We start from the raw sequence: 56,387 nt of genomic DNA on the forward strand, positions 1-56,387 counted from the left end.
CTGAAGTTCTCCTTCGAACGTCGTTGCGACATGCTTCGCTGGAACGCGGTTTCAGCCTACGTGGTTCTTGGTTCCACCACGAAACCGGTGACCCCACCCGCAGGAACCGTGTTCAGAGCGAGCCTACGACACCGCCTCTACGGAGAACGGTCCCGTAGCCCGAAGCCTCCCGCAGATATCGGTCGCCACATCCGAAGCCTCCGGCAGGATGGGGTCATGACCATCCCCACCGAAGACATCGCCGTCCCCGACCGGGTCCGACTCCTCGCACGAGGCGCGGATCTCGAGTGCGTGTGGCGGAACGACTACGGCGGGCTGACCTTCCGCGCGACCGGCGCGGCCCAGCCGTTCTTCATCAAGTGGGGCCCCCGAAACCTCGAGTTCACGCTGAGCGACGAGGCCGAGCGGATGCAATGGGCGTCACGGTGGATCACGGTGCCGACCGTGCTCGACAGCGGCGGCGACGAGACGCACGAGTGGATGGTCACGGCCGCGCTCGACGGGCTGAGCGCCGTGGACCCGCGGTGGGTCGCCGAGCCCGCTGTCGCGGTGCGTGCCGTCGGCGAAGGGCTCCGCGCCCTGCACGATGCTCTCCCCGTCGCGGACTGCCCGTGGGAGTGGAGCGTTTCGTCGCGCATCGAGAACGCCGAGCGGCGCGGCATCGTCGTGCCGGACGAACTGCGGACCGCACCCGAGATCGACCGTCTCGTCGTCAGCCACGGCGATGCCTGCTGCCCGAACACGCTCGTGGGCGACGACGGACGCTGGCTCGCCCACGTCGACCTGGCACTGCTCGGCGTGGCCGACCGCTGGGCCGACATCGCCGTCGCCTCCATGAGCACCGAGTGGAACTACGGCCCCGGCTGGGAGGACGCGCTCATCGAGGCCTACGGTGTCGAGCCCGACCGCGAGCGCCTCGCCTACTACCGAGAGCTCTGGAACGCGGCCTGATCCTCCGCTGACACCGGCCCGACTCAGGCTCCGGGGCCGAGGATGAAGTTCCATGCCCCGGTGGCCACGGCGGCGGCGATCGCGATGCCCGAGATCGCCGCCCCCACGGCGAGCAGCATCCACTCGGCCGCGCCGAACCGCGACTCCCGCGCCCAGGTGCGACGCCCCGGCGCTCCGAAGCCGCGCGCCTCCATGGCGGTGGCGAGCTTCGCTCCACGCCGGATCGACAGCACGAGCAGCGCGAACGCCATACCGAGGAACCGACGGATGCGGCCGCGATCGGCCACGCCTCTCGCCCGGCGCGCGAGCTCGAGCGCACGCCAGTCGTCGAGGAAGAGCCCCACCATCCGCAGCCCCGCGAGCGCGCCGAGCACGAACCGGGCGGGAAGTCGCAGGATCTGGCCGAGACCGTCGGCGAGATCGGTCGGGTCGACCGTGATGAAAAGGACGACCGACGGGAGAGCGATCGCGAGCACCCGCAGCATCGTGGCGAGCGCGAGCGCGAGCGATCCCTCGCTGATCCGCAGCACGAACCAGTCGACGTAGACGGTGCCGCTCGTCTCGCCGTAGAGCGCGATGGTCAGGCCGGTCAGGGGTGCGGCGAGCCAGACCGGCCAGGTGCGCATCCAGAACTCGCGCCAGCCGATCCCGGCGAACAGGAACAGCACGAACTCCAGCACGAGCGCGACAGATGCCGACACCGGGTCCAGCGTCAGGATCAGGGGCACGGCGATCAGCGCACTGACCCCGAGTTTGGCCACCGGATTGACGGCGGCGAGGGCTCCGGAACGCGCCTGCGTCTCAAGCAGCGTCATGATGCGCCCCCGAGTTCGAACCGCTCGGCGTGCAGCGCCCGCGCGACGTCGAGGTCGTGGGTGATCGTGACGATCGCCGACCCCTCGTCGCGGAGCGCCGCGAGCATGGCGACCAGTTCCGCCCAGGTGCGGGCATCCTGACCGAAGGTGGGTTCGTCGAGCACGAGCACCCGTGGTCTGGTCGCGATGGCCGCGGCGACCGTGAGGCGGCGCTTCTCCCCGCCCGAGAGCGTGTACGGGTTGGCGGCGGCGAGATGGGTCAGGCGCAGTCGCGCGAGCAGCTCGTCGCTGCGCGCGGCAATCTCGCCTTCGCCCATCCCGAGCGCGCGCGGCCCGACGGCCAGCTCGTCGCGCACGGTCTTCGCGAGCAACTGGTGCTCGGGCTCCTGGAACACCATGCCGATGCGAGTCAGCAGATCCCGTGAGGCCCAGCGGATCGGCGAAGGGTGCGCCTCGGCGGCGAGGGAGACGGATGCCGTCAGCTCGCCTGCCGCGGGTGGGAGGAGTCCCGCGAGGGTCAGCCCGAGCGTGGACTTGCCCGCCCCGTTCGGGCCGGTGATCGCCAGCGCGTGGCCGGCGCGCACGTCGAGGTCGATGCCCGTGGCGACCGGGCGCCCCTTGACACGGGCGACGGCCAGCCCGCGGGCGGAGAGCAGCGTCTCCCCCGGCACGCCGCGTGGAGGCGGGGGTGCAGCCGGAGCATGCCCCGGCACCCACACGCCGTCGGCCGCGAGGCGCGCCCCCTGGTCGCCGAGCACCTCGCCGGGTGCTCCGTCGGCCACCACTCCCCCGGCGCCGATCACGATCACGCGCGTGATGAGCGGCAGCCAGACCTCGAGACGGTGCTCGACGACGACGAGCGTCGCCGGCTGCGCCTGCAGCATCCGCTCCACCGCGTCGCGCACCTCGACCACCCCGGCCGGATCGAGGTTCGCGGTCGGCTCGTCGAGCAGCACGAGCCCGGGGCGCATGGCGAGCATGCCGGCGAGCGCGAGCCGCTGCTTCTGCCCACCCGAGAGCGCTTTGGTCGGGTGGTCGAGCGGCACATCGAGGCCGACGGCATCCAGCGCCGATCGCACCCGCGGCCAGATCTGCTCCCGCGGCACTCCGAGGTTCTCGCAGCCGAAGGCGACGTCGTCGCCCGCTCGCGCCAGGATCACCTGCGAGTCCGGGTCCTGCAGCACGAGGCCGGCGCGCCCCCGGGTGGCGACGGCCGGAGCACCGTCGACGAGGAGCTCGCCCGTGCTCTCGCCCTCCTCTTCGCCGCCGAGCACGCCCGCGAGACCGTGCAGCAGGGTGGACTTGCCCGCGCCGGATGCTCCGAGCACGAGCACGCGCTCACCGGGATCGATGCGGAACGAGACGTCGCTCAGCGCCCAGGCGAGGCGACTCGCGTGACGCCACCCCCAGCCGCGGGCCTCGACGGCGGCGGGGATGGTGTGATCCGCCGCCATCAGACGCGGACGCGCGCCTCGCGCCCGGAGCCGAATCGGTCGAGCGCTCCGGTCGCGGCGATGCCTCGCGCCAGCACCCACGACAGCGCACCCGCGATGACGGCCCCGGAGATGACCGTGCTGATCAGGTAGATCGTCGCGAAGGCGGGCCCGGATCCGGCGTACCAGAGCACGAGGTTGTTGATCCCGCCCGCGAGCGCGGCTCCCGCACCCGCGAGGATCGCGACCGGCAGCGACCAGCGACGGTAGAAGAAGAGCAGGAAGACCAGCTCGGCGCCGAGGCCCTGCACGAGTCCGGCTTCGAGCGTGAGGAATCCGCCCCACTGGTTGCCGATGAGGGCCGAGACGACCGCCGCGAGCAGCTCGACGTAGATCGCCGCACCCGCCTTGCGGATGATCAGCCCGCCGAGGACACCCGCGAAGAGCCATGGGCCGTCGAGGAGCCCCTGAACTCCGGGGAGCAGCGGCTCGAGCAGCGCCTTCGGGCCGAGGTAGCCGACGTTCCAGGCGAGGAAGATCAGTCCGGCGGCGACGCCGATGACGCTGGCGACGACGATGTCGACGATGCGCCAGCGCAGGAAGCTTCTGGCCGGGGGCGTGGCCTGTGCCTTCGCGGACGCCGATGTGGACGTGGACGTGGACGTGCTCATTATGAACTCCTCCCTGCGCTGGCATGACCCAGATCAGGTTCGACGGTCGAAGCGCGATTCGCTCCCTCTCAGCCCGGCTCGCCGGACTCCCGTGGTTGTGCTGAAGATCCTACCGGCTCACGACACCCCGCGGGAGACGGGCCGTGCGCCGCGCAACGCGCCCGGGATTGGGTACCGTAAACGAGTGACCGCTTCAGATCCCGCCGACGAGGCGACGGGCGTCGTCCACGGCGACAGCTCGCCGGACGCCGTCCCCTCCGGACGTGTCGACGCCCTGCCGGTCGCAGAGGATGCTGTACCTGCGGACTCCGGCGACACCTCCGCCTTCGCCGCCGACCGCCTGTTCGCTGGCGACGTGCGACCCCCGGATGCCGCCGTGTCCCCGGCGATCCCGGTCGACTCCGCGGCGATCGGAGCGCTGTTCACGACGCAGAGTTCCACGGGCGGCGACGAGCCGGAACCCGAGTTCCCCACCGAACCCGCCGCAGAGCCTGTCGAGCCCGCTGAGCCCACACAGCCCGTGGATGTGACGGCGGCGACACCACCGCTGACCAAACCGCCGTTCGTCCCGGCCGAGCAGACGGCCGGTGAAGAGCCGGCTGACGACGCGAATGCGCTCCTCGACGCGAATGCACCGCAGTGGGCGGACGAGACGACCGGAGCGACGGCCCTGACCTGGGTGGATGCCGCGACAGTCGCCGCACATCCGCCTCTCGCGACTCTCGACGAGCCGGCCGAGGCCGAGCAGACGGGCGGCCTGATGCGCGGTGCCCACCTGCGCCCGGCGATCGCCCGCCCGGGGATCCTCGTGCCGTTGGCGACCCTCGTCGCGATCGTCGCCGCCTACGCCGGCACGACGATGCTGTGGCCCCTGCACGAAGTGCCGCCCACGGTGCAGTCCGTCGAATTCACCACCGTCCCCGCCGCCGCGGCTGCGCTCGCCTGGCCCGGTGAGGGCAGCGCGGCGGTCGGCATCGGCGGGCTGAGCACGGCGGCCTCGAGTCCCGCCGCGGTGAGCATAGCGAGCATCACCAAGGTCGTGAGCAGTCTGATGGTGCTCGACCGGATGCCGCTGGCCCTCGGCGAGCAGGGACCCGAGTTCAGCTTCGACTACGGCGACAGCGTGGAGTACTGGGACTATCGGCGCAGCGATCAGTCGGCGCTGGATGTGCCCGTCGACGGTGTGCTGACCGAGTACCAGCTGCTTCAGGGCACACTCCTCGGATCGGCGAACAACTACATCGATCGGCTCGCGTCCGAGATCTGGGGCTCCGACCGCGAGTTCGCGTCCGCCGCGGAGACCTGGCTGAGAGAGCGCAACCTCACCGGCATCACGGTCGTGACCCCGTCAGGCTTCGATGAGCGCAACGTCTCCACGCCCGAGTCGCTGATCGCGCTGGGCGAGCTGGCGATGCAGAACCCGGTGTTCGCGGAGATCGTGGGCACGAAGTCGGTGGATCTTCCCGGCGCGGGCACGGTCGTCAACACGAACGGGATGCTCGCCGATCCGGGTGTCGTCGGCATCAAGACCGGCACGCTGGTCGGCTGGAACCTGCTCACGGCGAAGGATGTGACCGTCGGCGACACGACCGTGCAGCTGTACGCCGCCGCGCTGAACCAGGCGGGCGACGACGAGCGGCTCGCCCTGACCCGCTCGCTGTTCGCCGAGACGGAGGCCGCGCTGCAGGCACAGGGACCGGCGGTCGCCGCGGGCACGGTCGTGGGACGCGTCACGACCCTGTGGGGCGAGGACGTCGAGGTCATCACCGAGTCCGACGCCGATGTGGTGCTGTGGAACGGCGCCCTCGCGACGGCCACCCCGACCTTCGATCTCGCGGACGAGCGCGACGAAGACGGCACGGTGGGGACGATGACAACGGTCGGACCGCTCGACAGCGCGACGGTTCCCCTGGTCCTGGCCCGGGACGTCGAGGGCCCCAGCCCCTGGTGGCGCCTGACCCACCCGCTCGAGCTCCTCGGCATCACCACCGACGCCCGCTGACTCTCTCGCCCTGAAGAGTCAAAGAACGCCGCCTGCAGGCCTTAGGAGGCGGCGTTCTTTGACTCCTCACCTGCTGCGCACACAGAACCGCGCACACAGAACCGCTCACACAGCACAGCGCCCCACCCCGCGTGTGCGGGATCGGGCGCTGTGCGTGATGCGGATCAGCCGCGAGGAGCGGAGCCGTCGGCCCCGTCTTCGAGCAGAGCCTGCGCGGCGGCGGTCTCGGCCGCCGGCACCTGGGCGCCGACTGATGCTCCGGCCACGGCGGCGGCCTCTTCCTTGGCACTCTCGTCGGCGTCGGCCTCTCCGGTGACGACGACCGGCGTCGATCCGGTGAGCGCGTCTTCGGCGTCGATGTCGGTCGCCGCCTGCTCGAACTGCGACTGGTACAGGCGCCAGTAGGCGCCCTGCGCGGCGATGAGCTCGTCGTGCGTGCCCTTCTCCACGATGTCGCCGTGCTCCATCACGAGGATGAGGTCGGCGTCGCGGATGGTCGACAGACGGTGCGCGATCACGAACGACGTGCGCCCCTCGCGAAGCGCGGCCATCGCGTGCTGCAGCAACAGCTCGGTGCGCGTGTCGACGGCCGACGTGGCCTCATCGAGGATGAGGATCGACGGCTGCGCGACGAACGCCCGGGCGATCGTGATGAGCTGACGCTCACCCGCCGAGACGTTCGCGGCATCCTCGTCGAGCACGGTGTCGTAACCCTCGGGGAGGGCATGCACGAAGCGGTCGACGTACGTCGCCTTGGCGGCGGCGAGAACCTCTTCGTCGGTCGCCGTGGAGCGACCGTATCGGATGTTCTCGCGGATGCTGCCGGCGAACAACCACGGGTCCTGCAACACCATGCCGGTGCGCGAGCGCAGCTCGTCGCGGGTCACCTCGGCGATGTCCTGGCCGTCGAGCGTGATGCGTCCGCCGCTGAGCTCGTAGAAGCGCATGATCAGGTTGACCAGCGTCGTCTTGCCCGCACCCGTCGGACCGACGATCGCGACCGTCTGGCCCGGTTCCACCCGGAACGACAGGTCCCGGATGAGCGGACGCTCCGGCGTGTACGAGAACGCGACGTTCTCGAACTCGATGACACCCTTGCCCTCGACGAGCTCGGGTGCATCGGCGTCGTCTGCCTCCTGCTCGTCGGCGTCGAGCAGCTCGAACACCCGCTCGGCGGATGCCGTGCCCGACTGGACCACCGCGGCCATGCCACCCAGCTCGGACAGCGGCTGCGTGAACTGCTGCGAGTACTGGATGAACGCCTGCACGTCGCCGAGACGCAGCTGGCCGTTCGCGACCATCAGGCCGCCGAGCACCGCGATGCCCACGTAGCTGAGGTTCCCGACGAACATCATCGCCGGCATGATGATGCCGGAGAGGAACTGCGCCTTGAAGCTCGCCTGGAACAGCTCTTCGTTCTCGACCTGGAACTTGTCCAGAGCATCCTTCTCGCGTCCGAAGACCTTCACCAGCGCGTGGCCGGAGAACGCCTCCTCGACGCGGGCGTTCAGTCGACCGACCTTGCGCCACTGCGTGCCGAAGGCCTTCTGCGAGCGCGGTCCGATGATGCCGAAGATCACGCCCATGAGCGGCAGCGTGATGAGCGCGACGAGTGCCAGCTGCCACGAGATCGAGAACATCATGACGAGCACGCCGATCACGGTGAGCACCGAGGTGAGGGCACCGGACAGCGACTGCTGCATCGTCTGCGTGATGTTGTCGATGTCGTTCGTGACGCGCGAGATCAGCTCACCGCGCTGCACCTTGTCGAAGTACGCCAGCGGCAGGCGGTTGATCTTCGCCTCGACCGACTCGCGCAGTCGCCACATGGTGCGCACCATGATCACGTTGATGACGTAACCCTGGATCCAGGTGAGGAATGCCGCAGCCACGTAGATCGCGAGCACCGCGGCGATCACGAGACGCAGCGCCTCGAAGTCGACGCCCTGGCCGACCGTGAAGTCGCCCAGCGCTCCGACCTGGTTGGCGAAGTCGTCCTGACCCGCCCCGCGCAGCGCATCGATCACGACGTCCTGCGGTGTACCCGCCGGGAACCCGGGGAAGTCGCCGTTCGGCTGTCCGAGCTGGATCGAGATGAAGCCCTTGTAGACGAGGTTGGTCGCCTCGGCGAGAACCTTGGGGGCCGCGACCGTGAGCACGACGCCGATGGCGCCGAGGATCGACACGAAGACGAACCAGATCGCGGAGGGCTTCAGCAGCCCGATCATGCGCGCGAAGCTCGGACCGAAGTTGTCGGCCTTGCCCGGTGCCACGCTGTCCCAGTCACCGGAGTTCTGGCGAGCCTGCTCGGCGAGCTCGGCCTCGTACTGCTCCTCGGCCGACAGCTCGACCTCGGCCACAGCCGTCGTCGTCTTGCCGCGGCCGCGGCCTCGGCGGGGTTGGGTCCCTGAGTTTGTCGAAGGGTCGTTCTGCTCGCTCATGCGTCCACCCCCAGCTGCGACTCGACGATCTCTCGGTAGGTGTCATTGGTCTCGAGGAGTTCCTCATGCGTGCCGACGCCGACCATGGTGCCGCCGTCGAGGACGACGATGCGGTCGGCGTCCGTGATCGTGGAGACGCGCTGCGCGACCACGATCTTCGTCACGTGCGGGAGCTCCCGCCACAGCGCTTGGCGCAGCCGGGCGTCGGTCGTGAGGTCGAGCGCCGAGAACGAGTCGTCGAAGACGAGGATCTTCGGCTGGTGCACGATCGCACGCGCGATCGCGAGACGCTGACGCTGACCGCCCGAGACGTTCGTGCCGCCCTGAGCGATGCGCGACTCGAGACCGTCGGGCATCTCCTCGACGAAGTCGCGACCCTGCGCGATGTCGAGCGCGTGCCAGAGCTCCTCGTCGGTCGCCTCTTCGCGTCCGTATCGCAGGTTCGACGCGACGGTGCCGGTGAAGAGGAAGGGGCGCTGCGGCACGAGGCCGATGCTGTCCCACAGCGACTCGACGTCGGCATCGCGCACGTCGGTGCCGCCGACGTGCACGGAACCGCCCGAGACGTCGAAGAGGCGCGGGATGAGCGAGATGAGCGTCGTCTTTCCGGAACCGGTGGATCCGACGATCGCGACCGTCTCACCCGGCTCGGCGGCGAAGCTGATGCCGCGCAGCACCGGGGAATCGGCGCCGGGGTAGGTGAACTCGACGTCGTCGAGCGCGACTGCTCCGGGCACCGGGAACTCGGTGACGCCGTTCTCGGGACGGACGAGCGTCGACTCGGAGTTGAGCACCTCGCCGATACGCTCGGCCGAGACGGCGGCGCGCGGGATCATCATCGCCATGAAGCTCGCCATGATGACGCCGCCCATGATCTGGCCGATGTACTGCATGAAGGCGAACAGCGTGCCGACCTGCACCGTGCCGTTGTTGACCTCGATGCCGCCGAACCAGATGACCGAGACGACGGTCACGTTGAGGATGAGCATGAACAGCGGGAACAGCAGCACGAACAGCGAGCCGACCTTGCGGCCGACGACCATGATGTCGGTGTTGGCACCGCGGAAGCGGTCTTCTTCGATGCGCTCGCGCACGAAAGCGCGCACGACGCGGACGCCGGTCAGCTGCTCGCGCATGATGCGGTTGACGTTGTCGAGTTTGCCCTGGTAGCTGCGGAACAGCGGGACCATGCGGCCGATCACGAGCGCGGCCAGGATGAGCAGCGCGGGCACCGAGACGGCGATCAGCCAGCTGAGGCCGACGTTGGTCTGGACGGCGAAGATGATGCCGCCGATCGCGAGCAGCGGGGCGGTGACGAGCATGGTGGCGCCCATCATCGCGAGCATCTGCACCTGCTGCACGTCGTTGGTGTTGCGGGTGATGAGCGAGCCGGCGCCGAACTGCGACACCTCGCGCTCGGAGAACCCGCTGACCTTGCCGAAGACGTCGGCGCGGATGTCGCGCCCGGCGCCCATCGCGGCTCGTGCGGCGAAGTAGGTCGCCGTGATCGAGGCGATGATCTGCCCGAGCGACACCGCGAGCATGAACAGTCCCGTGCCCCAGATGTAGCCGGTGTCACCCTGGGCGACGCCCTTGTCGATGATGTCGGCGTTCAGGCGCGGGAGGTAGAGGGTCGCCGCAGCACTGGCGAGCTGGAACACCAGCACGCCGAGCAGCAGCCACCGATATCGGGAGAGATAGCGGAAGAGAATTTTTCCCAGCACAGGCGGACTTTCTAGGAAGGACGAAACGGCGGGTTTCTCGGCAGACGGATGCCGACCGACAACCGGCCACAAGACAGAGTGCCACGAACCGTGGACATTCGTATCCCCCTCGAGGCTGACCTTCGCTGACAGCGAACCACTTCGCGCGGGGATCAGTGGTTTCTGCACACGGGCGAACAAGTGGGCAACCTGGCCAGCCGTCCTTTTGTGCTCTCGTGTTGATACAACTTGTGATAGACATATGACACAATCAAGAACGGATCCGGCATGCCTGCTCACATCGCATCTCTGCTCGACCCGGCCCACTGGGCGGGCGCCCTGCTGTCGCTGCCCTTCGTCTCGCTGGTCGTCGCGGCGATCATCGCGGTCGGGATCGCCGTCTCGCCCCGCTGGGCGGCGCGGAGGCGGAGCCGCGTCCGGCTCACCCCCTCGGCGGCCACTGCCGTGTCAGTCCGCTACGCGCCCGAGCACGTCGCCCTCGGCATCGCGGCGATCGCCGTGATCGTGATCTTCGTCGCCGAGAACCTGATCAGCGGATACGTCCTGGGCATGTTCGGCGTGAGCCTCAACGGCGTCGTCTCCTGGTGGCGGTACGCGACACCGGTGTTCACCGCATCCGTCGGGGTCGCCGTGCTGCTGGCGATGATCGCGACACGAGGCAGCACCCCTCCCGAGCGACCGGTCGTCGCCGCGCGCCGGACCTGGCTGACCTTCAGCTCCCGTGTGGCATGGGTGGGCACCGCCCTCGCCCTTCTCACGCTCACGACGACCACGTTGCTCGCCGGACTCGCATCGTCGAACCTCAACGGCGGTCCGTACGTCTACCTCGAGATCGACGTCCCCAACGAGACCATCGACCCGATCCGTCCCTGGTTCTACGGATGGGCGTACGGCATCCCCGTCCTGATCTGCACCGCCGCCCTCGTCGCCGTCGTCGTGGCGGCACTGCACGCGAACGCTGCCCGCTCGTTCCTCCGCCCGGAGACGGTCGTCGCCGAGCAGCGCGAGCGTCGCGACATCGCACGCGGGATCACCCGGCTCGCGGCCTCCGCAGCCCTGCTCGCCCTGGCCGGAGCGCTGCGGTTCATCGCCGAAGCGGGATCGATCGCCGGGCTCACGGTCGATGGCGACGGACGCAGCGACACCTATGACGCCTTCTGGCGATACGGAGAGCTCGCCGCCATCGGCGGATGGGTGGCACCGGCGCTCGAGATCACCGCGTTCGTGCTCCTGTTCCTCGTGACCGCGCACCTCGCGCACGGCGCCGAGTCCGCCGCTCCTGCCCTGGGCACCACCGAAGCGAAGGCCGCACGGTGAGCCTCAGTCCGAAGCTGTCACCGGCCGATGAGGCGAGTCCGGCTCTCGACATCTACCGACAGCTGCGCGGCCTGATCGTCTCGGGACAGCTCGGCGCCGGCGAACGGCTGCCGACCGTGCGCCAGACCGCGAGCGACCTGGGCGTGGCTCCCGGCACGGCCGCACGCGCCTACAAGATGCTCGAGGCCGAGGGACTCGTGGTCTCGCGCACCGCGGCGGGCACGCGGGTCGCCGAGACGGCGGGCGTCCTTCCGGCATCCGTCATCCGGCTCCTCCGCGAACTGGTCGAGGAGGCCGCTTCCGTCGAGGCTGATCCGGATGACGTGATCGACGTGCTCCGGATGGTCTGGCAGACGCGTTCGCACCCCGAGCCCGCCGCGGACGACGGCCCGTAGGCCCTGCGGCCGGATCCGGCGCGCTCCACGGTCCACCTGTCGGGAGTTTCGGCCGGGAACCCCCGGAGACGGGCCGATCCGCCCGATAGGCGTGCATTCTCCCGACAGGTGTGCGGGCGAACCGCAGGCGACTCAGAACAGGGCCGGCTGCGGTACGTATCCCCGCGCGGGGGCACCGGCATCCGGGGCGAGCTCCGCCAGGGTCGGCGGGTCCCATTTCGGGTTGCGGTCCTTATCCACCAGCTGCGCCCTGATGCCCTCGACGAGGTCGGGATGCTCGTTCACGAACCACAGCACCCGTCGGTACTCGCCCTCGAGTGCCGCGCGCAGGCCCGGCATGCCCCTCGCCTCGCGCACGGCGTCGAGAGTCACGGTGAGCCCGGTCGGTGCGAGCCCCTCGAGGAGATCGGCCGTGACGACGGCATCCGCTGCCCCCTGGGCGCGCAGGCGCTCGACGATCTCGACGACCGTCGGCGCGGAGAACGCCTCGTCGATCCACTCTCGCGATGCCGGAAGCTGCGTGGGCTCCGGCGTCTCGTCGAAGAGCAGCACGATCTCGCTGGGTCCGGTCGGGTCGGCGCGGAAGGCGAGCGCCTCGCTCAGCGCCTCCAGGCGGTCCGACGGCACGAAGTGGTCGGCGAATCCGAGGTACACGGCATCCGCGCCGTCCATCGTCGATCCGGTGAGTCCGAAGTACTCGCCGAAACGTCCGGGCGCCCGTCCGAGGAGCCAGGTGCCACCCACATCGGGCGTGAAGCCGATGCGGGTCTCGGGCATCGCGAGCTTCGATCGCTCGGTGACGATGCGGATGGCGGCGTGACCGGCGAGCCCGATGCCGCCGCCCATGGTGATGCCGTCCGCGAAGGCGACGACGGGCTTCGGGTATTCGGCGATCATCGCGTTCAGGGCGTACTCGGCGCGGAAGAACTCGGCGGTCCGCTCGGCCTGACCCGCCACGATCTGCGCGTGCAGCGCGCGCACGTCGCCACCGGCGCACATGCCGCGATCCCCCGCGCCGTCGATCAGCACGATCTGCACATCGGTGTCGTCGCGCCACGCGTTCAAGGTCTCGGTGAGGATGCCGATCATCTCCGCGTCGAGAGCGTTGATCGCCTCCGGACGATTGAGTGTGAGCCGCCCGAGCGCCCCTTCGGTGCGGACGAGGACACGGGAGGCAGCCTGAGAATCGGTCACGCGTGCCAGGCTACCGCCTTCCCGAAGGGCGGTATTCCGCGCGAAATGCGGGATCCGACAGGCTTTTCCGGCAGGATAGGGAGGAACTGTTCAACGCGACGAGAGGTCACGATGCCTGAAGGACAGGTGCTGGAGTTCACGCACGTGACGAAGCGCTTCAATGAGGTGACCGCCGTCTCGGACTTCTCCGCGCGCGTCGAGCCGGGTGCTGTCACCGCCTTCCTCGGCCCCAACGGTGCCGGCAAGACCACCACGCTGCGCATCCTGCTCGGCCAGGTGCGGGCCAGTTCCGGTACCGCGACGATCGGCGGCACGGCGTACAGCGAGCTCCGCCAGCCGCTGCGTACGATCGGTGCCGTCCTCGAGGAGACGGTCTACCGCCCGCGGCGCACCGCCGAGCGACAGCTGACGATCGCCGCCAAGGCGAACGGCGTCCCGCTGGCGCGCGTGGGCGAGGTCCTCTCCCTGGTCGGACTCGACGGCGAGGGCGACTCGCGGATCGGCGGATTCTCGCTCGGCATGCGCCAGCGGCTCAGCGTCGCGCACGCGCTTCTCGGCGATCCGGGCGCCCTGGTCTTCGACGAGCCGGCCAACGGGCTCGATCCGGAGGGGATCCGCTGGATGCGGCTGCTGATGCGCCGCCTTGCAGACGAAGGGCGCACGGTGCTCGTGTCGTCGCACGTCCTCAGCGAGGTGGAGCAGGTCGCCGACAACGTGCTCGTGCTGTCGAAGGGGCAGCTCGTGCTGGCCAGCGGCATCGAGACCCTGGCCGACCCGAAGGGCGGCTCCGTCATCGTCGACGCCGCGGATCGCGATGCGCTCAGCGCCGCGCTCTCCGCAGCGGGATTCGACATCGAGGTGCTGCGGTCGGGCCTGACCGTCCGCGGAGGCGACGCCGGCACCGTGGGCGCAGTGGCCGCCGACGCGGGCATCGCCCTGAGCACTCTCGTGCAGCGCGGACCGACGCTGGAAGACGTCTTCATCGACCTGATGCGTGGCGGCCGGCACGCGCCGCCCGCCTATCCGGCCCAGACACAGTCACAGGCGCCTATCGCTCCGCCCGTGGCCGCCGAGGCCCTGGCCGCAGACGCCACCATCGCGCCGAACGAGTCCGTGGTCGCGATCCCCGTCGCCGCAGCGGCCGCCTGGGCAGCCGAGGCCGCCTCCGCTCCCGCCGATGGGGCCGTGGCAGACGATCTCGCCGCGGTGGGCACCGTCCGCACCGACAGCAGCTCTGAGGATGAGGCAGACGATGCGCTCGTCGCCGACGAGACCGCACCGACCGAGGAAGCTCCCGCCGAGGAAGCCCCCACTGAGGAGACCGAGGAAGCCCCCGGGGCGAGCGAAGCTCCCGCCGCGGAAGCTCCCGCCGAAGAGGCTCCCGCCGAGGAGACCGAATCCTCGGAGACGCACGACGATGCGCAGGATGCCGTCGTTCCGGATGAAGAGCCCCCGGCACGGTCTTTCGACGAGATCCTGTTCGGGTCGGCGGCGCCGGTGGCGGCCGACGCGGTGACAGCCGCCGAAGAGCCGCGCCACAGTGTCGCCGAGATCTTCGACACATCGGACGACGAGCACGCCACGGATGACACCGCCGCGGATGACGCGTCCGCGGACCAGCCTGCCGACGCCGAAGACACCGCGGAATCCGCGTCGGGCGCGCCCGAAGGTTCCGACGACCTGAGCGCCGTCGACAGCCCGTCAGGAGACGAAGCCACGTCGCGCGACGAGGATGCGGCGGACGTCGAGCACACCGAGATCGAGCACACAGGAGTCGAGATCTTCGCCGATCTCGAGAATACGTCCTCGTCCGATGCGGATGACGACGAGTCGGACGTCGATGCCGCCGACCTCGACTCGTCGGACCGGCCGGAGGCTGCCGACGAGGACCCGCGATCCGCTGCCGTCAGCTCGATGCTGGCCGCGGCCGCTCGCGCGTACTACGAGGACGAGCCGAAGGACTACCCCATCAGCCCGGCATCCGGTGAGCCGGAGGACGACGCATCGTCCGAGAGCGCCCACTGGAGCGTCGCTTCCACCGGGGTCATCGACACCGTGCCGCTGGAGGCGTCGGATGAGGCGACCGGCAGCGACGACACCAACGCTGAGCACCACGAGAGTGACGAGCGCCACCACGAGGGTGACGAGAACAACCAGCACCCCCACGATGGCGAGAACCATCACGGTTGAAGCACCGATGAGAACCGAGAACGCCCTCCCGACCCGTGGTCGCGGAGGGCGTTCCTCTGCTCGGTCGGCGACGGCCGCGGCCGTCGCCGTTGTCAGGCGGGTCGGGGGCGGATGACCGGCCGACGGCTGCCCTTGGGGACGGCGGTGGGCGAGGTCGCCACGATCTCTTCGACGTCAGCCGGCTCCGTCGACACGTCGAGGCGAAGCGCCTGAGTCAGAGCGAGTCCGTGGCGCGTGGTCAGGATCAGGCGACCGTACTGCTCGTCGCCCTCCAGGTCGATCACGACGCTCGGACGACGTTTGCGGATCAGGACGAAGTCCAGGCTGCCCGCCGCCTTCCAGCTGCCGGCGGCGAGGATGCCGGGGATGTGCGTGCCGGGGTTCGGGACGCCCCGCAGCCAGGTCCATGCATCATCCGTGAGCTGGACCTTGGTGATGGTGTCGCGCGCGATCCGGACGTTGTCGCGGTGGAAGGTGGCGGCACGTTCGAGCGGAGAGAGCACGACTTCGAGTTGCGTCTGGTCCAGCAGCAACGTCACCATGCACTCAGTCTGCCAGCGCGGCCCTGCCAGTTGTCTGGAAGTTGCTCACAGGAACGCAACGATCCCTTGTCGATTGCCACCACTCGTCGGGGTTCTCTGCCCCGATCGCCGCAATCGGGTCAGGGGCGCGCAGCTGCCGCGGCGGCCGCGGCCGGGAGGGCCGCCTCGATGACCTGGAGCTCCTGCTCGCCGTGAGCAGCCGTGAGGAACCAGGCCTCGAAAACACTCGGAGGAAGAGCGACGCCCTGCTCCCGCAGGGAGTGGAAGAAGGGAGCGTAGCGGAACGACTCCTGCGCCTGAGCCTCGGCATAGTTCCTCGGCTCAGACGCCCGGAACGACGCGCTGAACAGGTTCCCGGCGCGGGCCACGGCGTGCGTGACGCCGGCCGATGCGAGCGCGGCATCGAGGGCCGTCGACACCCGGACGGATGCCGCATCCACCGTGGCGTACACCTCGGGGGTCGCGAGTCGCAGCGTCGCGAGCCCCGCCGCGACGGACAGCGGGTTCCCGGAAAGGGTTCCCGCCTGGTAGACCGGACCGAGCGGTGCGAGCAGGTCCATGACCTCGGCGCGACCGCCGAGCGCGGCCAGGGGCATGCCCCCGCCGACGACCTTGCCGAACGTGAAGATGTCGGGCAGGTAGTCCTCGCCCGCTGCAGCCTGCAGACCCCAGAAGCCCGCCGGGTGCACCCGGAAACCGGTGAGCACCTCGTCCAGGATCATCAGGGCGCCGTGCGCGTGGGCAGTGTCGGCGATCAGACGGTTGAAGCCCGGCAGCGGGGGGACGACTCCCATGTTCGCCGCCGACGCCTCGACGATCACCGCGGCGATGCGCGGGCCGTGCTCGGCGAACACCGCAGCCAGCGCCTCGGGGTCGTTGTAGCCGATCACCAGGGTCTGCGCGGCGATGGGCGCCGGGACGCCGGCCGAGCCGGGAAGCGCCAACGTCGCGACACCGGAACCCGCCTCCGCGAGAAGCCCATCGGAGTGACCGTGGTAGTGCCCGGCGAACTTCACGAGCAGGTCGCGACCGGTCGCGCCGCGCGCGAGACGGATCGCCGTCATGGTCGCCTCGGTGCCGGTGGACACCAGGCGCACGCGTTCGATGGGACGGATCTCACCGAAGCGGACCCGGTCGGCGATGAGCGCCGCGAGCTCGACCTCGCCCTCGGTCGGAGCGCCGAAGGACAGGCCTCGGGCCGCGGCCTCCTGCACCGCCGCGACGATCTCCGGGTGCGCATGCCCGAGGAGAGCGGGCCCCCAGGAGGCCACGAGGTCGACGTACTCGCGCCCCGCAGCATCCGTGACGGTGGCGCCCTTCGCCGAAGCCAGGAACCGCGGCGTCCCACCCACCGAGCCGTACGCGCGCACCGGCGAGTTGACCCCGCCGGGGATCACCGCGCGGGCAGCGGAGAACAGGTCGTCATTGCGGTCGGTCATGAGAACTCCTCGGAGATATCAGTCGCGCAGCCAGCCGGCGGCCTCGGTCGCCCAGTACGTCAGCACGGCATCGGCACCCGCACGGCGGATGGAGAGCAGGGACTCGAGCACGGCCGCGCGGCGATCGATCCAGCCGTTCGCGCCGGCGGCCTCGATCATCGCGTACTCGCCGGACACCTGGTACGCCCACACCGGGATGCTCACGGTGTCGCGCACCTCGCGCAGCACGTCGAGGAAGGCCATCGCCGGCTTCACCATGACGATGTCGGCGCCCTCGGCCTCGTCGACGACGGCCTCGCGGACGCCCTCGCGCCGGTTGCCCGGATCGAGTTGATACGTGCGACGGTCGCCCTGCAGCTGGGAGTCCACGGCCTCGCGGAACGGTCCGTAGAAGGCGCTCGCATACTTGGCGGCGTAGGCGAGGAGGAGCGTATCGGTGAAGCCCTCGGCATCGAGAGCCGCGCGGATCACGGCGACCTGGCCGTCCATCATCCCCGACAGCCCGAGCAGCTGCGATCCGGCGCGAGCCTGGGCCAGAGCCATCGAGGCGTAGCGCTCGAGCGTCGCGTCGTTGTCGACCGAGCCGTCGGCCGCGAGCACGCCGCAGTGGCCGTGGTCGGTGAATTCGTCGAGGCACAGGTCGGTCTGCACGACGAGCGCATCTCCCACCTCGGCGGCAAGCGCTTCGGTCGCGACGTTGAGGATGCCGCGGGGATCGTCGGCCCCGGACCCGCGAGCGTCGCGCACCGCGGGGACGCCGAACAGCATCACGCCGCCGACGCCAGCCTCGGCCGCCTCGACCGCGGCGGCGCGGAGCGAGTCGATCGAGTGCTGGGCGACACCGGGCATCGAACCGATCTGCACCGGCTCCGCGATGCCCTCGCGGACGAACAGGGGCAGGACGAGCTGCCGTGGCTGCAGCGAGGTCTCGCGCACGAGATCGCGCACGGACCTCGACTGACGCAGTCGCCTCAGTCGGACGTCGGGGTAGCTCACGGCGCGAACTCGTCGGCCGCGTGCGGAAGCGTGAAGTGCGATACCGCGTCGATCAGCGCATCGACGGTCTGCCGGTCGGCCACCACCGACACCGGAAGCCCCGCGCGCTGCGCATCCTTCGCGGTCCGCGGTCCGATCGCCGCGAGCAGCGTCTCGTCGGGGATCTCCGGGAACTGCTCGCGCACCTGCTCGGCGACGGAGCCGCTCGTGATGAGGATCGCGTTGATCCGGCCGTTCTCGACGTCTCGGCGGATGCGCTCGGTGACCGGAACGCCGACCGTGCGATAGGCGACGACGCTCGCGACCTCATGCCCCGCCTTGGCGAGCTGCTTGCTCAGCACCGGCTTCGCGATCTCGCTGCGCAGGGCCAGGATGCGACGCGGTTCGGTCTCGAGCGCGATCAGCTGCTGCGCCATGCCCTCGGCCGAGTTGTCCTGCTCCGGCACGAGTGCGACCTCATAGCCGACGGCCTGCAGCGCGGCGGCGGTCGTCTCTCCGACGGCGGCGATCTTCGTGGTGCGGGGGACGACAGCGCGGTGCGCGAAGAGCACGTCGACCGTCGTGGCGCTGGTGATCGTGAGCCAGTCGAAGGATCCGGCCGCCAGTTCCGCCAGGGCGGCATCGAGCGCCGCCTGGTCGGTCGTCGGGGCGAAGTTGATGAGGGGCGCGACCACGGGCACGGCTCCCTGGGCGCGCAGGCTCGCGGCGACGCCGTCGCCCCACGGCCCGCCACGCGGCACCAGAATGCGCCAGCCGTCCAGCGGTCGGTCCTGCTTGATTTCGGAAGTGGTCATGAGGGTTTATTGCTCTCGGGGTACGAGGCCGGCCGCCCCTTGATCGAGCAGCCGACGGGCAACAGTGAACCCGAACTCGCGCGCTGCGTGCATCGGGTCTGCACCATCGGCAGCATCCGCTCCATTGCCACTGCCGTTCCGACGAATATACTCCCCGTTCAGGTCTTCGGTGACGTCGAGGCCGATCCGGCGCCCGCCGTCGGCGGCGTAGACGACGGTCCTGACGCGGATCGATGACCCGTCGACCACGGCGTGAGCGGCCATCGGCGCCTGGCATCCCGCGTCGAGTCCTTCGAGGATCGCGCGCTCCACCGTGATGGCCAGTCGGGTGTCGTGGTCGTCGAGACCGGCGAGTGCCGCGAGCAGTTCCTCCGGCGCATCCTCCCGCGTCTCGACGGCGAGAGAGCCCTGGCCCGGCGCGGTCGGCCACTCGGCGAGACCGAGCTCTTCGCGTCGCAGCGGGGACTCCGCCCCGAGCCTCGAGAGTCCTGCCGCAGCGAGGATCACGGCGTCCAGTTCCCCGGACGCGACCCGCGCCAGCCGGGAGTCGACATTCCCTCGGATGTCGACGACTTCGGCACCCGGCGCCCGGCGATGCACCTGGGCGATGCGCCGCGGCGAGCCCGTGCCGACCGTGCTGCCGGAGCGCAGTTCATGCAGCGGGATGCCGTCGCGAGTGAGCACCACGTCGCGCGGATCCTCCCGCTTCGGGGTCGCCGCGATCACGAGCCCGTCGGGGATCGCCGTGGGCAGGTCCTTCAGTGAGTGCACGAGGAAGTCGCACTCCCCCGCGAGGAGCGCCTCACGAAGGCGCGTGGCGAAGATGCCCTGGCCGCCGATCTCGGAGAGGGAGGCGCGGTTGGTGTCGCCCTCGCTGGTGATCGGGACGAGCTCGACTCGGCGGCCCGAGAGCTGCTCGAGGGCCGTGGCGACGTGACCGGACTGCGCCTGCGCGAGCGCGCTGCGGCGGGTGCCCAGACGGATGGGGGTAGTCATGTCGTCTACTGCAGCACGTCCGCGATCTCGTCGAACCGGAGTCTGCGCCCCGTGTAGAAGGGCACCTCCTCCTTCACGTACAGGCGAGCGTCGGTGTACCGGAGGTCGCGCATCAGGTCGACGAGGTCGGTGAGCTCATCGGCTTCGAGCGGCAGCAGCCACTCGTAGTCGCCGAGCGCGAACGAGGCGACCGTGTTGGCGAGCACGCCGGTGAACGCGGCACCCTTGCGACCGTGGTCGGCGAGCATCTTGCGACGCTCCTCCTCGGGGGCGAGGTACCACTCGGGCGTGCGCACGAACGGGTACAGGCACAGCCAGTCCTTGGGCTCGACCCCGCGGAGGAAGCCGGGCACGTGCGCGCGGTTGAACTCGGCGTCGCGGTGCACACCCATGACGTTCCACACCGGGAGGAGCGGGCGGAGCAGCTCGGTGCGGCGCAGACGACGCAGCGCCTTCTGCAGCTCCTCGGCGGTCTCGCCGTGCAGCCACACCATGAGGTCGGCGTCGGCCTTGAGACCCGAGACGTCGTAGAAACCGCGGACGGTCACGCCGGAGTCCTCGATGTACGCGACGATCGTCTCGAGCTCGGTCGACTCGGTCTCCGTCACGGGAACGTCGGGGTTCCGTCGCCAGACGGCCCAGAGGGTGAAGCCGGACGGGTTCTCATCGCGCTCTTCGGACATCATGCTCCCCAGTCTGCCTCGTTTGCGCAGGAGCCGCTAATCACCCCGACCGGGGAATCAGCGGCATCCTGGAATGCCGTCGTCAGCGCGCGATGGCGCGCGCGATCGCCCAGACCGCGCCCCCCACGACGGCCGCGATGCCGACGGTCGCGGCGATCGCACCGAGCGGATTGCGGTCGGCGAAGACCCTGGCCTTCGCCGCAGCGCGCGTCGACGCCTTCTCGACGCGGCGCGGGATGTTGCCCTTGACCTCGATCGCGGCCAGCGCGGCCTTCAGCTCGGCTCGAGCGGAGGTGACCGGGTCGACGATGCCTGCGGGAACGACGGTGCGCGGCAGGGAGTCAGAATTCGTCATCGCCGGCCTCCTTCACGAGTCGGATGTCTTCGGCCACGGCCTGCGCCGGATTCTGACGGCGGAGGACCTTGCGGAACTTCAGGATGCCGAGCAGCGCGAACAGCGCCACTGCGAGGATCAGGATGCCGAACACGACGATCGCCGACAGCCATACCGGCCACCAGGACGACAAACCTGCGATCGCGAAGACGAGGATCACCGGCACGGCCCAGAACAGGAAGAACAGCGCGACGACGAACCACACGGATCCGATGCCGGCATCCTTCGAGGTGCGGGAGACCCACGCCTTGGCGGCGTCGATCTCGGCCTTGACCAGATTCGTGACGAGTTCCGGCAGATCCCCGAGGAGGGTCAGCAGGCTGTCGTCGGCACGATCTCGGTATCCGCGGGGCATGTCAGGCGCCGGTCTTCTTGGGTGTGGACTTGGAGGCAGCGGATGTGGAGGTGCCCGACTTGGAGGCGGGCTTGCTCGTCTTGGCGGTCGCCTTCGCGGCCTCGACGGCCTCCTCGGTAGCCTCGGCCAGGTCTTCCGCAGCCTCGCGGCCGGTGGCGATGGCGGAGTCGAGGCGCTGCCCAGGGGTGCCGTTGCCGGAGACCGACTTGGCCACCTTCACGACGCCGGTCCAGAGGGCGCCCGGCACGGCCGCGGCCTTGTCGCCGACGAAGCCCTTGACCTTGGAGACCTGCTCCTGCACGGGATCGAGCTCCCATACCTTCAGCCACTGCGTCTTGATCTGCTCATAGCGCTCACGTCCGGCACGGGTGCCGAGGACGTAGCCCACGCCGAGTCCGACGACGAGTCCGATCTTCCCCTTCATGGGGTCTCCTCACCTAGTTCCGGTTGTCCGGCCTGCTTCGCCCGGCTTGGATGGCCCGCAGGCTTTCGCTCCCCGCGACCAGGCTCCCAGCGTAGCCCCGTATGCCGATTTCGGCATCTATGGGTCAGAGGGTTGACACGGAGCGTGCACTCACTCCCACAACAGAGCGCGTCGCAGACGGTCGGCTTCGTCGCGCGCATCCGGGATGACCTGCGCGAGGCCCGTGCCGGCAAGCCAGGCGCCGACCGCCGCGATGCCCGGAACAGCCCGCACCGCCGCGCGCGCGGCGGTGCGACGCTCGCCGGAACCGATGATCGATGCCGGCTGCGACTGCACGAAACGACCGCGGTGCGAGGCGATCACGGCTTCGGGGGCGAGTGCGACCCCGAGCATCGTGGCGGCTTCGGTCCGGGCCAGATCGGCCGCGGCCTCGTCGCTCAGCGCGGCAGTCGCAGCGGGCTCGCCCTGCGCCCCGAACGACACCCGGACGAGGTGTCGCCGACCTGCCGCTTCCCGCACCCAGGCCCACTTCGCGGTCGAGTGTGTGAGCGCCTTGGCCGTGTGACTGCCGGGCACCGTGAGCACACCGGTGCCGCGCGGTGCGGCATCGAGCACCGGGGCGTCGAGCAGAAGCGTGACGATCTCGATCTCCGGAGAGGATGCGGCCTCGGCGTGCTTCAGCGCCGGGACAGCGGCGGTGAGGAGCGAGCGAGCGGCGGCCTCGGGAGTGGCGACGATGACGGCGTCGGCGGCGATCTCCTCGATCACGGGCTCGACCGCCTCGGCCGCGTGCAGCTCGGCGACCACCGCATCCGTCTCGCCCACCGGGTCCGGGGCGATCGCGGGCGCGACCTCGGACTCGACGACCCAGCCCTTCGCCGTCTTCCGGATGCTCCGTACCCGCACACCGGTGCGCACCTCGGCGCCCAGGCGGGTCAGGTCGTCGGCCAGCGCATCGACGAGCCCGCTCATGCCGCCGGTCAGCCCCTCGACCGCAGCGCCGGGAGTCTTCGCGGCGGCCTGCGTGTCTGCGGCCTTCGCCGCTGCATCATCCCGGAGAGATTGCACGGCACCCGACAGCGATCCGACGCGGGTGAGCGCGGCATTGAGACCGGGAGCCGCGATGTCGATGTCGACGTCGTCGGGAGATGCGGAGTAGACGCCGGTGGTCACGGGAGCGACGAGGCGGTCCCGCACCTTCGATCCCATCCGCGAGGAGACCAGCTTCCCCAGGCTCAGCTGGTGCCCGATCGTGAGCGGAGGACGCACCCGGTCGAGGTAGGCGCGCCAGACGCCGGACCACCCGAGGATGCGGCGGACGTCGTCCTGGAACGGGTTGGCGGGGATGCCGAGGATGCCGCCGACGGGCAGGGGCGCCGCGCCGACGCCCGGGATGCCGGCCAGCCATGCGCCGCCCGGCCGAGGCGCGACGATACGGTCGGCGAGTCCCAGTTCTTCGACCAGTGCGCGCGCCAGGCCGCCCCTGGTCGCATAGCTCTCGGCACCGGCATCCACGACGACTCCGTCGAGTTCGATCCGGCGGATCGCACCGCCCAGTTCGTCTGCGACCTCGAGCAGCGTCACCTGCATGCCGACCTTGGCGCACTCCCGTGCGGCGACGAGTCCGCCGATGCCGCCGCCGATGACGACGACGTGCTTCTCGGCCGCGCGTGCAGCGAGGTCGGACGGCTCGGCGGAAGACGGCTCAGAAGAAGACGGCTCAGAGGTCATGCGGTCGATTCTCCCGTCAGACGGTGTGGGCCAGCTCGACGATGCGGGTGAGCTGGTCGGGGTCGGTCTCGGGAGGGACGCCGTGACCGAGGTTGAGGATGTGCGCACGGGCCGCGCGGCCGCGCTCGATCACGTCGCGCACGTGCGCCTCCAGCACAGGCCACGGCGCGGAGAGCAGCGCGGGGTCGATGTTGCCCTGCACCGTGACGTCCGGTCCGAGGATGGCGGCGGCCTCGTCGAGCGGCAGACGCCAGTCGACCCCGACGCCGTCGGCGATGCCGTCGAGGCGCATGTCGGCGAGGAACGGCCCCGTTCCGACGCCGAAGTGGATCGTCGGCAGCCCGATGCCCTCGAGCGCCGCGCGGGAGTGCGGGGCGACGAACGCGCGGTAGTCGGCGGTGCTCAGCGAGCCGGCCCAGCTGTCGAAGAGCTGCACGACCGATGCTCCGGCATCGCGCTGGGTCTCGAGGAAGCGGCGCGAGACCTGCGCGAGCCATCCGGCGAGACGGTTCCACGAGTCGGGGTCGGAGTGCATCATCGCCCGCGCCCGCAGGTGCTCCTTGGAAGGGCCGCCCTCGACGAGGTACGCGGCGAGAGTGAAGGGAGCGCCCGCGAAGCCGATCAGCGGGGTGTCGCCGAGCTCGGCCGTGACGAGGCGCACAGCCTCGGCGATCGCCGTGCCGTCGAGGCCGTCAGGATCGATCGCGGTGATGCGGTCGACGTCGGCCGCGGTTCGCACCGGGTTCGCGAACACCGGTCCGCGTCCCGGTTCGATCTCGACGTCGACCCCGGCCAGGCGCAGGGGGATGACGATGTCACTGAAGAACACGGCCGCGTCGACACCGTGGCGGCGGACGGGCTGCAGCGTGATCTCGGCGGCGAGGTCGGGCGTGAGGCAGGCGTCGAGCATCCGCGTGCCGACGCGCAGGTCGCGGTACTCCGGGAGCGACCTTCCGGCCTGCCGCATGAACCACACCGGAGCGTGGGCGGGGCGGGAGCCTGCGAGGGCGCGCAGGAGCGGAGCGTCGGAGAGGGCCATGCCTCCATCCTCCCATTCCGCCCTTGTGGGACCGCCGAGTTCGCCCGGTCGAATCCCGGCCGCCACGCACTCCGGTACAATCGATCTGTGCTGCTGTGTGTCACGGCGAGTCACAAGACCGCCTCCTTCGAACTGCTCGAACGCCTGAGCCGCACCCCCGACGACGTCGCTCCCACCATCGTGGGCATGACGCCGTGCGTGCAGGGTGCCGTGGTCCTCGCGACGTGCAACCGGTTCGAGGCGTACGTGGAAATGGAAGAACCGCTCACCGCGGCCGGCGCCATCGGCGTCGAAGCGGTCATCGAGGCGGTCGAATCCGCCACCGGCATCCCCGCCGCCGAACTCGACGGCGCCTACACCGTGCACTCGGGCCGCCGCGTGGCCGAGCACCTCTTCTCCGTCGCCTCCGGCCTCGAATCCGTCGTCTCGGGCGAGGGGGAGATCGCGGGGCAGGTACGCCGCGCGCTCAAGTCCGCCCGCAAGGACGGCACCACCTCGCCCGAGCTCGAGCGCCTCTTCCAGCGCGCAAGCCAGGCGCAGCGCAAGGTCAAGAACGTCACCGCCCTCGGGCGCGCCGGCCGCTCCCTCGTGCGCCTCGCCCTGGAACTCGCCGACAGCCGCATCGCCGACTGGTCCGCCGAGCGCGTGCTGCTGGTCGGCACCGGCGCCTACGCCGCTGTCACCCTCGCCACGCTGCGTGAGCGCGGTGCCGTCGACATCTCCGTGTACTCGCCCTCCGGCCGCGCGGCCGTGTTCGCCGCGAAGCACGGCATCCGTCCCATCGCCGCCGACGAGTACGCACGGACCGCCGCGCACTCGAGCCTGCTGATCACCTGCACCACCGCGACCGAACCCGTGCTCGGCCCGGAGCACCTGCAGCTTCCGATCGCCGCTGCCGCCGTGGGCTGCCCGGTCGGCGCTTCGACAGGCTCAGCGACCCACTCGAATCGGCTCGTGGTCGACCTCGGCATGCCCCGCAACGTCGACCCCGCCGTCGCCTCCCTCGAGGGCGTCGCCCTGCTCGACCTCGAGACCATCCGCCTGCACGCACCGCTGGAGGAGCTTCAGGCGACGGATGCCGCGCGCAGCGTCGTGCGCGAGGCCGCGGAGACCTTCCACGTGGTGGGCTCCCGCCAGAGCGTGACCCCGTCGGTCGTGGCACTGCGCTCCCACATCTTCGAGCTGCTCGAGCGTGAGATCGATCGTGCCCGCGCGCGCGGCGACGAAGACGGCAAGGTGGAGCAGGCTCTGCGTCACCTCTCGGGCGTGCTCCTGCACACGCCGACCGTGCGTGCTCACGAGCTGGCCGCCGCCGGCCGCGCCGACGAGTTCACCGCCGCTCTGGCCGCCCTGTACGGCATCGCGCCCGAGGCCTCCGCGGACGACGTCGCCACCGCCTGATCCGCTCGCGCTTGCCGCGGCCTTCTGCACTTCCCACGGCCGTTTCACACCCATACGGCCGAAGCACGTGCGAATGGCCGTGCGAAGCGTGGTCCCTGGCACGAAGCGCCTGCCGCGGCCTTCCGCACTTCCCACGGCCGTTTCACACCCATACGACCGAAGCACGTGCAAATGGCCGTGCGAATGACCGCTGGCCCCGTGCCACGTGCGGCCGTCGACCGCGGGGTGCGAAACTGGAGGCATGGCCCTTCACATCACCGGAGACACCGCCGCCGACGCCCTCCTGACCGACAACCCGCTCGCACTTCTGGTGGGGATGCTGCTCGACCAGCAGGTCCCCATGGAGACCGCGTTCGCCGGTCCGCTCAAGATCGAACAGCGCACCGGAGCGGCGGATGCGGCCGCGATCGCCGGCATGGCCCACGACGAGTTCCTCGAGGCCTTCAAACAGACCCCCGCCGTGCACCGGTTCCCGGGCTCGATGGCGACGCGCGTGCAGACGCTGTGCCAGACCCTGGTCGACGACTGGGGCGGTGACGCCGCCGCCCTCTGGACCGAGGGAGACCCGGACGGACCCGAGGTGCTGAAGCGGCTGAAGGCCCTCCCCGGATTCGGCGAGCAGAAGGCGAAGATCTTCCTCGCCCTCCTCGGCAAGCAGTACGGCTTCACGGGCGAAGGCTGGCGTGAGGCCGCAGGTGCATACGGCGAGGACGGCTCGTACCGCAGCGTCGCCGACATCGTCTCGCCCGATTCGCTCACGAAGGTGCGCGAGCACAAGAAGGCCATGAAGGCCGCGGCGAAGGCTCCGAAATGAAGCCCACCGGAGATGACGTCGCGGGCCTCATCGCCCGCTCCTCCCCTGCCGTCCGCCGTCGGGATGCCGAGACGCTGACCGCGCTGATGCAGGAGATCACCGGTCGCGAACCGCAGACCTGGGGCACGATCATCGGCTTCGGCTCGTGCCACTACCGCTACCCGACCGGCACCGAGGGCGACAGCGGGCTGCTCGGCTTCGCACCCCGCAAGGCCGCGACCACGATCTACCTGTTCGAGGGCGTCGATGCCCACACCGAGGCTCTGGCAGAACTCGGCCCGCACACCACGGGCGTCGGATGCCTGTACATCAAGGACCTGGAGCAGATCGACCTCGACGTGCTCCGCGGCATCCTCGAACGCTCGCTGGCCTGGGTCGAAGCGGGCGGCACCCCCGAGGTGCAGCTCACCGTCACGGGCTGACACCCAGCAGACTGCCGAGCCACCCCCTTCGCATCGAGCCGCCCCCATACGTGCGCACGTATGGGGGCGGGTCGGCCGCAAGAGGGCGGGTCGGCTCGTGGCCGGAGATCAGGCCCGCGAGAAGAACGCGCGGATGTCGGCGGCCAGCACATCCGGACGCTCCAGGGCGGCGAAATGCCCGCCCTCGTCGAAGCGGCTCCAGTGCACGATGTTCGAGTTGTCGCGCTCGGCGAAGACCCGGATCGTCTGGAAGTCGTCGGCGAACACGGCAACCCCCGTCCGTGCGGCGTTGATCCGCGGCTCGGCACCTTCTGCCGCGGCATCCGCCCTGGCGTTCTCCAGGTAGCTGCGGCTCATTCCGGAGGCCGCGTTCGCGAACCAGTTCACGCTGACCTCGAGCAGGATCGACTCGAGCGGTACGAGCGAGGTGCCGTTGCCGAACGAGTTGAACAGCTCGCTGTAGGCGAGCAGCCCGACCGGGGAATCGCTGATCCCGACCGACACCGTCTGCGGGCGCGAGGCGTTCATCGCGTTGTACCCGCCGACCGACTGGAACCACTGCATGTGCTCGAGGCCTGCGTAGTCGGCGGGCTCGAGCTTCTCGAACTCCGCCGGGTCCCCCGAGGGGAAGGAGAACAGCTGCAGCACGTGGAGTCCGAGGAAGCCCGCCGGCTCCAGCAGTCCCAGCTCACGGGCCACCATCGCGCCGTTGTCAGAACCGTGGATGCCGTAGCTCCCGTAGCCGAGTCCGCGCATGAGGCGGTCATAGGCGGCGGCGACCCGAGCGACCGTCCAGCCCGCCGAGGCCAGGGGCTGCGAGAAGCCGTAGCCCGGAGCATCCGGGATCACGACGTCGAAGGCGTCTTCGGCACGACCGCCGTGCGCCACCGGGTCGACGAGCCGGTCGATCAGGTCGAGGTAGTCGATCGACGAGCCGGGATAGGTGTGCGCGAGCAGCAGTGGCGTCGCGCCCTCGTGGGTCGAGCGCACATGGATGAAGTGGATCGTCTGACCGTCGATCTCGGTGGTGAAGTGCGGGACCGCATTGATGCGCTCCTCGGCCGCGGTCCAGTCGAAGTCGCGCCACGCGGCGACGGCCTCGCGGAGGTACGAGTTGGGGGTGCCGGCATCCCAATCATCCGTCGGCGCGGGCTGCGGAAGGCGGGTACGGGCGAGGCGATCCTGGAGATCGGCGACCTCGGCGGTGGAGACCGAGACGGTGAAGGGGCGGAAGGCGAGCGTCGTGTTTTCCATATCTCGAAGGTATGCGGCCATTAGGTTGGATCTGTTCCTAATGAAAGCGACATTCTCGAGGAGTCTCGATGGCCGATCCGACCGCTCGCCTGCTCGCGTTGCTGGCCCTGCTGCAGACCGGTCCCGAGCGCTCCGGAAGCGACCTCGCCGCCCGTCTCGGCGTCTCCTCGCGGACCGTGCGGCACGACATCGAGCGGCTCCGCGACCTGGGCTACCCGGTCGACGCCACCCGAGGATCCGTCGGCGGCTACCGGCTCGGTGCGGGAGGCAAGCTGCCCCCGCTTCTCCTCGACGATGAAGAAGCGGTGGCGGTCACCGTCGGGCTGCGCGCAGCGGCCGGCGTATCCGGCGTCGCCGAGTCGGGCGCGAGGGCCCTCGCCAAGCTCGAGCAGGTGCTGCCTTCGCACCTGCGCCCGACGGTCGACGCCCTCCGCTCGAGCGTCGACCGAGCCCCGGAGAACAACGACACCGACGCCCCCGATCCCGAGGTCGACGCTGCGGCGCTGCAGGCCATCGCGAGCGCGATCCGCAACGCGGAGTGGCTGCGCTTCGACTACGACGGCGCCCCCGTGCTGGTCGAGCCGTACCGGCTGCTCACCTGGGTGCGCCGCTGGTACCTCGTGGCCCGCGACCCGCAGACCGGCGAGTGGGGCACGTACCGTGTCGACTGGATGGAGCTGCGGATGCCGACGCATCGGCGCTTCGATCCGCAGCCCCTTCCCGGTGGCGACTACACGGCATTCGCGATGCGGACCATCGCGGTGAGCGGGTGGAAGGTGCATGCCCGACTCCGGATCGAGGCGCCGGCCTCGGCCGTGCTCGATCGCATCCACGCCGCGGTCGGCGTGGTCGAACCGGTCGACGATGAGCACTGCATCCTCGTCACGGGCGCCGACAGCCTCGACACCGTTGCCGCCTACATCGGGATGCTGATGATGGACTTCACCGTCGAGAGCCCGCCCGAGCTGCTCCCGCGCCTGCAGCTGCTCTCCGAGCGGTATGCGCGAGCGGTCGCCGGGTCGACGGCGCACGCGTAGCCTCACGCTTCTCCATCGACGCGACCGCCGTCGACACGGATCTCCTTCGCACCGCGACTCCGGGCGCCGCTGATCCACCGCCGGTCGTGGGTGACCGTCACGACCGCGCCGGGGTGCTCGTCGACCGCCGCCTCGAGCTGCTCGACGAGCTCGGGCGACAGGTGGTTCGACGGCTCGTCGAGCATCAGCACGTCTCCCGGGTCGGCGAGCGCCGCGGCGAGATCGAGACGGCGGCGCTGCCCGACCGAGAGCGCCCGCATCTCGCGGTCGAGGTCGTCCTCCACGAAGAGCCCGAAGCGCAGCAGCGTCTCCGCGGCGTCGTGCGGATGCACTCCCGACAACCGGGCGAAGACCTCCGAGAGAGTGCCGGGCCGAGGCGGGGAGACCTCCTGACTCAGCCACGAGACGCGAATGCCGTCGCGCAGCGCGACCGATCCGCGATCCGCCATCCGCTCCCCCGCGAGAAGCCGCAGCAGGGTCGTCTTGCCCGCGCCGTTGGGCCCCGTCACGAGCCAGCGCGCGCCCGCCGACAGACTCAGCCGCTCGATGCGCAACGCCGGCTGGAGCACCTCGACGCCATCCACGGCGATCAACGGCTGCGTGGACCCGGTGGCCTCCACCGTTTCCGAATGGAGGTCCACGGCCAGACGCAGCGGTTCGGGTGCCGGCGGACAAGGGTCGGCGCGGAGCCGTGCGATCCGTTCCTTCGCCATCCGGATGCGTCCCATCGCCCCGTGGTCGCGGCTGCGGGCGCGGAAGGCACCGTGACCGAACCCGTCGAGTTCGAGCTTGCGCGGAATCGCGTCCAGCCGGAACGCGTTGGTCGCGACGAGGGCCTCCTGGCGTGCGAGTTCCGCCTTCCACGCCTCGTGACGCTCGGCCATCCGCTGCCGCTCCACGGCTCTCGCCGTGAGGTAGCCGCGATAGCCGTCGCCGTAGCGCCGCAGCCCACCGCCCTCCACGAGCACGATGTCGCTCGCGAATCGGTCGAGGAAGGCGCGATCGTGCGTGACGACGACGAGAGCACCGCGATGGGTCCGGATACGGTCCTCCAGCCAGACGAGGGCGTCCTCGTCGAGGTCGTTCGTCGGCTCGTCGAGAAGAAGCAGTTCCGCCTCCGACGAGAGCGCTGCGGCGAGCGCGACGCGGGCCCGTTCACCGCCGGACAGCGAGGCGAACGGGCGGTCACGTCGGAGCGCAGCGAGGCCGAGTTGATCGAGAGCCGCATCCACGCGTCGATCGACGTCGTAGCCGCCTCGAGCCTCGAAGTGCTCGAGCAGCCGTTCGAGGCGGACGAGGACGGACGCGAGTTCGGCATCCTCCGCGTCGGCGAGCCGCTCGTACCCGGTTTGAATCTCGCGCTCGATCGCTCTCAGCTCGTCGAGGAAGGCGTCGAGGGCTTCCGTGACGCTCGCACCTTCCGGAGCACGCGGGTCCTGCGCAGCATGCGCGACACCGCCGGGGATCGAGAGCTGCGCTTCGCCGCCGGTCGGCGTGAGCACGCCCGCCAGCAGGTCGAGCAGGGTCGACTTGCCCGCACCGTTGTCTCCGACGATCGCGAGCCGGTCGCGCGGACCTACGACGAGATCGACGCGATCGAGCACGATCCGATCGGCGAAGCGCACGGTCGCGCAGCGGAGCTCGCAGACCCTGTGGGCGGACGAGCGGGAAGGCAGGGGGCGGACAGTTGCTATGGGGAGTACAGGGAACATGAGGTCTCCTCTCCGCGACGCCGAGGAGCATCGCGGGACGGCACATCGATCGGATGCGCGTCTGAACACGGACCTCGAGCACGCCATGCAGACGACGCGCTCGCTCAGGACCCACCGCGGAGAGGACTCGACGCGGCGTCCCGATCTATCGGATCAGAGTACCCACGGGCGGAGACATTACCAGCCACCCGTTCCTGGATGCAAGAGACCCCGCCGGCCAGTAAGAGGCCGACGGGGTCCGGATGCTACGTGCTCAGGCGCCGCGCAGGCGCTCGGCGAGGTAGGCGTGCAGCTCGTCGATCGAGACGCGCTCCTGCGCCATGGTGTCGCGGTCGCGCACCGTGACGGCACGGTCGTCGAGCGAGTCGAAGTCGACCGTGACGCAGAACGGGGTGCCGATCTCGTCCTGGCGACGGTAGCGGCGGCCGATCGCACCCGCGTCGTCGAAGTCGACGGCCCAGGAGCCGCGGAGCGTGTCGGCGACCTCACGGGCAAGGGGCGACAGCTTCTCGTTGCGCGACAGCGGCAGCACCGCGGCCTTGACCGGGGCGAGGCGCGGGTCGAGCCGAAGCACGGTGCGCACGTCGGTGCCGCCCTTGGCGTTGGGCACCTGCTCCTCGACATAGGCGTCGACGAGGAAGGCCATCATCGCGCGGGTGAGGCCGAACGACGGCTCGATCACGTACGGGGTGTAGCGCTCGCCCGTGGCCTGGTCGAAGTAGGTCAGGCTCTGGCCGGACGCCTCACTGTGGCTGGAGAGGTCGTAGTCGGTGCGGTTGGCGACACCCATGAGCTCGCCCCACTCCTTGCCCGCGAACCCGAACTTGTACTCGACGTCGATCGTGCCGGCCGAGTAGTGCGCGCGGTCGTCTTCCGGCACGTCGAACTGACGCATGTTCTCCGGGTCGATGCCGAGATCGATGAACCAGTTCCAGCAGGCCTCGACCCAGTGCTCGAACCACTCCTGCGCCTCGGCCGGCGGCGTGAAGAACTCGATCTCCATCTGCTCGAACTCGCGGGTGCGGAAGATGAAGTTGCCGGGGGTGATCTCGTTGCGGAACGCCTTGCCGACCTGGCCGATGCCGAACGGCGGCTTCTTGCGGCTCGCGGTGAGCACGTTCGAGAAGTTCACGAAGATGCCCTGCGCGGTCTCGGGGCGCAGGAAATACAGGCCCGACTCGTCGTCGACGACACCGAGGTACGTCTTCACCAGACCCGAGAACGCCTTCGGCTCGGTGTACTGCCCCTTGGTGCCGCAGTTCGGGCAGGGGATGTCGGCGAGGCCGTTCTCGGCCTTGCGGCCCTTGCGCGCCTCGAAGTCCTCGATGAGGTTGTCGGCACGGAAGCGCTTGTGGCACTGCAGGCACTCCACCAGCGGGTCGGTGAAGGTGGCGACGTGACCCGACGCCTCCCACACGCGCTTGGGGAGGATGATGCTCGAGTCCAGGCCCACCATGTCGCCACGGCCGCGCACGAACGTCTGCCACCACTGTCGGCGGATGTTCTCCTTGAGCTCCGTGCCGAGGGGCCCGTAATCCCAGGCCGATCGAGAACCGCCGTAGATCTCACCCGCTTGGAACACGAACCCGCGGTGGCGGGCGAGGGCGATGACCTTGTCGAGGCGGGACTGTTCGGCCATGGTGGCTCCAATGGTCGGATGCGGGAGGAAACCCGTGAACACGGGCACCTCATTCTATCCGTGGTTGCCGCGCGCTCCCTGGCCTCGGCTGGCCTCGGCGGCTGCGCCGGAGTAGCGTCCTCGGCATGAGCGCTGCAGCACCGACCCCGCATACCCGCAACGACGACACCCGTTTCTTCGGGCAACCGTGGGCCCTGGTGCACATCTTCGGCGTGGAGATGTGGGAGCGCTTCAGCTTCTACGGCATGCAGGGGATCCTGCTCATCTACCTCTACTTCTCGGTCTCCCAGGGCGGGCTCGGCATCCCCGAGGCGATCGCGGGCGGCATCGTGGGCGCGTACGGAGGCTCGGTCTACCTCTCGACGATCCTCGGCGCCTGGCTCGCCGACCGCCTGTTCGGCGCGGAGCGCGTGCTGTTCGTCAGCGCGATGGTGATCGTGGCGGGCCATCTCGCTCTCGCCCTGCTCCCCGGCGCAGTCGGCGTCGGCGTCGGCCTGGTGCTCGTGGCGCTCGGATCCGGAGGACTCAAGGCGAATGCGACCTCGGTCGTCGGCAGCCTCTACAGCGCCGAAGACCCGCGTCGGGATGCCGGCTTCTCGCTGTTCTACCTCGGCATCAACCTCGGTGCGTTCCTGGGGCCGATCCTCACCGGCATCCTGCAGTCCTCGCTCGGCTTCCACTACGGATTCGGGCTCGCGGCGATCGGGATGACGCTGGGACTCATCCAGTACTCGTTCGGCCGCAAAGCGCTGCCCGCCTCGGCGCGGGAGGTGCCGAACCCGCTTCCGAAGTCACGCTATCTCCTGGTCGGGCTCATCGCCGGTGCCGCGATCGTGCTCATCACCGTCCTGGTGCTCACCGGTGTGATCCGGCCCGACAACCTGGCCACCCTGGTGATCGGAGTCACGGTCGTGGCGGCGGTCGCCTACTTCTCGGTGATCCTCGGCAGCCGCCGCATCGACGCCACCGAACGTTCCCGGGTGTGGGCCTTCCTGCCGCTCTTCATCACCAGCGTCGCATTCTGGTCGCTGTACCAGCAGCAGTTCACGGTGCTGACGATCTACTCCGACCAGCGCCTGGACCGGAACCTGTTCGGGTTCACGATGCCGGTGTCATGGGTGCAGTCGATCAACCCGATCTTCATCATCATCCTGTCCGGCGTCTTCGCCGCGATCTGGACCAAGCTCGGAAAACGTCAGCCCTCGACCCCGGTGAAGTTCGCGCTCGCGGCGATCATCATGGGATCGGCGTTCCTGCTGTTCCTTCCGTTCGCCGGCGGAGGGGCGAACTCCACGCCGCTGCTGGCGATCGTCGGGATCCTGTTCGTGTTCACGGTGGCGGAGCTGCTCATCTCGCCGGTCGGGCTGTCGGCCGCCACCAAGCTCGCACCGACCGTGTTCCGCACCCAGATGGTCGCGCTGTTCTTCCTGTCGATCGCGCTCGGCACGGCGATCTCGGGATGGCTCGTGCAGTTCTACAACCCCGACGACGAGGTGCCGTTCTTCTCGATCCTCGGCGGCATCGCCATCGTCGTCGGCATCGGTCTGCTGCTGAGCGTGAAGCCCGTGCTGAAGCTCATGCGCGGGGTGCGCTGAGCGCCTCCCGCTCTGATCGTGCGATGACGCTCAGGCGGTGAACAGGTAGCCGCGCGCGTTGTCGTACCCGGCGACCTTCAGCCCGCTGCCGAGCAGGCCCTCCATCTGCGCGCGCAGGCGGAGGCGCCACTCGTGGGCGGCCTCCGGGTCGGAGACGCGCAGCGCCTCGATGTCTGCCGGGATCTCGAGGGTCTCGACGACCGCATCGTCGGCCGGGGGCTTCGCGATGTCGGCGAGCGCCCACTCGACGTCGAGGCGGTCGCTCTCGTCGCCCGCGTCGCCGCCGCCGAAGATGCCGTAGCGGTTGACGGAGTAGCCGGTCGCACGCGCGCCCAGCACCGAGAAGAAGAAGTGCGCATTGCGCGCCACCAGCGGGTCGAACACCCAGGTGATGCGACCGACATCGCGCGAGAACGCCCACTGCCGCTGGTGCTCCTTGAGCTCGCGACCCCAACCGCGCCCGCGGTACTCCGGCAGCAGCGCCGTGATGTGCGAGTGCATCGCACGTCGGGCGGGCTCGCCGAAGAAGGCGATGGAGGCGCCGACCATGCGCTCCTCTTCGCCCTCGCCGTCGAAGAAGCCGACGACGTAGTTGCCCGATTGCTGCAGGGCGCGCAGGGTTCCGGCATCCACCACGCGCTGCGGACCCCGGATGGAGTCGAGCAGGCCCTGGGCGTCGAGGATGAGTTCAACGGTGTCGAGGTCACGGATGGTTCGCACGCACCCAGTCTGCCCCTCCTCGGCCGGTTCGGGGAAACGGGACCGCGATCAGACCATCCGTAGCGCGTCGCGATCGAGCTGCGTCACGGACGTCAACCCAGCGAGGCCGAGCGTGATGTCGAGCTCGGCGAGCACGTTGCGCACGACCTCCCGCACGCCCGTCTCTCCGGCGATGCCGAGGCCGTAGGCGTAGGGGCGCCCGAGAGCCACGACGGTGGCTCCGAGGGCCAGCGCGATCGCGGCATCCGCTCCACCGCGCACGCCGGAATCGAAGATGATCGGCACCCGCCCTGCGACCCGTTCCGCGATCTCGGGCAGCACGTCGAGCGTCGGCACCGACCGGTCGATCTGACGGCCGCCGTGGTTCGAGATCCAGATGCCGTCGACGCCGGCATCCAGCGCGGCCTGTGCATCGTCGGGATGCACGATGCCCTTCAGGATGATCGGCAGGCTCGTCCACTCCCGCGCCTTCGCCAGGTCGCCCCAGGTGAGCGCCGGGGTGGAGAACACGTCGAGGAACGTCTCGACGGCTGCACGCGGCAGCGGCGAGCGCAAGTTGTCACGCAGGGAGCCGCCGCCCGTGAGCGGTGCACCTTTCCGGGCGATGGTGAGGGCGGCTCCCACCGCCTTGGGGGTGACCTTGACGCCCAGCGGGTCGGCCTTCGGAGCGGCAGCGCGCTCACGAACCAGCTGCTGGAACACCGGATCGCTCGTGTACTGCGCGATGCCCATCCCACGCGTGAACGGCAGGTACGCGAGATCGAGGTCGCGGGTGCGCCAGCCGAGCAGATGCGTGTCGAGCGTCACGACGATCGCCTCGCAGCCGGATGCCTCGGCGCGGGCGAGCAGCGATCGGTTGAGGTCGTCAGACGCCGACCAGTAGAGCTGGAACAGGCGGGAGCCGTCGGGCGCGGCATCCGCCACCTGCTCCATCGGGAACGACGCCTGGTTCGACAGCGTGTACGGGACGCCGAGGGATGCCGCGGCACGGGCGACCGCGAGGTCCGCATCGGCGTGCGCCATCTCCATCACCCCGAGCGGGGCGAGCAGTAGCGGGGTGGGGCGCCTCCTGCCGAGAAACTCCACGCCGAGGTCGCGCGTCGAGACGTCGCGCAGCGGGCGCGGCCACACCTGCCAGCGGTCGAACGCCCGGCGGTTGGCGGTCATGGTGCGCTCGGCGCCCGCACCCCCGGCGATGTACGCGAAGGCCTCGGTACTCAGCGCCTTTCGGGCGGCGGCCTTCAGAGCGACGGCGTCGATCGGCACCGCGGGTCTCGTGCCGCTGATGCCGGCGCGGTAGATGTCGGACTGGGTACGCCGGGAGATGCCGCGGTGGGCGGCGGGATCGTCCGGAGCGACGCTGCTCGTGACCATGACCACATGCTAGCCAGGGCCCGACGGCCCCGCAGCAGTCGATCGCCGATAGCCTGGGCCGGTGGGTGCGAACGACGACAGAGCCAGGAAGCGCCTCTCCCGAACCCCGCCGAAGTGGGCGATCGTCGCGGTTCTCGCGTTCGCGGGGCTCTGCTCCTCGTTCATGTTCACGCTCGTCGTTCCGCTGCAGGCCGAGTTGCCGCAGCTGCTGAACGCCTCCCGCGAGGACACGACCTGGGTCGTCACGATCACGCTGCTCGTCGCCGCCGTCGCCACCCCGATCTCGGGCCGTCTCGGTGACATGTACGGCAAGCGCCGGGTGGTGATCGCGCTGCTCGCGATCCTGATCCTCGGCTCGGTCATCGCCGCGGTCTCCGGGTCGATCATCGGCGTGATCATCGGACGCGCTCTCCAGGGCGCCGTGACGGGCGTCGTCCCCCTCGGCATCGCGATCATGCGCGACGTGCTGCCGCCCGAACGGCTCGGCACCGCGGTGGCCCTCATGAGCGCCACCATGGGCGTCGGCGGTGCGATCGGCATGCCCGTCGCCGCGCTCCTCGCCCAGAACGCCGACTGGCACATGCTGTTCTGGCTCGCCGCAGCCCTCGGAGTGGTCGGCCTCGCGCTCGTGCTGGCCGTGATCCCCGAAGATGTGCTCCGCTCCCCCGGCCGACTCGACGTGATCGGTGCCGTCGGTCTCGCGATCGGCCTCACCGGCATCCTGCTTTTCGTCTCCCGCGGCGCGCAGTGGGGCTGGACCTCGCCGCTGACGCTCACCTGCATCCTCGGCGGACTCGCAGTGCTGCTGGTGTGGGGCTGGTATCAACTGCGCACCAAGGATCCGCTGCTCGACCTGCGGGTGGCGGCGCGACCCGCCGTGCTGTTCACGAACATCGCCGCGATCGGCATGGGGTTCGCGCTCTTCGCCTCGAACGTGACGTTCCCGCAGCTGCTCGAGATGCCCGCGGTCGGCGGCGCCGGGTTCGGGCTCGACATGCTCGCGGCGTCCCTCGTGATCATGCCCGCCGGTCTCGTGATGATGGTCATCTCGCCGCTGTCGGGCTGGCTGGAGCGCACGGTCGGACCTCGGCCGCTGTTCACGGTCGGCGCCGGCGCGATCGTGCTCGCCTACGTGTTCGTGCTGCTGTGGTCTTCCGAGGTGTGGCACATCTTCATCGCGAACATCTTCATCGGAATCGGCATCGGCTTCACTTTCGCCGCCATGCCGATGATCATCATGCGGTCGGTGCCCGCGAACGAGACCGGCGCCTCGAACGGCCTGAACGCTCTGTTCCGCTCGGTCGGCACCTCGAGCGCCTCTGCCGTGATGGGCGGCGTGCTCGCTGCGATGAGCATCGACGTCGACGGAGTCGCGGTTCCGACCCGCGCCGCGTTCGAGGTGTGCTTCTGGCTCGCGATCGCCGCCGGGATCATCGCGGTCGTGCTGTCGCTCTTCATCCCGAAGCAGCGCAGCTCCGAGCAGCATCCGTCCCTCCCCGGCTGAGCTCTGCTCTCTCTCAGATTCAGCCGGGGATCGTGCGCGGGTCCGGATCACCGTCCCGCGGCGGGCGCAGCCGGTCCGGGATCGGCCACTCCAGCACGAACTGCGCGGTCGCCGGACGCGTCATGTCTCCGAAGTCGTCGACCTTCACCACGATCCGACCGGGCACACCCTCCTCGTCGGGCGTGACCTCGAGGATGCGCACCCGGAGCGCGCGGCCCCCCTCGCCCTCCAGCATCCACGGGTCGGCGAGCCAGGCGATGCCGTGCTCCTCGAGTGCCACCTCGGCGTCGAGCCATTCGGTCGGGTCGGATGCCGGTCGACCGAGCACATCGACGGCGATCCAGTCATCGCCCGCCGGATGGATCCAGCCGAGCAGCTCTCCGTCGTCGCGGCGGTGCGGGGTCCAGTCGGGTTTCGGCATCCCCCGATGTTAGCGAGCACAGGCAACCCGGCGGGATCAGGCAGATTCTTCAGGTTCTCGCCTGTTCTGGCGTTATCGCCTGTTGCGGCGTGCGCGTGACCTCAGTGCGTGTACTCCATGAGCTCGACGCCGAGCACGCGGAACGCATCGTGCGCGCGCAGCCGGTGCGTGATCGAGAGGTCGTCGAAGCAGACGATGAGCGAGTAGGCCACGCCGGCGCGCGGCCCCGCCAGCACACCCGCCTCGGCACGCACCCCGCGGTCGCGGCCGGTCTTGTTCACGAACAGCAGCCCGTGTGCGTCGTGATCGTGCGCGAACGGGTCGAGGCCGGTGGATGCCGCGACCAGGCTCAGGTCCTGGTTCAGGCTCAACCACTCCGACACCTGGGCGCTGACCGCGGCATCGACCACCTGCGAGTTCACGAGGGCCGAGAAGAGACCGGCGAGCTCGCGCGCCGATCCGACCGCGACCTGGGGCGCGTCGTCAGGTCCGCGGCGGTCGCGGAAGCGGTCGAGCAGGGCCGTACGGCGCAGGCCCAGCGACTCGATGCGCTCGCGTACCCGCTCGTGGCCGACCTTCTGCAGCAGGGCGTTCACGGCGATCGGATCGCCGGCGGTCGCGGCCAGCACGGCGAGATCCTCGAGCGGCAGTGCCGGGGCGTGCAGATGCCGCCACAGACCGGAGCTCTCGACGGCGTCGACGCTCTCGCGCTCGACGATCTCGAACGGATCGAGGGCACCGCTGTGGAAACCGGCGGCCACCTCGATCAGCAGCGGCACCACGCCGAGCCCCGCGACGGGCATGGTCACGTGATCGTCGCCGGCCAGCACGTGCACGTGATTGTCGAGGTCGACGACGTGCACCGAGACCTGGGCACCGGAATCGACCAGTCCCTCCAGTGCACGCAGGGTGGCGGTGAAGGAGCGGCGTCCGAGGGCGGCTCGACGCGGGAGGCGACGACTGGTCCGCTGCGAGCGGCGGCCCGCCGTGGCGGACTCCGGCGCACCGCCGAGAGACTCCGGGGCCGAGGAGTTGCGGAACCCTTCACCAGGCTCGAGAGCGCCCACGCGTGATCCTTAGGAGGGGGGATTTGCAGGATACCGAGGGGAGGCGCTCCCCAGCGGCAGGGATATCGTAACCCCACCGCCGGGGGATGCCTCACCGAGTGCGACGATTGGTCACCAGATGGTCACACGCGATGCCTCGGGAAGCCACAGGGCATCGTTCTCGCTCACGCCGAATGCATCGTAGAACGCGTCGATGTTGCGCACGATCTGGTTGCAGCGGAACTCGTTCGGCGAGTGCGGGTCGATGGTCAGCAGCCGCAGCGTCTCGGCGTCGCGGCTCTTCTGCTGCCACACCTGCGCCCACGAGAGCAGCAGCCGCTGCACACCCGTGTACCCGTCGATGACCGGCGCCTCGGCGCCGCCGAGCGACAGCTCGTATGCCTTGAGCGCGATGCCGAGACCCCCGAGGTCACCGATGTTCTCGCCGATCGTGAGCGCGCCGTTGACGTGGTGCTCGGCATCCAGCCCCTCAGGCACCAGCGCGTCGTACTGCGCGATGAGGGCCTTGGTGCGCTCCTCGAACGCCGTGCGGTCGGCGTCGGTCCACCAGTCCTGGAGTCGACCGTCGCCGTCGTAGCGGCTGCCCTGGTCGTCGAAGCCGTGACCGATCTCGTGCCCGATGACCGCTCCGATGCCGCCGTAGTTCGCGGCGGCATCACGGCTCGCGTCGAAGAACGGATACTGCAGGATGGCCGCCGGGAACACGATCTCGTTCATCGAGGGGTTGTAATACGCGTTGACCATCTGCGGCGGCATGTGCCACTCGAGGCGGTCGATGGGCTTGCCGACCTTGTCGACGTGCCGGTCGTGCTCGAAGATCGACGCCCGGCGCACATTGCCGAACAGGTCGGTGCGGTCGATCTCGAGGCTCGAGTAGTCGCGCCACACCTCGGGGTGGCCGATCTTGGGGGTGAAGGAGTCGAGCTTGGCGAGCGCTCGCTCGCGGGTCTCGGCCGTCATCCACTCGAGCTCGGTGATGCTCTGCCGGTAGGCCTCGATCAGGTTCGCGACCAGCTCGTCCATCGCGGCCTTCGCCGTCGGCGGGTAGTGCCGCTCGACGTAGACCTTGCCGATCGCCTCGCCGAGCGCGCCCTCGGTGAGCGAGACACCGCGCTTCCAGCGCTCGCGGATCGTCGGGACTCCGGTGAGCTCGGTGCCGTAGAACGAGAAGTTCTCCTGCACCAGATCGTCGGTGAGGTAGGGAGCGGCGGCGTGCACGACCTTGGCCCGCAGCCACGCCTTCCAGTCGTCGAGACGCTCGGGCGTGAGCAGCGACCCGAGCCCCTCGAAGAAGCTGGGCTGCGACACCACGACCTCGTCGAAGGCCGCGGGGTTCGACGGCGAGACCGCCTCGCGCCACGGGGTCAGGTCGACACCGGCGAGCTCCTGCAGCTCGTCCCAGGTCTTGAGGTTGTAGGTCGCCACGGCGTCGCGGCTGCGCACGTTGTCCCAGTGGTGCCCCGCGAGCTCGGTCTCGAGTGCGATGGCACGGTCGGCGTTCGCCCCGGCATCCGGAACCGCGGCGAGGTCGAGCAGGCGCTCAAGGTGCGCGCGGTAGGCGGCCCTGGTGTCGGCGAACGTGTCGAGGCGGAAGTAGCTCTCATCCGGCAGGGAAAGACCCGCCTGCATGAGCACGGGCAGGTAGCGCTCCGGGTCGCCCGGGTCGCCGTCGACGTACATGCCGATCACGGCCGCGCGGCCGTCGCGGTCGTAGGCGCCGACCGTGCGCAGGAACGCGGGGATGCCGTCGATCGCGTCGACCTCGGCGAGCGTGTCGACCAGCGGCGCGAGACCGGCGGCGTCGATGCGGTCGGTGTCCATGAAGCTCGCGAACAGGTCGCCGATCTTGCGGGCGAGCGTGCCCTCTTCGGCATCCTGCGACTCCTCGATGATCGCCCTGACGTCTTTCTCGGCCTGCTCCGCGAGGAGGTGGAACGAACCCCAGCGCGCCTTGTCGCCCGGGATCTCGGTGCGCGAGAGCCAGGCGCCGTTCACGTGGCGATAGAGGTCGTCCTGCGGGCGGATGTCGGAGCTGAACTCATCAAGGGCGAGGCCCACGGGAAGAACGTCAGTCATGCGCACCAGCCTAGGACGCCCCTCGGACTTCGGCCCGATTCCCTGCGCTCCCATCAGCCGATCACACCTCAGTCGGCCGGATTCGCGGCATCCGGCAGACCGAGGCGCATTTCACCGCGGGAAGTGCAACGGACGTCAGCGGCGTCGCCAGCCGAAGCGTCGGCGCCGCTGCTCCGGCACGGAGACGGCCGCCGGTCGTGCGGCCCGACGTTCGCGCCAGGCCACCACCTCGGCATCGACGTCCCGCGGTTCGGTCACGACAGGTGGCCCGCCCTGGAGCTGACGGCGCGCTTCGCGCACGCGCTTGTTGAAGTCCTCGAGCACATCGCGCACATCCGACTCGCGGCCGAGCAGGTCGAGCTGGTCGTTCAGCTCCCGGTCCTCGGTGCGCAGCAGGATGGCGGGCGGGCCGAGCCCGGTGAGGTTCTCGGTCTCGATCTTGCGGCGGATCCACCAATCGGGGTCGTGGTGCGTGCCGAGCCCCTCCAACGGCTTGCCCGCGCCGGGAAGGTCGTCGAACTCGCCGCGACGGATCGCCACCTGGATCGCCGTCTCGATGAAGGCGGCCCTGTCGACGGCGGCGCCGGCGCCCGGCGGGACGCCCGACTCCTCGTCCGCAGCCTCGTCGTGCTGCTGCTTCGCGCGGTAGCGCGCCGCAGCCTCCCGGGGATCCGTCATGATGCACCTCCGCGGCATCCGATTCCATTCCACCCTACGACGGCTCTCGGGGGCGCGGACGGCCGACGTCGGCACCAGGTCATAGGCTCGGAGGATGACCGCGCGCCCCTCCCTCAACCGAGAGATCCTGCGCCTGGCGGTCCCGGCGCTCGGCGCGCTGATCGCGGAGCCCGCGTTCCTGATCGTGGATGCCGCGCTGGTCGGCCACCTCGGCACGACTCCGCTCGCCGGCCTCGGCATCGCGGGAGCCGTGCTGCAGACGATCGTCGGGCTCATGGTGTTCCTCGCCTACTCGACCACCCCGGCGGTCGCGCGTCGTTTCGGGGCGGGGCAACCGGGCGAGGCTGTCTCCGTCGGCATCAACGGGATGTGGCTCGCGCTCGGACTCGGCGCGGTGCTCGCCGTCGTCGGCGCGGTCTCCTCGCCGTGGCTGGTCTCCCTGTTCGGCGCGAGCGATGCCGTCGCCGCCCAGGCCAACGAGTACCTGGTGATCTCGATGTGGGGCCTGCCGGCCATGCTCATCGTCTTCGCCGCGACCGGGCTGCTGCGCGGCATGCAGGACACCATGACGCCGCTGTGGATCGCCGGGCTCGGTTTCGGCGCGAACGCCTTGCTCAACTGGCTCTTCATCTACGGACTCGGGTGGGGTATCGCGGGCTCCGCCGCCGGCACCGTGACGGCGCAGTGGGGCATGGTCGCCGCGTACGCTCTCGTCGTGCGTCGCCTGGCCACCCGCCACAGCGCGTCGCTCCGTGCGCAGCGCGCCGGCATGCGCAGCACCGCCACGTCGGGCGGGTGGTTGTTCCTGCGCACCGTGAGCCTGCGCGTCGCCCTGCTCGCGACCGTGGGCATCGCCACCGGCATCGGCACCGAAGAGCTGGCCGGGTGGCAGATCGTGTTCACGATCTTCTCCGCCGCGGCGTTCGCGCTCGACGCCCTGGCGATCGCCGCCCAGGCGCTCATCGGCAAGGAGCTCGGGGCCGGTGATGAGAAGCAGGTGCACCGAGTGCTCGGACGCACCGTGGCCTGGGGCGCCTGGTTCGGCGTGGCCGTGGGGGGACTGATCGCCGCCCTCTCCGGAGTGCTCGGCATCGTCTTCACAGGCTCGGCGGAGATCGCCGCACTCGTGCAGCCGGCTCTGCTCGTGCTCGCCGTCGCGCAGCCGATCGCCGGGGTGGTCTTCGTGCTCGACGGGGTGCTCATGGGCGCGAACGACGCCCGCTACCTCGCGATCGCCGGCGGCCTGAACCTGGTGCCGTTCCTGCCGGCGCTGTGGATCATCGCCGCGACCGGAGTCGACGGCACGGCGGGGCTCGTCTGGCTCGCGGTCGCGTTCTTCGGCGTCTATCTGCTCGCGCGTCTGGGCACTCTCGGCTGGCGCGTGCGATCCGGGCGCTGGCTCGCGGCGACCGTCTGACGCCGGGGCGTCTGGCACTGCACCGATCCGCTCTATCGCCGCTTCTCCCAACCCTCCGGAATCCGCGGAATACTACGCCCCGAAACCCTGGCGCCCTCGACGATGATCGGGGGACACTGAAGGGATGCTGGGGATGACGGAACCACAGGTATGGACTCTGATCGGCGTCTTCGCCGCGGGAATGTTCGGAACCATCACGCTGATCTCGACGATGTTCCTGCGCATGATGCGGAACGGGTTCGATGGCGTGCGGAAAGAGTTCGAAGGCGTGCGGAAAGAGATCGGAAGCGAGTTCGCCAGCGTGCGGACGGAGTTCCACGCCCTGCACGGGCGCATCGATCATCTGGATCGCGACGTCAACGCGATCTACCGCCACCTCTTCGGCATCGACCGAGGCTGACCGCGCTGTTCGTCCCCGCCGCCGAGGAGCGCGAGCTCAGGCGATCTCGAGCTCCGAGATCACGATCTTCTTCATGTGCATGAGCGCCTGGATCTGCTCCGGCCGCTGCTGCAGAAGGTCGAGCCCGGCGGGGACCACCTGCCAGCTGACGCCGAACCGGTCTTTGCACCAGCCGCACGCCTCGGCCTCCGGCACCGCGGAGAGCGCCTGCCAATAGCGGTCGATCTCGTCCTGGTCGGCGCACTCGATCACAAAGGAGACGGCCTCGTTGAAGGTGAACTCCGGACCCCCGTCGAGGCAGCCGAATCGCGTGCCGTTCAGAGTGAACTCGCCGTTGATGACCTTCCCGGTCATGCCCTCGAAGTGCTCGCTGAGGTTCTCATCCGGATAGAAGGTCACGCTGTCGATCGACGAGTTCGGGAACACCGAGACGTAGTACTCCATCGCCTCCTGCGCCCTGTCGGCGAACCAGAGGAATGGGCGGATGGGTGTGACGACTGCCATGTCGACCTCCTTGATCGGCACATACGCTACGCCCGCAGCCACGGCCTGTCGAGGGGTTCCGGCGGTGATCAGCCGGCGTACCTGCGGCACCACTCGTACATGATCACGGCAGCCGCGGCGCTGGCGTTGATCGAACGCGTCGAGCCGTACTGGGTGATCTCGATATGGGCGGTTGCGGCGGCGAGCGCCTCGGCGGAGAGTCCAGGTCCCTCCTGGCCGAACAGGAGCACGCAGCGCTGCGGGAGTTCGGCGCGATCCACGGGCACGGCACCCTCGACGTTGTCGACCGCGATGATCGGGATGCCCTCGGCCGCGGCCCAGGCGGCGAAGGTCTCGACGTCTTCGTGGTGCACGACGTGCTGGTAGCGATCGGTGACCATGGCCCCGCGCTTGTTCCAGCGACGGCGGCCGATGATGTGCACGGTGTCGGCGAGGAACGCGTTGGCGCTGCGCACGATCGACCCGATGTTCATGTCGTGCTGCCAGTTCTCGATGGCGACGTGGAACGGATGCCGCTGGGTGTCGAGGTCGGCGACGATCGCCTCCATCCGCCAGTAGCGGTAGCGGTCGATCACGTTGCGGGTGTCGCCTTCGGCGAGGAGCTCGGGGTCGTACTGCTCACCCTCGGGCCACGCCGCCTCCCCGCCGGGCCAGGGGCCGACACCGTACCCGGGCTGAGCGATCGATCCCGTGCTCACCGCGTCCGCCGGAACGTCGGGGTTCGTGCTGTTCGGCGCGGCGTCATCCATCCCGCCAGGCTATCGCCGCGGGAGACACTCTCGAATCGCGCGATCGGGTCGCATCCAGGCCGCGGATCCAACCATCCGCACGAGTCGAGAAGTTATTTAGGCCGACCGAAAAATGCGGTACGGTTTCGGTGTGCCTAAAAATGCCTCCGTCGCGATGACAGCCCCCGCCGCACCTCGGGCGAGCGCACCCCGCAGCCTCTGGCTGCTCGGACCCGCCCTCGTCGCCGGTGTCGCGTACCTCGACCCCGGGAACGTCGCCAGCAACATGACCGCCGGCGCGCAGTACGGCTACCTCCTGGTGTGGGTCGTGCTCGCGGGCAACGTCATGGCGTGGTTGATCCAGTACCTCTCCGCGAAGCTGGGCGTCGTCACCGGGCAGAGCCTCCCCGAGGTGCTGGGCGCACGGCTGAAGCGGCCGTGGGCCCGCCGCGCATACTGGCTGCAGGCCGAGCTCGTCGCGATGGCCACCGACCTGGCCGAGGTCATCGGCGGCGCGGTGGCCCTGAACCTGCTGTTCGACGTGCCGCTGCTGCTGGGCGGACTCATCACCGGCGCGGTCTCGATGATCCTGCTCACGGTGCAGAGCCGGCGCGGCGCGCGCCCGTTCGAGTTCGTGATCATCGGGCTCATGGCCATCATCACGATCGGCTTCGTGGCCGGCGTCTTCGTCGCACCTCCCGACCCGGCCGGGGTGCTCGGCGGGATGGTTCCGCGCTTCGAAGACACCGGCTCCGTGCTGCTGGCCGCATCCATCCTCGGCGCCACGATCATGCCGCACGCGATCTACGCGCACTCCTCGCTCGCCCGCGACCGTTTCGGCGCCACGACCGCCCACGCCGGCGAGGAGGCCGTGCGCACCGAGACCTCGCGCATCCGCCGGCTGCTCACCGCCACCCGCTGGGACGTGTCGATCGCGATGGTGATCGCCGGATCCGTCAACCTCTGCATCCTGCTGCTCGCGGCCGCGAACCTCGCCGGCGTCGAGGGCACCGACTCGCTCGAGGGTGCGCACGCCGCGCTCGCCGCGGGGCTCGGCCCGGTCGTGGCGACCTTCTTCGCCGTCGGGCTCCTCGCCTCCGGTCTGGCTTCGACCTCGGTGGGCGCCTACGCGGGCGCCGAGATCATGCACGGCCTGCTGCATGTGCGCATCCCGCTGCTCGCCCGTCGTCTGGTCACGCTGATCCCCGCGCTCGTCATCCTCGGAATCGGCTTCGATCCGACACTCGCCCTGGTGCTCAGCCAGGTGGTGCTCTCGTTCGGCATCCCCTTCGCCCTCATCCCCCTGGTCGTGCTCACCGCGCAGCGGCGCACCCTCGGCGCCTGGGTCAACCGCCGCTGGACGACGGCCGCCGGCGTCCTCGCCTCGGTGCTGCTGATCGCCCTCAACGGAGCGCTGCTCTGGCTCGTCCTGACGGGGGCCTGACCCGGATAGGCTCGAGAGCATGTCTGCCGAGAATGCCCGCCGCAACGTCCGCATCCTCACCTGGATCGGGCTCGCGACGGGCGTGATCGGCGGCCTGCTGATCGCATTCCCGAAGGTCATCGGTCTCGGCAGCCCGTGGGTGCAGCTCGCCCTCGGCGTCGCCACTCTCGTCCTGGCGTTCCGCGCGCGCAAGATCGGCATCGCCGAGATCGAGGGATTCGACGGACGGCTCTCGCTGGCCGCCGCCCTCCTCGGCTTCCTGGTCCTGTTCTTCGCGGGTCAGGCCGCGTACAGCCTCCTGGCCGCCGCGACGAACTGACCTAAGCTGGTCCGGTGGCATCCCCGGCAGCTGACGACTACCTGAAGACCGTCTACGCGCACACCGAGTGGCAGGACGCCCCCATCACCCCCTCGGTGCTCGCCGCGAAGCTCGGCATCGCCCCGTCGTCGGTCACCGAGATGGTGAAGAAGCTCGCTGCCGCCGGCCTCGTCTCGCACGTGCCCTACGGTGCCGTGCGTCTGACGGATGCCGGCACCACCCGCGCCCTGGCGATGGTGCGCCGGCATCGCCTGATCGAGACCTGGCTGGTGCAGGAGTTCGACTACGGCTGGGACGAGGTACACGACGAGGCCGAGGTGCTCGAGCACACCATCAGCGACCGGTTGCTCGAAGGCATCGACGCGCGCCTCGGACGCCCCCGGTTCGACCCCCACGGCGATGCGATCCCCGACGCCGACGGTCACATCGAGCGCGAGGCATTCGTGCTCCTCGCCGACGCGCCGGCCGGGCACGCCGGCCGCGTGCTGCGCGTGGACGACCGCGATCCGGAGTTGCTCCGGGCGCTCGAGGCGCTGGGCCTGGCCGTCGCATCGACGGTGATGGTGACGGCATCCGGGGCGGAGATCGACGGCGTGCAGACGGCACTGCCCGACGGTGCGGCTCAGGTGGTCTGGCTCAGCGCCTAGGTCCTCCGCAACACGGTCAGGTGCACGTCGCCTGCGGCCTCTAGGCTGTGCACATGGCACAACGCGACGACATCGAATGCTGGCTCACCGACATGGACGGCGTGCTCGTCCATGAGAACGACGCCATCCCCGGAGCATCCGAACTGCTCGCCGGATGGGAGAGCGCAGGTATCCCGTACCTGGTGCTCACCAACAACTCGATCTTCACCGCGCGCGACCTCTCCGCTCGCCTCCGCACCAGCGGGCTGCACGTGCCCGAGGAGCGTATCTGGACCTCGGCCCTCGCCACCGCCGACTTCCTGAAGCAGCAGCTCCCCGGCGGCTCGGCGTTCGTGATCGGCGAGGCCGGCATCCTCACCGCCCTGCACGACGCCGGCTTCATCATGACGGAGACGAACCCCGACTTCGTGGTCGTCGGAGAGACCCGCAACTACTCGTTCGAGGCGATCACCAAGGCCATCCGCCTCATCATCGGCGGGGCACGCTTCATCGTCACGAACCCGGATGCCACGGGCCCGAGCGCCGACGGACCACTGCCCGCAACCGGCGCCATCGCCGCCTTGATCACGAAGGCCACCGGCAAGGAGCCGTACGTGGTCGGCAAGCCGAACCCGATGATGTTCCGCTCTGCCCTGAATAAAATCGGCGCACACTCGAAGCGCACCGGCATGATCGGCGACCGCATGGACACCGACGTCGTCGCGGGCATCGAGGCGGGTCTGCACACGATCCTGGTGCTCACCGGCATCAGCGACCAGGCCGAGATCGAGAAGTACCCGTTCCGCCCGGATGAGATCGTGCAGTCGGTCGCCGATCTGTTGCCGCGGATCACCGAGACGATCACGACGGTCAAGATCAAGAAGTAACCGATGGGCGCACTCGACGAGGGCGAACGGCTCAGGGCGGCGGATGCCGCGGCCTGGCGTGCCTGGCTCGAGGCGAACCACGAGCGCGCGGCGGGCGTCTGGCTGCTGAGCGTACGCGGGTCGTCGGACGGCGTCGGGTACGAGGACGCCGTGAAGCAGGCCCTCTGCTTCGGGTGGATCGACGGCCCGGTACGCGTCTTCGGCGACGGGACCGACGACCGCGCCAACGGGCAGTGGTTCTCCCCTCGCCGCCCCGGCAGCGGGTGGGCCGCGACGAACAAGGCGCGCATCGCGGAGCTCGAGGCGGAGGGGATGCTCGCGCCGGCCGGCATCCGCGCGCTCGAGGTCGCCAAGGCGAACGGCTCGTGGACCGTGCTCGACGGCCCGGAGGCCGGGATCGAGCCGGAAGAGTTCGCAGCCGCGCTCGACGCGGTGCCGGCCGCGCGCGAGAACTGGGATGCGTTCCCGAAGTCGGTCAAGAAGTTCGCGCTCACTCACATCGCGATGGCCAAGCGCCCGGAGACCCGGACGGCCCGCATCGCGAAGATCGTGGCGGATGCCGCAGAGGGGAAACGTCCGTGAACCAGAGCGACGTGCTGTTCCTGGTGGTCTTCCTGATCCTGCTCAGCTCGCTGACCGTGTTCATCGTGCAGTTCGTGCGCTCACGCCGGGGCCGTGGCGGCTCGGACGACGGCCGGGCAGGCTGGTGGGAAGGCCCCTGGGACGAGGACGACAAGTCCCGCTGAGTCCCTGCATCCGCTTCGCGCGCCGGTTTTCCGGTACGGATGTCGGGAGATCGCACGGATGTCGGACGAATGACGGGCTTTCGCCCCCGATCCGGCGCATCCTCCCGACAAGTGGACAGGCGCGGGCGACCCCGCCGGTCAGGACGCGAGCGTCGCTCCGGGGATCGCGGCGAGCAGCTCCCGGGTGTACGGATGCTGCGGGTCGTCGAAGATGCGCTCGGGGGTGCCGCTCTCGACCACGATGCCGCGCTGCATGACGTGCACCTCGTCGGAGATCATCCGCACGACCGCGAGGTCGTGGCTGATGAACAGGTAGCTCAGGCCCAGGCGCTTCTGCAGGTCGGCGAGCAGGTCGAGGATCTGCGCCTGCACCAGCACGTCGAGTGCGGAGACGGCCTCGTCCAGGACCACGAGCTCAGGTTCGAGCGCGAGCGCCCGCGCGATGGCCACGCGCTGACGCTGACCACCCGACAGCTCGTGCGGCAGGCGCTCGGCCATCGCGGCGGGCAGGGCCACCTGCTCGAGCAGTTCGAGCACGCGCGAGTGCCGGGTGGCCGCGGTGCCGATGCGGTGCACGCGCAGCGGCTCGGCGATCGACTGCTCGACCGTGTAGCGCGGGTCGAGTGAGGCGTACGGGTTCTGGAACACCGGCTGCACGCGTCGGCGCAGGGCGAACAGCTCTTTGCGGCGCAGCGTGGTGAGGTCGAGCCCGTCGAACAGGATCGATCCCGACGTCGCGTCCTCGAGGCCGAGCACCATGTTCGCCGTGGTCGACTTGCCCGATCCGGACTCGCCCACGATCGACACCGTCGTGCCGCGACGGATCTCGAAGCTCACCCCGTCGACCGCGGTGAACGTCTGCGGCTCGCCCGCCTTGGGAGACCGGAGGGCGAACTCCTTGCGGAGGTCGCGGATCTCGACGAACGGCGTCCCGGTGGCGGCCTCGCGCTGCGGCAGAGCATCGCGGCGGGAGGCGAGACTCGGTGCCGCGGCGAGCAGCTGTTTCGTGTACTCGTGCTGCGGGTTGCCGAGCACCTCGGCCGAGGTCCCCTCCTCCACCACCCGACCGCGGAACATCACGACGATGCGATCCGCGCGCTCGGCGGCGAGGGCCAGGTCGTGCGTGATGAGGAAGACCGCGGTCCCGAGCTCGTCGGTGAGCGTGTCGAGCTGGTCCAGGATGCGACGCTGCACGGTCACGTCGAGGGCGGAGGTGGGCTCGTCGGCGATCAGCAGGCGCGGTTTGCAGGCCAGGCCCATCGCGATCAGCACGCGCTGGCGCATGCCGCCGGAGAACTCGTGCGGGTACTGGTGCGCCCGCTGCGCGGCATCCGCGATCCCCACCATCTCGAGCAGCTCGACGACCCGCGCCTTCGTGGCGTCGCCGTGGGTGTGGCCGTGCACCTCGAGCGCCTCGCCGATCTGCTCGCCCACGCGCATGAGCGGGTTGAGGTTCGACATCGGATCCTGTGGCACGAGGCCGATCCCGGCACCGCGCAGGGAGACCATCGCGTTCTCGGGCAGGTCGGTGAGCTCGCGGCCATCGAAGCGGATGCTGCCGGCCGTGATCACGCCGTTCTCCGGCAGCAGTCGGTTGACCGCGGCGGCGGTGGTCGACTTGCCCGATCCGGACTCGCCCACGATCGCGACGGTCTCCCCGGCGGCGACGTCGATGCTGATGTCGCTGATGGCGGTGACCAGTTCGGAACCGGTCCGGAAGGCGACGGCGAGGCCGCTGATGCTCAGCACGGGCTCGGTGGTGCTCATGATGGTGTTCCTTCGTTGTCGTCCAGATCGTTATCGTCCAGGAGTGCGGGGAGCGCCGAGCGCCACAGCGCCTCGGTCGGTGCGGGTTCGGGGGCGAACAGGCGGTTGCTCAGCAGGACGGCGGCGGTGCCGGTTTCCGGAACGAATCCCAGCGCGCAGCCCGTGAAGCCCGGGTGCCAGAGCATCCGGGTCGGTCGGCCGTCGACCGCGACCGTGTCGCTGCGCCACCCCAGAGCCTGCCCGGCATCGGGGCCGTCGCGGAACAGGTCGGCTGTGGCATCCGGATGCCACAGTTCGGGATGCCGCTCCGGAGCGGCGAGCGCGGCGCCGAGGGTCAGCAGGTCGTCGGCGGTGCTGAAGAGCCCGGCGTGGCCGGAGATGCCGCCGAACGCGTGGAAGCAGTTGCCGTCGTTCACGGCGCCGACGATCTCCTCCTCGCGCCAGGCGAAGTCGCGGTCGGCGGTGAGGATCGGGTACGGCTCGCCGGTGGCGACCATGCGGCGCTCGGCGGAATCGCCGATCCCGGACGATGCCACGGGCGCCGAGACCGGGCCGTATCCGGTGCGGTCGAGACCGAGGGGCGCCGTCACGAGTTCGCGGACGGCCGCATCCAGAGGCATCCCGGTGACGGCGGCGACGATGCGGCTGAGGAGCATGAAGCCGAGGTCGGAGTAGTGACGCCCGTCGTCGAGGCCGTAGCGCAGCGGGATGGCATCGGCGGAGGCTGCGGGGTCGCCGGCGTGCGCGCGGTCGAGGTAGAGCGGCTGCCACTCCCAGAGACCTGCACGGTGCTGCAGCAGGTGGCGAACGGTCGTTCCCGGAGCGCAGGCCGAGCCGGGGACAAAGCGGGCGACGCGGTCGTCGAAGCCCAGGTCGCCGCGGCTGACCAGTCGCAGGATCGCCGTCGTGGTCGCCGCGACCTTCGATACCGAGGCGATGTCGAACGCGGTCGCGGTCGTCATCGGCGTTCCGGCGAGGTCGGCCAGGCCGCCCGCGGCGATGTCGCGCCCGGTGTCGGTGATGACCCCCGCGACGACGCCCCGCGGGGCGGCATCCGTGGCGAGGACCGCGGCGACGGCTGCGGCGGCGGTCATCTCGAGACCTCGCTCATGTCCACTCCCTGCGCATGCGCTGCTCGGGCTCGCCGAACTCCGGCTGCGTGCGGGTGGCTCCGTCGGCGTGCCAGCCCTTCGATTCGTAGAACCCGATCGAGGGCGCATTCGCGGCGAAAACCCACAGCGTCGCCGCCTCGGCCCCGGCATCCTGCAGCTCTGCCGTCGCCTGCGCCAGCAGCGCCCCGCCGACCCCTCCGCCGTGGGCACGGGGCGAGACGTACAGAGAGTGCACGGCGCCGTCGATCCGGCCGTCGTCTCCTGTCGTCGCGGCGTACCGGGTGATGCCGACGATCCCCGCGTCGCGCTCGACGACGAGCACGACGCCCGTCGGATCCGCGAGCACCCGCCGCCACAGCGACTCAGCCCGCTCGTCGGTCATCGCATCGATCGCCGCGTCGGGGAGCACGCCCCGGTAGCTCTGCCGCCAGCACGCGAGGAACACCTCGAGCACCCCGGACAGATCGTCCGGGGTGGCGGGGCGCACCTGGAGGCTCACGATGCCGCGGCCTCCGTGAGCACGAGGGAGTCGACGGATGCCACGGGCTCGGGCATCTGGAGAGGGCCGACACCGGGCGTGATGGTGCCGAGGATCCGCGGCTCACGTGCACCGGTGCCACCCGGGACGATCGCCGGAACACCGTGCATGGTCGACCAGCCGATGAGCGCGAGGAGGATCGCCTCCTTGCTGTCGGCCGCGGCCCCCAGCTCGTCGGCCAGCACGACGTCGGTCGCAGGCAGCGCAGCGCGCAGTCCCTCGAGGATCAGCGGGTTGCGGCATCCACCGCCCGACACGGCCAGGAACCCGATACCCGCGGCCTCCACGTCGTGCGCGACCGTGCGCACCGTGAGCTCGGTCAGCGTGCGCACGACGTCGGCCACCGGGATCTCGCGGCCCAGCGCGGCCAGGTGCTCGTGCACGTACCGCAGGTGGAAATGCTCCTTGCCCGTGCTCTTGGGCGGGGTGAGCGCGTAGTACGGATCGGCGAGCAGAGCTGCCAGCAGCGCCTCGTCCACCTGTCCGGTGCGGGCGATCGCGGCATCGTCGTCGTAGCCGAGCGGGTTGAGGCCGTGCTCGACGATGACCGCGTCGACCAGCGCGTTCGCCGGACCGATGTCGTAGGCGACGAGGCCGTCCTGTCGCACCACGGTCATGTTCGAGATGCCGCCCAGGTTCAGGGCCGCCGAGATGCCGGCGCGCGAACGCAACAGCAACTCGTCGAGGAACGACACCAGCGGGGCGCCGTGTCCCCCGACCGTGATGTCGCGGATGCGGATGTCGGACACCACGGGGGCGCCGACCTTCTCGGCGATCCAGGCGGGCTGCCCGATCTGCAGGGTGCCCAGGGCGTGCGCGCCGTCGACCCAGTGGTACACGGTCTGGCCGTGCGAGCACACCGCGTCGACGCCGCCGACCTCTGCGGAGATGTCGGCTGCGACCTCGGCGAACGCCTGCCCGATGAGGGTGTCGAGCTCGGCCACCTCGGCGAGGGTCGTCTGCGCGGGCGGGAGCGCCGCGATCAGCCGCGCCCGCAGCTCGGGGGCGTACGGCACGCTCGTCGCCGCGAGCACCGTGCCGTGCAGATCCACGCCGTGCGCGGTGAAGCCGCCGCTGGTCGTGAAGTCGACGACGGCGGCGTCGATCCCGTCGTGCGAGGTGCCGGAGATCAGTCCGAGGACGCGCATCAGTTCTCCTCCAGTGCGGTGCGCAGCCGACCCTCGGCCGCGTCCAGTCGTGCGGTCGCCGCGGCGAGATCCTCACCGCGGCGGATCATGATCGACGCGAGCTTCACGTCGTAGGCGGCGGTCTCCAGTGCGGCCACCGCCGCGTCGCGGTCGGCATCCGCGATGGTCTGCACCATCCGGATCGCCCGCTCGCGCAGCTTGTGGTTGGTGGCCTTCACATCCACCATCAGGTTGCCGTAGGCCTTGCCGTTTCGCACCATCGAGATGGTCGAGAACATGTTCAGCACGAGCTTCTGCGCGGTCCCCGACTTGAGCCGGGTCGAGCCGGAAAGCACCTCGGGGCCGACCTCGACCTCGATGCCGTGCTCCGCCGCCGCGCTGAGCGCGGTGCCGACGTTGCAGGAGAGCCCGATGCTGAGCGCGCCGAGCTCGCGCGCCCGGCGGACCGCCGCGATCACATACGGTGTGCGGCCGCTGGAGGCGATGCCGATCACGGTGTCGAGCGGGCCGATGCCGGAGGCGTCGATCGCCGCAGCCCCCGCCTCCGCGTCGTCCTCGGCGCCTTCGACCGGGTTGACGATCGCGCCGGGCCCTCCGGCCATGATCGCGAACACCAGCTCCGGCGGGGTGCTGAACGTGGGCGGGCACTCCGAGGCGTCGAGCACGCCGATGCGGCCGGGGGTGCCTGCACCGACGTAGACCAGGCGACCGCCCTGCGCCATGCGGGCGGCCGTCGCCTCGATCGCGGGGACGATCTGACCGAGAGCGCGCTGCACGGCGGCCGGCACCGTGGCATCCGCCTCGTTCATCGTCTGCGCGAGTTCCGCCACGCTCATCAGATCGAGCTCCGCATAGCGGGGATCGCTGGCCTCCGTGGCGAGTCCGCCGAGGTCTTCCACAGTCATCGCTTTCCTCTGTTCCGGGGGTCGAGACTGTCGCGCAGGCCGTCGCCGAGCAGGTTGAGACCGACGACGAGGAGCACGACGATCACGCCGGGCGCGATCATGGTCCACGGGGCGATCGTGACGAGCGTGCGTGCCTCGAAGATCATCGATCCGAGCGAGGGCGCGGGCGGCGGGGTGCCGAGTCCGAGGAAGCTCAGCGAGGCCTCGGTGAGCACGGCCCAGGACAGCGAGAGCGTGACCTGCACGATGATGATCGACGTGATGTTCGGCAGCACGTGGCGGAACATCGTCGCCATGCGGCTCTGACCGGTGCTCTTGGCCGCCTTGACGTACTCGACCTCGCGCAGCGACAGCACCGGGCCTCGGGTCACGCGGATGAAGATCGGCACGTAGACGATCGCGATGGCCACGGCGATGGTGAACCAGTTGCGCTCGAACACCGACGCCAGCGACAGGGCGAGCAGCAGCGGCGGGAAGGCGAACAGGACGTTCGTGACCGCGGTGATCGCGCCGTCGGAGAAGCCCCGGTAGAAGCCGGCGATGAGTCCGCACACGGTGCCGACCACGGTGGCGAAGGCCACCGCGACGACCGAGATGAGCGCCGAGTTCGCGACACCGGCAGCGACGCGGGAGAACACGTCGCGACCGAACTGGTCGGTGCCGAACCAGTGCACGGCCGAGGGCGGCTGCAGGCGGGACGGCGGGTCCTGGGCGAGCGGATCGAACGGCAGCAGCCCGAACGCCGAGACGAGGCTGAGCACCGCGAGCAGCACGACGATGATGAGGCCCGTGAGCCCGCTGCGGCTGCGCAGCAGGAGGCGCACGCGCTCCATGGTGCGCCCGCCGCCGGGGGCGAGGGCCGAGGTCTGAGGGATGTCGGTCATGCGGCACGCACCCGAGGATCGATGACCCGGTACAGCAGGTCGGTGAGCAGGTTGACGATGACGAAGGCGAGCGCGATCACGAGGACGGTGCTCTGCACGAGTGCGTACTCCTTCTGCTGGATGCCGAGCAGCACCTGTCGTCCGATGCCGGGGAGCGAGAAGATCTGCTCCACCACCACGGCACCGCCGAGGAGGTAGCCGAACTGCAGGCCGGTCATCGTGACGATCGGCACGAGCGCGTTGCCGAGCACGTGGCGCACCTGCAGGCGGCGCGGCGGGACGCCCTTCGCCTTCGCGGTGCGGATGAAGTCGTTGGCGCGGATCTCGAGCACCGCGGTGCGGGTCGTGCGCATGATCGGTGCGGCGATGCCGAAGCCGAGCACGATCGACGGCAGCAGCATCTGCTGGAGGTTGAGCAGCGGGTCCTCGAAGAGGGTCGCGTAGGCCTGGCCGTTGGGGTTGAAGCCGAACGACGAGGCGAGCACCGCCAGCAGTGCGGTGCCGAGCAGGAACGCCGGGATCGAGAGACCGGCGAGGCCGACCACCTGGCCGAAGCCGTCGCGCACCGAGTCGGGCTTCGAGGCCGAGAGCATCCCGAGCGGGATGCCGATGGCGAGGGCGATCACGATCGAGAAGATCGCGAGCTCGAACGTGACGGGGAGGGCGGCGGCGGTCAGTTCGAGCACGCTGGTCTGCGCCCGGGACGAGAAGCCGAGGTTGCC

The 56,387-nt window shown here is 70.0% G+C and carries 54 protein-coding genes and 1 riboswitch (1 of these 55 cut by a window edge); of the genes, 19 read left to right on the plus strand and 35 right to left on the minus strand.

The features are described 5' to 3' along the window. Positions 1–216: 216 nt before the first annotated feature. Complete coding sequence (locus tag ACFC14_RS03660) at positions 217–951, plus strand: phosphotransferase (RefSeq protein ID WP_376101267.1); 735 nt, start codon at positions 217–219, stop codon at positions 949–951. A gap of 23 nt (positions 952–974) precedes the next feature. On the opposite strand, the gene ACFC14_RS03665 is transcribed toward ACFC14_RS03660, so the two are convergent. The 3 genes from ACFC14_RS03665 to ACFC14_RS03675 form a co-directional block, all read right to left on the minus strand. Then, the gene (locus ACFC14_RS03665; RefSeq protein WP_376101268.1) at positions 975–1,766 is read right to left on the minus strand and encodes an energy-coupling factor transporter transmembrane component T family protein; all 792 of its coding nucleotides are present in this window, start codon (positions 1,764–1,766) and stop codon (positions 975–977) included. After that, positions 1,763–3,220, minus strand: coding sequence for an ABC transporter ATP-binding protein (locus tag ACFC14_RS03670; RefSeq protein WP_376101269.1), 1,458 nt, complete (start codon positions 3,218–3,220; stop codon positions 1,763–1,765). Before ACFC14_RS03670 ends, ACFC14_RS03665 begins: the two co-directional genes overlap by 4 nt. Further along, a complete protein-coding gene (locus ACFC14_RS03675) occupies positions 3,220–3,870 on the minus strand; it encodes an ECF transporter S component (RefSeq protein WP_376101270.1) in 651 nt (216 codons plus the stop codon). Before ACFC14_RS03675 ends, ACFC14_RS03670 begins: the two co-directional genes overlap by 1 nt. Continuing rightward, positions 3,864–3,973: riboswitch (TPP riboswitch) on the minus strand. (Overlaps the previous gene by 7 nt.) An 81-nt stretch (positions 3,974–4,054) precedes the next feature. Here ACFC14_RS03675 and ACFC14_RS03680 point away from each other — a divergent pair. Next, positions 4,055–5,872, plus strand: a complete 1,818-nt coding sequence (locus ACFC14_RS03680; RefSeq protein ID WP_376101271.1) for a D-alanyl-D-alanine carboxypeptidase — start codon at positions 4,055–4,057, stop codon at positions 5,870–5,872. Positions 5,873–6,036: 164 nt separating this feature from the next. Here ACFC14_RS03680 and ACFC14_RS03685 read toward each other — a convergent pair whose 3' ends face one another. Together ACFC14_RS03685 and ACFC14_RS03690 are read right to left on the minus strand one after the other, a co-directional pair. Further along, complete coding sequence (locus ACFC14_RS03685) at positions 6,037–8,313, minus strand: ABC transporter ATP-binding protein (protein ID WP_136041267.1); 2,277 nt, start codon at positions 8,311–8,313, stop codon at positions 6,037–6,039. Then, positions 8,310–10,037 (minus strand): ABC transporter ATP-binding protein, encoded by a 1,728-nt coding sequence (locus ACFC14_RS03690; protein ID WP_136041266.1) that lies wholly within the window; start codon positions 10,035–10,037, stop codon positions 8,310–8,312. Before ACFC14_RS03690 ends, ACFC14_RS03685 begins: the two co-directional genes overlap by 4 nt. A gap of 267 nt (positions 10,038–10,304) precedes the next feature. Here ACFC14_RS03690 and ACFC14_RS03695 point away from each other — a divergent pair, with 267 nt between their 5' ends. Then, positions 10,305–11,354 carry a hypothetical protein gene (locus ACFC14_RS03695; protein ID WP_376101272.1) on the plus strand — a complete coding sequence of 350 codons (1,050 nt, stop codon included), beginning with the start codon at positions 10,305–10,307 and terminating at the stop codon, positions 11,352–11,354. Then, positions 11,351–11,749 carry a GntR family transcriptional regulator gene (locus ACFC14_RS03700; RefSeq protein WP_376101273.1) on the plus strand — a complete coding sequence of 133 codons (399 nt, stop codon included), beginning with the start codon at positions 11,351–11,353 and terminating at the stop codon, positions 11,747–11,749. Before ACFC14_RS03695 ends, ACFC14_RS03700 begins: the two co-directional genes overlap by 4 nt. A 132-nt stretch (positions 11,750–11,881) precedes the next feature. On the opposite strand, the gene ACFC14_RS03705 is transcribed toward ACFC14_RS03700, so the two are convergent. Beyond that, complete coding sequence (locus tag ACFC14_RS03705) at positions 11,882–12,943, minus strand: enoyl-CoA hydratase/isomerase family protein (protein WP_376101274.1); 1,062 nt, start codon at positions 12,941–12,943, stop codon at positions 11,882–11,884. A gap of 111 nt (positions 12,944–13,054) precedes the next feature. Between ACFC14_RS03705 and ACFC14_RS03710 the strand changes: the two genes are divergently transcribed. After that, a complete protein-coding gene (locus ACFC14_RS03710) occupies positions 13,055–15,133 on the plus strand; it encodes an ATP-binding cassette domain-containing protein (RefSeq protein ID WP_376101275.1) in 2,079 nt (692 codons plus the stop codon). Positions 15,134–15,225: 92 nt separating this feature from the next. On the opposite strand, the gene ACFC14_RS03715 is transcribed toward ACFC14_RS03710, so the two are convergent. The 11 genes from ACFC14_RS03715 to hemE all read right to left on the minus strand — a co-directional run bounded on the left by ACFC14_RS03715 (position 15,226) and on the right by hemE (position 24,526). Further along, complete coding sequence (locus ACFC14_RS03715; protein WP_376101276.1) at positions 15,226–15,675, minus strand: hypothetical protein; 450 nt, start codon at positions 15,673–15,675, stop codon at positions 15,226–15,228. Positions 15,676–15,794: 119 nt separating this feature from the next. Continuing rightward, positions 15,795–17,114: a glutamate-1-semialdehyde 2,1-aminomutase gene (locus ACFC14_RS03720; protein WP_376101277.1), complete on the minus strand. Its 1,320-nt coding sequence runs from the start codon at positions 17,112–17,114 to the stop codon at positions 15,795–15,797. A gap of 18 nt (positions 17,115–17,132) precedes the next feature. After that, complete coding sequence (gene hemB / locus ACFC14_RS03725; RefSeq protein ID WP_376101278.1) at positions 17,133–18,110, minus strand: porphobilinogen synthase; 978 nt, start codon at positions 18,108–18,110, stop codon at positions 17,133–17,135. Next, a complete protein-coding gene (locus ACFC14_RS03730) occupies positions 18,107–18,904 on the minus strand; it encodes a uroporphyrinogen-III synthase (protein ID WP_136041258.1) in 798 nt (265 codons plus the stop codon). Before ACFC14_RS03730 ends, hemB begins: the two co-directional genes overlap by 4 nt. A 6-nt stretch (positions 18,905–18,910) precedes the next feature. After that, a complete protein-coding gene (gene hemC, locus ACFC14_RS03735; RefSeq protein ID WP_376101279.1) occupies positions 18,911–19,900 on the minus strand; it encodes a hydroxymethylbilane synthase in 990 nt (329 codons plus the stop codon). A gap of 5 nt (positions 19,901–19,905) precedes the next feature. Next, positions 19,906–20,586 (minus strand): hydrogen peroxide-dependent heme synthase, encoded by a 681-nt coding sequence (gene hemQ / locus ACFC14_RS03740; protein WP_091031640.1) that lies wholly within the window; start codon positions 20,584–20,586, stop codon positions 19,906–19,908. 79 nt (positions 20,587–20,665) lie between these two features. After that, positions 20,666–20,938 carry a hypothetical protein gene (locus tag ACFC14_RS03745; protein WP_136041255.1) on the minus strand — a complete coding sequence of 91 codons (273 nt, stop codon included), beginning with the start codon at positions 20,936–20,938 and terminating at the stop codon, positions 20,666–20,668. Continuing rightward, the gene (locus ACFC14_RS03750; protein ID WP_136041254.1) at positions 20,925–21,332 is read right to left on the minus strand and encodes a phage holin family protein; all 408 of its coding nucleotides are present in this window, start codon (positions 21,330–21,332) and stop codon (positions 20,925–20,927) included. The genes ACFC14_RS03745 and ACFC14_RS03750 overlap by 14 nt, the downstream gene beginning before the upstream one ends. A gap of 1 nt (position 21,333) precedes the next feature. After that, positions 21,334–21,756: a hypothetical protein gene (locus tag ACFC14_RS03755; RefSeq protein ID WP_376101280.1), complete on the minus strand. Its 423-nt coding sequence runs from the start codon at positions 21,754–21,756 to the stop codon at positions 21,334–21,336. Between the two features lie 150 nt (positions 21,757–21,906). Then, positions 21,907–23,487, minus strand: coding sequence for a protoporphyrinogen/coproporphyrinogen oxidase (locus ACFC14_RS03760; RefSeq protein ID WP_376101281.1), 1,581 nt, complete (start codon positions 23,485–23,487; stop codon positions 21,907–21,909). Between the two features lie 16 nt (positions 23,488–23,503). Next, a complete protein-coding gene (hemE, locus tag ACFC14_RS03765; protein WP_376101282.1) occupies positions 23,504–24,526 on the minus strand; it encodes a uroporphyrinogen decarboxylase in 1,023 nt (340 codons plus the stop codon). A gap of 87 nt (positions 24,527–24,613) precedes the next feature. On the opposite strand from hemE, the gene ACFC14_RS03770 reads away from it, so the two are divergent. The 3 genes from ACFC14_RS03770 to ACFC14_RS03780 all read left to right on the plus strand — a co-directional run bounded on the left by ACFC14_RS03770 (position 24,614) and on the right by ACFC14_RS03780 (position 27,163). Continuing rightward, positions 24,614–25,927, plus strand: a complete 1,314-nt coding sequence (locus ACFC14_RS03770; RefSeq protein ID WP_376101283.1) for a glutamyl-tRNA reductase — start codon at positions 24,614–24,616, stop codon at positions 25,925–25,927. Positions 25,928–26,168: 241 nt separating this feature from the next. Then, positions 26,169–26,741, plus strand: coding sequence for an HhH-GPD-type base excision DNA repair protein (locus ACFC14_RS03775; protein WP_376101284.1), 573 nt, complete (start codon positions 26,169–26,171; stop codon positions 26,739–26,741). Further along, the gene (locus ACFC14_RS03780; RefSeq protein WP_376101285.1) at positions 26,738–27,163 is read left to right on the plus strand and encodes a DUF1801 domain-containing protein; all 426 of its coding nucleotides are present in this window, start codon (positions 26,738–26,740) and stop codon (positions 27,161–27,163) included. Before ACFC14_RS03775 ends, ACFC14_RS03780 begins: the two co-directional genes overlap by 4 nt. A 108-nt stretch (positions 27,164–27,271) precedes the next feature. Here the strand turns inward: ACFC14_RS03780 and ACFC14_RS03785 are convergent, their stop codons facing one another. Beyond that, a complete protein-coding gene (locus ACFC14_RS03785) occupies positions 27,272–28,417 on the minus strand; it encodes an epoxide hydrolase family protein (RefSeq protein ID WP_376101286.1) in 1,146 nt (381 codons plus the stop codon). 68 nt (positions 28,418–28,485) lie between these two features. Between ACFC14_RS03785 and ACFC14_RS03790 the strand changes: the two genes are divergently transcribed. After that, positions 28,486–29,454, plus strand: a complete 969-nt coding sequence (locus tag ACFC14_RS03790) for a helix-turn-helix transcriptional regulator (RefSeq protein ID WP_376101287.1) — start codon at positions 28,486–28,488, stop codon at positions 29,452–29,454. Positions 29,455–29,456: 2 nt separating this feature from the next. On the opposite strand, the gene ACFC14_RS03795 is transcribed toward ACFC14_RS03790, so the two are convergent. Both ACFC14_RS03795 and ACFC14_RS03800 read right to left on the minus strand, forming a co-directional pair. Further along, positions 29,457–31,166: an ABC-F family ATP-binding cassette domain-containing protein gene (locus ACFC14_RS03795; protein ID WP_376101288.1), complete on the minus strand. Its 1,710-nt coding sequence runs from the start codon at positions 31,164–31,166 to the stop codon at positions 29,457–29,459. Between the two features lie 253 nt (positions 31,167–31,419). Then, positions 31,420–32,805 (minus strand): glycine--tRNA ligase, encoded by a 1,386-nt coding sequence (locus ACFC14_RS03800; protein ID WP_376101289.1) that lies wholly within the window; start codon positions 32,803–32,805, stop codon positions 31,420–31,422. Positions 32,806–32,930: 125 nt separating this feature from the next. On the opposite strand from ACFC14_RS03800, the gene ACFC14_RS03805 reads away from it, so the two are divergent. Further along, on the plus strand, positions 32,931–34,400 hold the full coding sequence (locus ACFC14_RS03805) for a peptide MFS transporter (protein ID WP_376101290.1): 1,470 nt from the start codon (positions 32,931–32,933) through the stop codon (positions 34,398–34,400). A 30-nt stretch (positions 34,401–34,430) separates the two neighbouring features. Here ACFC14_RS03805 and ACFC14_RS03810 read toward each other — a convergent pair whose 3' ends face one another. Together ACFC14_RS03810 and ACFC14_RS03815 are read right to left on the minus strand one after the other, a co-directional pair. After that, positions 34,431–35,120 carry a GNAT family N-acetyltransferase gene (locus ACFC14_RS03810; RefSeq protein ID WP_376101291.1) on the minus strand — a complete coding sequence of 230 codons (690 nt, stop codon included), beginning with the start codon at positions 35,118–35,120 and terminating at the stop codon, positions 34,431–34,433. Between the two features lie 48 nt (positions 35,121–35,168). Continuing rightward, positions 35,169–36,494: an alpha-hydroxy-acid oxidizing protein gene (locus ACFC14_RS03815; protein WP_376101292.1), complete on the minus strand. Its 1,326-nt coding sequence runs from the start codon at positions 36,492–36,494 to the stop codon at positions 35,169–35,171. Between the two features lie 61 nt (positions 36,495–36,555). Between ACFC14_RS03815 and ACFC14_RS03820 the strand changes: the two genes are divergently transcribed. After that, positions 36,556–37,998, plus strand: a complete 1,443-nt coding sequence (locus tag ACFC14_RS03820) for an MFS transporter (protein ID WP_376101293.1) — start codon at positions 36,556–36,558, stop codon at positions 37,996–37,998. Positions 37,999–38,017: 19 nt separating this feature from the next. Here ACFC14_RS03820 and ACFC14_RS03825 read toward each other — a convergent pair whose 3' ends face one another. From ACFC14_RS03825 to ACFC14_RS03840, 4 genes are all read right to left on the minus strand, one after another. Further along, positions 38,018–38,419 (minus strand): hypothetical protein, encoded by a 402-nt coding sequence (locus ACFC14_RS03825; protein WP_376101294.1) that lies wholly within the window; start codon positions 38,417–38,419, stop codon positions 38,018–38,020. Between the two features lie 101 nt (positions 38,420–38,520). After that, a complete protein-coding gene (locus ACFC14_RS03830) occupies positions 38,521–39,486 on the minus strand; it encodes a serine hydrolase (protein WP_376101295.1) in 966 nt (321 codons plus the stop codon). Positions 39,487–39,597: 111 nt separating this feature from the next. Beyond that, positions 39,598–41,562 carry a M13 family metallopeptidase gene (locus tag ACFC14_RS03835; protein ID WP_376101296.1) on the minus strand — a complete coding sequence of 655 codons (1,965 nt, stop codon included), beginning with the start codon at positions 41,560–41,562 and terminating at the stop codon, positions 39,598–39,600. A 135-nt stretch (positions 41,563–41,697) separates the two neighbouring features. After that, positions 41,698–42,240: a DUF1992 domain-containing protein gene (locus tag ACFC14_RS03840; protein WP_376101297.1), complete on the minus strand. Its 543-nt coding sequence runs from the start codon at positions 42,238–42,240 to the stop codon at positions 41,698–41,700. 94 nt (positions 42,241–42,334) lie between these two features. Here ACFC14_RS03840 and ACFC14_RS03845 point away from each other — a divergent pair, with 94 nt between their 5' ends. Together ACFC14_RS03845 and ACFC14_RS03850 are read left to right on the plus strand one after the other, a co-directional pair. After that, entirely contained in the window at positions 42,335–43,657 is a 1,323-nt protein-coding gene (locus ACFC14_RS03845) for an MATE family efflux transporter (RefSeq protein WP_376101298.1), read from the plus strand. Positions 43,658–43,790: 133 nt separating this feature from the next. Then, positions 43,791–44,057: a hypothetical protein gene (locus tag ACFC14_RS03850; RefSeq protein ID WP_376101299.1), complete on the plus strand. Its 267-nt coding sequence runs from the start codon at positions 43,791–43,793 to the stop codon at positions 44,055–44,057. Between the two features lie 36 nt (positions 44,058–44,093). On the opposite strand, the gene ACFC14_RS03855 is transcribed toward ACFC14_RS03850, so the two are convergent. Further along, the gene (locus ACFC14_RS03855; RefSeq protein ID WP_376101300.1) at positions 44,094–44,561 is read right to left on the minus strand and encodes a VOC family protein; all 468 of its coding nucleotides are present in this window, start codon (positions 44,559–44,561) and stop codon (positions 44,094–44,096) included. A gap of 68 nt (positions 44,562–44,629) precedes the next feature. Further along, positions 44,630–45,310, minus strand: coding sequence for a TrmH family RNA methyltransferase (locus tag ACFC14_RS03860; protein ID WP_376101301.1), 681 nt, complete (start codon positions 45,308–45,310; stop codon positions 44,630–44,632). Between the two features lie 154 nt (positions 45,311–45,464). Between ACFC14_RS03860 and ACFC14_RS03865 the strand changes: the two genes are divergently transcribed. The 6 genes from ACFC14_RS03865 to ACFC14_RS03890 are packed head-to-tail and all read left to right on the plus strand — an operon-like array spanning position 45,465 to position 49,311. After that, the gene (locus ACFC14_RS03865; RefSeq protein WP_376101302.1) at positions 45,465–46,733 is read left to right on the plus strand and encodes an Nramp family divalent metal transporter; all 1,269 of its coding nucleotides are present in this window, start codon (positions 45,465–45,467) and stop codon (positions 46,731–46,733) included. Between the two features lie 19 nt (positions 46,734–46,752). Next, on the plus strand, positions 46,753–47,052 hold the full coding sequence (locus ACFC14_RS03870) for a hypothetical protein (protein ID WP_301112909.1): 300 nt from the start codon (positions 46,753–46,755) through the stop codon (positions 47,050–47,052). 14 nt (positions 47,053–47,066) lie between these two features. Then, entirely contained in the window at positions 47,067–47,699 is a 633-nt protein-coding gene (locus tag ACFC14_RS03875; RefSeq protein ID WP_376101303.1) for a metal-dependent transcriptional regulator, read from the plus strand. Positions 47,700–47,752: 53 nt separating this feature from the next. Beyond that, on the plus strand, positions 47,753–48,565 hold the full coding sequence (locus ACFC14_RS03880; RefSeq protein WP_029261258.1) for an HAD-IIA family hydrolase: 813 nt from the start codon (positions 47,753–47,755) through the stop codon (positions 48,563–48,565). Between the two features lie 3 nt (positions 48,566–48,568). Continuing rightward, positions 48,569–49,147 (plus strand): YdeI family protein, encoded by a 579-nt coding sequence (locus ACFC14_RS03885; RefSeq protein ID WP_376101304.1) that lies wholly within the window; start codon positions 48,569–48,571, stop codon positions 49,145–49,147. Further along, the gene (locus ACFC14_RS03890) at positions 49,144–49,311 is read left to right on the plus strand and encodes a hypothetical protein (RefSeq protein ID WP_168429535.1); all 168 of its coding nucleotides are present in this window, start codon (positions 49,144–49,146) and stop codon (positions 49,309–49,311) included. Before ACFC14_RS03885 ends, ACFC14_RS03890 begins: the two co-directional genes overlap by 4 nt. A gap of 138 nt (positions 49,312–49,449) precedes the next feature. On the opposite strand, the gene ACFC14_RS03895 is transcribed toward ACFC14_RS03890, so the two are convergent. The 7 genes in view from ACFC14_RS03895 to ACFC14_RS03925 are tightly spaced (at most 13 nt apart) and all read right to left on the minus strand, a layout consistent with a single transcriptional unit that may run on beyond the window. Then, complete coding sequence (locus ACFC14_RS03895) at positions 49,450–51,078, minus strand: ABC transporter ATP-binding protein (RefSeq protein ID WP_376101305.1); 1,629 nt, start codon at positions 51,076–51,078, stop codon at positions 49,450–49,452. Further along, on the minus strand, positions 51,075–52,172 hold the full coding sequence (locus ACFC14_RS03900) for a serine hydrolase domain-containing protein (RefSeq protein ID WP_376101306.1): 1,098 nt from the start codon (positions 52,170–52,172) through the stop codon (positions 51,075–51,077). Before ACFC14_RS03900 ends, ACFC14_RS03895 begins: the two co-directional genes overlap by 4 nt. A 13-nt stretch (positions 52,173–52,185) precedes the next feature. Then, positions 52,186–52,689: a GNAT family N-acetyltransferase gene (locus ACFC14_RS03905; protein WP_376101307.1), complete on the minus strand. Its 504-nt coding sequence runs from the start codon at positions 52,687–52,689 to the stop codon at positions 52,186–52,188. Beyond that, complete coding sequence (locus ACFC14_RS03910; protein ID WP_376101308.1) at positions 52,686–53,876, minus strand: anhydro-N-acetylmuramic acid kinase; 1,191 nt, start codon at positions 53,874–53,876, stop codon at positions 52,686–52,688. The genes ACFC14_RS03905 and ACFC14_RS03910 overlap by 4 nt, the downstream gene beginning before the upstream one ends. Continuing rightward, positions 53,876–54,781, minus strand: coding sequence for an N-acetylmuramic acid 6-phosphate etherase (gene murQ, locus ACFC14_RS03915; protein WP_376101309.1), 906 nt, complete (start codon positions 54,779–54,781; stop codon positions 53,876–53,878). The genes ACFC14_RS03910 and murQ overlap by 1 nt, the downstream gene beginning before the upstream one ends. Then, complete coding sequence (locus ACFC14_RS03920) at positions 54,778–55,665, minus strand: ABC transporter permease (protein WP_376101310.1); 888 nt, start codon at positions 55,663–55,665, stop codon at positions 54,778–54,780. The genes murQ and ACFC14_RS03920 overlap by 4 nt, the downstream gene beginning before the upstream one ends. Then, positions 55,662–56,387, minus strand: partial view of an ABC transporter permease gene (locus ACFC14_RS03925; protein WP_091031746.1) — the 3' portion only. It continues 246 nt past the right edge of the window; only the last 726 of its 972 coding nucleotides appear in the window; its start codon lies off the right edge, out of view — the gene reads right to left on this strand; its stop codon occupies positions 55,662–55,664. The genes ACFC14_RS03920 and ACFC14_RS03925 overlap by 4 nt, the downstream gene beginning before the upstream one ends.

The sequence above is a fragment of the Microbacterium sp. NPDC055988 genome, assembly GCF_042269505.1.
Taxonomy (GTDB): domain Bacteria; phylum Actinomycetota; class Actinomycetes; order Actinomycetales; family Microbacteriaceae; genus Microbacterium.

Coding starts and splice junctions, on each gene's coding strand:
- ACFC14_RS03660 (WP_376101267.1), top strand. CDS start 217: ATGACCATCCCCACCGAAGACATCGCCGTCCCCGACCGGGTCCGACTC.
- ACFC14_RS03665 (WP_376101268.1), bottom strand. CDS start 1,766: ATGACGCTGCTTGAGACGCAGGCGCGTTCCGGAGCCCTCGCCGCCGTC.
- ACFC14_RS03670 (WP_376101269.1), bottom strand. CDS start 3,220: ATGGCGGCGGATCACACCATCCCCGCCGCCGTCGAGGCCCGCGGCTGG.
- ACFC14_RS03675 (WP_376101270.1), bottom strand. CDS start 3,870: ATGAGCACGTCCACGTCCACGTCCACATCGGCGTCCGCGAAGGCACAG.
- ACFC14_RS03685 (WP_136041267.1), bottom strand. CDS start 8,313: ATGAGCGAGCAGAACGACCCTTCGACAAACTCAGGGACCCAACCCCGC.
- ACFC14_RS03695 (WP_376101272.1), top strand. CDS start 10,305: ATGCCTGCTCACATCGCATCTCTGCTCGACCCGGCCCACTGGGCGGGC.
- ACFC14_RS03710 (WP_376101275.1), top strand. CDS start 13,055: ATGCCTGAAGGACAGGTGCTGGAGTTCACGCACGTGACGAAGCGCTTC.
- ACFC14_RS03715 (WP_376101276.1), bottom strand. CDS start 15,675: ATGGTGACGTTGCTGCTGGACCAGACGCAACTCGAAGTCGTGCTCTCT.
- ACFC14_RS03720 (WP_376101277.1), bottom strand. CDS start 17,114: ATGACCGACCGCAATGACGACCTGTTCTCCGCTGCCCGCGCGGTGATC.
- ACFC14_RS03730 (WP_136041258.1), bottom strand. CDS start 18,904: ATGACCACTTCCGAAATCAAGCAGGACCGACCGCTGGACGGCTGGCGC.
- hemC (WP_376101279.1), bottom strand. CDS start 19,900: ATGACTACCCCCATCCGTCTGGGCACCCGCCGCAGCGCGCTCGCGCAG.
- hemQ (WP_091031640.1), bottom strand. CDS start 20,586: ATGATGTCCGAAGAGCGCGATGAGAACCCGTCCGGCTTCACCCTCTGG.
- ACFC14_RS03745 (WP_136041255.1), bottom strand. CDS start 20,938: ATGACGAATTCTGACTCCCTGCCGCGCACCGTCGTTCCCGCAGGCATC.
- ACFC14_RS03750 (WP_136041254.1), bottom strand. CDS start 21,332: ATGCCCCGCGGATACCGAGATCGTGCCGACGACAGCCTGCTGACCCTC.
- ACFC14_RS03755 (WP_376101280.1), bottom strand. CDS start 21,756: ATGAAGGGGAAGATCGGACTCGTCGTCGGACTCGGCGTGGGCTACGTC.
- ACFC14_RS03760 (WP_376101281.1), bottom strand. CDS start 23,487: ATGACCTCTGAGCCGTCTTCTTCTGAGCCGTCTTCCGCCGAGCCGTCC.
- hemE (WP_376101282.1), bottom strand. CDS start 24,526: ATGGCCCTCTCCGACGCTCCGCTCCTGCGCGCCCTCGCAGGCTCCCGC.
- ACFC14_RS03775 (WP_376101284.1), top strand. CDS start 26,169: ATGGCCCTTCACATCACCGGAGACACCGCCGCCGACGCCCTCCTGACC.
- ACFC14_RS03780 (WP_376101285.1), top strand. CDS start 26,738: ATGAAGCCCACCGGAGATGACGTCGCGGGCCTCATCGCCCGCTCCTCC.
- ACFC14_RS03785 (WP_376101286.1), bottom strand. CDS start 28,417: ATGGAAAACACGACGCTCGCCTTCCGCCCCTTCACCGTCTCGGTCTCC.
- ACFC14_RS03790 (WP_376101287.1), top strand. CDS start 28,486: ATGGCCGATCCGACCGCTCGCCTGCTCGCGTTGCTGGCCCTGCTGCAG.
- ACFC14_RS03795 (WP_376101288.1), bottom strand. CDS start 31,166: ATGTTCCCTGTACTCCCCATAGCAACTGTCCGCCCCCTGCCTTCCCGC.
- ACFC14_RS03800 (WP_376101289.1), bottom strand. CDS start 32,805: ATGGCCGAACAGTCCCGCCTCGACAAGGTCATCGCCCTCGCCCGCCAC.
- ACFC14_RS03805 (WP_376101290.1), top strand. CDS start 32,931: ATGAGCGCTGCAGCACCGACCCCGCATACCCGCAACGACGACACCCGT.
- ACFC14_RS03815 (WP_376101292.1), bottom strand. CDS start 36,494: ATGGTCACGAGCAGCGTCGCTCCGGACGATCCCGCCGCCCACCGCGGC.
- ACFC14_RS03825 (WP_376101294.1), bottom strand. CDS start 38,419: ATGCCGAAACCCGACTGGACCCCGCACCGCCGCGACGACGGAGAGCTG.
- ACFC14_RS03835 (WP_376101296.1), bottom strand. CDS start 41,562: ATGACTGACGTTCTTCCCGTGGGCCTCGCCCTTGATGAGTTCAGCTCC.
- ACFC14_RS03840 (WP_376101297.1), bottom strand. CDS start 42,240: ATGACGGATCCCCGGGAGGCTGCGGCGCGCTACCGCGCGAAGCAGCAG.
- ACFC14_RS03845 (WP_376101298.1), top strand. CDS start 42,335: ATGACCGCGCGCCCCTCCCTCAACCGAGAGATCCTGCGCCTGGCGGTC.
- ACFC14_RS03850 (WP_376101299.1), top strand. CDS start 43,791: ATGACGGAACCACAGGTATGGACTCTGATCGGCGTCTTCGCCGCGGGA.
- ACFC14_RS03855 (WP_376101300.1), bottom strand. CDS start 44,561: ATGGCAGTCGTCACACCCATCCGCCCATTCCTCTGGTTCGCCGACAGG.
- ACFC14_RS03860 (WP_376101301.1), bottom strand. CDS start 45,310: ATGGATGACGCCGCGCCGAACAGCACGAACCCCGACGTTCCGGCGGAC.
- ACFC14_RS03865 (WP_376101302.1), top strand. CDS start 45,465: ATGACAGCCCCCGCCGCACCTCGGGCGAGCGCACCCCGCAGCCTCTGG.
- ACFC14_RS03870 (WP_301112909.1), top strand. CDS start 46,753: ATGTCTGCCGAGAATGCCCGCCGCAACGTCCGCATCCTCACCTGGATC.
- ACFC14_RS03880 (WP_029261258.1), top strand. CDS start 47,753: ATGGCACAACGCGACGACATCGAATGCTGGCTCACCGACATGGACGGC.
- ACFC14_RS03885 (WP_376101304.1), top strand. CDS start 48,569: ATGGGCGCACTCGACGAGGGCGAACGGCTCAGGGCGGCGGATGCCGCG.
- ACFC14_RS03895 (WP_376101305.1), bottom strand. CDS start 51,078: ATGAGCACCACCGAGCCCGTGCTGAGCATCAGCGGCCTCGCCGTCGCC.
- ACFC14_RS03900 (WP_376101306.1), bottom strand. CDS start 52,172: ATGACCGCCGCCGCAGCCGTCGCCGCGGTCCTCGCCACGGATGCCGCC.
- ACFC14_RS03910 (WP_376101308.1), bottom strand. CDS start 53,876: ATGCGCGTCCTCGGACTGATCTCCGGCACCTCGCACGACGGGATCGAC.
- murQ (WP_376101309.1), bottom strand. CDS start 54,781: ATGACTGTGGAAGACCTCGGCGGACTCGCCACGGAGGCCAGCGATCCC.
- ACFC14_RS03920 (WP_376101310.1), bottom strand. CDS start 55,665: ATGACCGACATCCCTCAGACCTCGGCCCTCGCCCCCGGCGGCGGGCGC.